The following is a 57,671-nucleotide window of genomic DNA, read 5'->3' as shown; positions in this document are numbered from 1 at the left end:
ACTTGGCTGGCGTTGATGAAATGCAGATGCTTCAATTATCCTCTTTGTTCGATCGGGATTTTGGCGGCTTATCTTATTAATAGCAAATTTTTTAACACTCGATTGTCACAGAATTTACATTTGTCCTGGCACTGTAGAAAAAATTAAAATCAAATTTTTATTAAGCAGGGGTAAGGTGGGGCATCTGCAGCCGGAGGAACTGATACAGTTTTAGATTTGAGATTTTAAATTTTAGATTAAAGAATTGAATAATTGGGAATGACTGATGACAACCAGGGTTGGATCGCGGGTCTACAATTGCATTTGTTCTAACTTGGTGTGACTTTTTGACCGCGAGTCCCCAGAGAGATCGCCACATTCAGGCAAGTAGTGGCATGATTAATATTACAATTTTTTACAGTAGCGGTGGAAACCTCAGCCCCGTTTTGAGCGATCGGCTACCGCACTTCACTATTGCTGTACAATTTTGTAACTTATATCTAGGGCATCTTTTAAACGACAAACGATCGGCAAACTCGGTAGGTGTCAGAATATTGATGTTATTGAAAAGTCTGAACAGTTGTCTGATGAAAAGCTCCCCCAAGATGTCACTGAGCCTAGTCTTGTTGATACCGCTGGTGGTGCAAATCTCCGTAGCAGTCGGCGTGACTGGATGGCTTTCGTTTCGCAACGGCCAGAAAGCCGTCAATGACCTTGCTACGAGGTTAAGCTTGGAAGTCGCAGCGAGGACTAAAGAAAATTTCCGCAGTTTTGGGGATGTGTCTCATTTATTCCTGCAAATGAATAGTGCTGCGATCGCCTCTGGAAACATAGACCCGGAAGACTTCCCCAACTTAGAGCGCTATTTGTGGAACCAGACCAAGCTGAGCGATCGAACTACAACCATCTACTACGGCGACGAACAGGGCAAATTCCTCTTGCTCAGGCGAGAAGCAGAAGACTTAGTATACATCAGAGACGAATCAACCGCTCCAAACCGCCAAATTTATCGCCTGGACAGCCAAGGAAATCGCACTGAGCTAATCCAAACCGTGTTCTATGACCCCCGTACTAGACCGTGGTACAAAGCTGCCAAAAAGTCAGGAAAAGCCACTTGGTCTCCCATCTACGTCTTCGCAGCCCCGCCAGTTCTGGGGATTACGCCGGTGATGCCTATTTACAATGAAACAGGAAACCTGCGGGGGGTATTGGCAATTGACCTGACTCTTTCTCAAATCAGCGATTTTCTCAAAAGTATCAAAATTAGCCCGTCGGGACAAATTTTCGCGATCGAACGCAGCGGCCAAATAGTCGCCAGTTCCACAGACGAATTGCCCTTTGTCACCGACAAAGACGGACAAAAACGGCTGTTGGCGACACAGAGCAAAAATTTGCTAATTCGATCGGCCTCCATATATTTGCAAAAACGATTTGGTAGTTTTGAACGCATTGACAGCAAAGGACAGTTTACCTTCGAGATAGACGGCAAACGTCAATTCATTACCGTTGCTCCCCTGCAAGACGGTCGTGGCCTCGATTGGCTGGTTGTAGTCGCAATCCCGGAAGCAGACTTTATGGAGCAAATTAACGCCAACACTCGCACAACTATTTTATTGTGCTTTTTTGCCTTCGTACTGGCGATCGCACTCGGAATTTTCACCTCTCGCTGGGTTGTCAAACCGATTACCCGATTGCTGGAAGCTTCCAAAGCTTTAAAAAAAATGTCCGAAGCATCCGACTTCACCTCCGCAGAATTAAACGGCGAAGTCGAAGTTCAAGGCGTCAAAGAACTCGGCCTTCTAGCTCAGTCTTTCAATCAAATGGCCCGACAATTGCGATCGTCTTTTATTGCCCTAGAACAAACCAACTCTAGTTTAGAACAGCGAGTAGCAGAGCGGACTGCCGAACTCGAAGCGGCCGAAGCAGAATTGCGGGCTTTGTTTGCAGCTATGAACGAATTAATTATAGTTGTGGACGCCAGCGGTCGCTATTTAAAAATCGCGCCCACAAATCTTTCTCTGCTCTACAAACCAGCCGAAGAATTAGTTGGCAAAACAGTCAGAGAGGTGTTTCCGCAAGCTACAGCCGACAATTTTCTCAACCACATCCGCGCAGCTTTAGATACTCAGCAAACTGTCAGCATCGAGTACGATTTAACCATTGAGGAGCGCGAACTTTGGTTTGCCGCCAGCATTTCACCGCTTTCAGAAGAATCCGTCATTGTGGTAGCCCGCGACATTACCGAACAGAAGCGAGGCGAATCGGCGCGACGCCAAAGGCAAAAACAATTGCTCAAACACAATACGGTTTTGGTAGAATTGGCAAGAAATAAAGCGCTGTATCGAGGCGATTTGCAAGTAGCTTTGAGGGAAATCACCGAAGCGGCGGCTCATACCTTACAGACAGAAAAAGCTGGCGCGTGGCTGTATGATGAGAGTCGCTCGAAACTGCAATGTCTCGACCAATTTAGCCGCAGCAAGCACCAGCATTCCCAAGGTAATGAACTCGCAGCAGCAGACTATCCAGCTTATTTTAAAGCTTTGGAAGAACACCGGACGATCGCAGCCGAGGACGCTCTCTCAGATATTAGAACTAGAGAATTTGCCGAATCTTACTTTTCACAAGCTGGCACTACTTCTACCTTAGACGCGCCAGTGCGCCTCGGCGGACAAACAGTGGGAGTCATCTGTATCGAACAAGTGGGAACTACTCGCAACTGGACATTAGAAGAACAAAATTTTGCTGCTTCCCTGGCAGATTTGGTATCATTGGCGATCGAAGCCAGTGAGCGCGATCGTACACAAATCGCTTTGCGTCAAGCAGAACAAAAATATCGCAGCATCTTTGAAAATGCCGTGGAAGGGATTTTTCAAAGAACCCCCGAAGGCCACTTCTTGAGCGTAAATCCAGCTTTAGCGCGCATCTACGGCTACGCCAGTCCCGAAGAATTAACATCAAATCTCACAAACATCAGACAGCAAGCTTACGTCAATCCTCAACAGGGCGACAAGTTTATGCGGGTGATGGAAGAATTCGGAGAAATTTCGGGGTTTGAGTCAGAAGTTTACCGCGTTGACGGCAGTGTAATTTGGATTTCCGAAAGCGCGCGTGCAGTGTGCGACGCGGACGGCGAGGTACTCTACTATGAAGGCAGCGTCGAGGATATTAGCGATCGCAAAGTCTTTGAATCCGCCTTGCAACTCGCCCTAGAAGCAGCCGAAGCCGCTTCCACCGCAAAAAGCGCATTTTTAGCAAACATGAGCCACGAACTGCGAACACCTCTGAATGCGATCATCGGCTACAGCGAAATGCTCCAAGAAGAAACTGCAGAATTGGGTTACGATGAACTCACCCCAGATTTAGACAAAATTCGCACTTCCGGCAGACACTTGCTATCGCTAATTAACGACATTCTCGACATTTCTAAAATCGAAGCCGGTCGCATGGATCTTTACTTAGAAACCTTCGACATCGCCGCCTTGATTGAAGATGTCGCCTCCACCGCCGCGCCGCTAATTGAGAAAAACGGCAACACTCTAAACCTGCACCAAATTACGAATATCGGCACTATGCACGGTGACATTACGAAAGTGCAGCAGATTTTATTAAATTTGCTGAGCAATGCCGCCAAATTCACTCAAAACGGTACAATTACCCTCACAGCCAGCCGAGAAAAAATTGCGGGCGACAGCAGCGAAGCAAAACAAGAAAACACTTCTGAACCTGCGGCAAGTTCTCAATATTCAATTGCTAGTAAAGAATTTTTAGTTGTTAATTGTACAGATACAGGAATTGGGATGACTCCCGACCAGTTGCAGCAAATTTTCCAACCGTTTACCCAAGCAGACGCTTCCACCACCCGCAAGTACGGCGGCACCGGCTTGGGACTAGCAATTAGCCAGCGTTTTTGCCTAATGATGGGTGGCAATATTTCAGTAAAAAGTCAGGAGGGTGTTGGTTCTACTTTCACCATTCGCTTGCCGGTTAATCTGCAAAATTACGGAGCGTAACTGTTACACCAGCTCGGCCTGGGAACTAGAAATTACTAACTCCCAATTACCTCTGAATGCTTCTCGGATCGAGAGCATCCCGCAATCCATCCCCCAATAAATTAAACGCCAAAACAGTCAAAATAATCAGTATCGCCGGAGGCCAAACCAACCAAGGCTGCAACACTAAAATCGAAGCATTAGTAGACAGGGATAGTAAATTTCCCCAAGAAGGATCGGGCTGTTGAATTCCCAAGCCAATTAAACTCAAAACCGACTCCGCCACAATAAAACCCGGAACAGACAAAGTAGCAGAAATAATTACATAGGTAGCAGTTTGTGGCAAAACGTGGCGGACAATAATATAAATTGGATTGGCGCCCATTGCCCGCGCCGCTTGCACGAATTCTAGCTGTTTAATTGACAGTACCTGACCGCGAATCACCCGCGCTAAACTCGCCCAACTGATAAATGAAGTAATCAGCACAATCAATATAAATCGCTGAGCACTTGTCAACCCCGGTGGCAATACTGCTGCTAGCGCTACTAATAAATAAAGACCGGGAATCGTCATCAATACTTCGGCGAAACGCATTAAAATACTGTCAATCCAACTGCCGAAATAACCAGATATGCCTCCGATAAACAATCCCAAGGGAAAAGAAATGGCTATTCCTACTAAACCGATGCTGAGGCTAATTCTGCTGCCGTGTACTAAGCGACTGAATTGATCGCGAGCTTGCTCATCCGTGCCTAAAAGATTAATTTGGCCTTCTCCTGTAGTGCCAAACAGGTGCCTGTCAAAAGGCAAAAATCCTAAAAATTTATAGGGGGAACCTTTGACAAACAAACCGAGAACAGAGGGTTTTTGCCAGTCTACAATTATCTCACGAGCGCCCGTATTCGCATCCACCGGGCCCTGAGTAGTCGGATAAACGTGGGGCCCGATAAAGCGCCCGTCTTGGGTGCTTAAATAAATCTGAGTCGGTGGCAGCAATGAACCGTTTAATTGAGAGTCGTAGGGGTCGTAAGGTGCCACAAATTCCGCCAAAAGCGCGACTGTATAAAAAATTAACAGTAGCACTGCTCCCAACCGAGCTAGAGGATTGTTTCTAAGATTTTGCCACCAGTTCATAAGTTTTTAGGTTTGAGATTTTAAGTGGGTTAGTAATAAAGACTAAAGTTCTTTGTAGAAACTTTAGTCTGTTATTAATGGACTCAGCAGCCAAAAGTTAATTTCTGACTTATAACAGTTTTCATAAGTGAATTACTTACTACAAAAATTAGACTACTTTTGTTCATCTCCGACCAAGATTATTCTAGTTTCATCGTCTGGTATTTTCCCCAATTCCTCGCCGCTAAAAGGATTGTAGAAAAACGAGCCTGTTTGGGGCGGCAATTTGGGATTGAGTACAATTTCTACTATACTTTTTACAACCCCAGTGAGCGGAATTGCCAGGATAACTCCCAACAATCCTCCCACTCTACCTCCTAAAAGCAAAGCTGTGAAAATAACTACCGGACTCAATCCGGTGAGATTCCCCATGATTCGGGGAGCTACTAAATTATCCTTGATTTGCTGAAGACCGATCGCCACTACCAACACTTGCAGCGCCAGCCACCAATCAATAAACGCTACAATTATACTAACAGTGCCAATTCCCAAAGTTGCTCCAATAAACGGAATTATTTCCGTCAATCCTATAAACACGGCAAACAACAGAAAAAACGGAACTTGCAGCCACCAAAAAGCCATAGTTAGCGAGATGGCCATAAATAGTCCCAGCAATAACTGTCCCGATACAAATCGCTGGAGGTTGCGCTCCAAAGTCTCTGTTAAAACATAGCGAATGTCTGGGGAAAAAATGCTGGTCAAACCCTGCCACACTCTTTGCCCGTCTAGGAGCATATAAAAGGAAATCACCACAATAAAAATTAAGTCCAAAAACCAGTTAAAAGTGCCGACAACTAAGCCTAAACCCGTACCGGCGATCGCCTGGACTTCTCCCTGGACTCTAGCTGACAGTTGCTGCTCCAATATTTGCACGTCAAACGGTAAATTGCGCTCGGCACTCCAAGCTTGAAATTCAGCTAGCTGCAGCCGCCCCGACTCCAGCAATTCCGGGAACCTCACCCCCAACTGCCTCGCTTGGCTGAACACCGGCGGCACAATAGTTACACCGATTACTACTACTATCACACCCGCAGTTAAATAAACCAGCGCCGCAGCTACTCCCCGGGGCAAAAATACTTGCAGTCTTTTTACTGCATAATTTAATAAAAATGCAACGAGTCCCGCAGTTACTAAAATGCTGACCAGTTCCCCAACATAACTGACAGCAGTTAGGGTAAACCATCCCGTCACTAGCACTAGCAGCCAAGTAATTAGAAACTGTTGGAGGGGAGAAAAGAGACTATTCATTGTGATTTTTTTTAAATAAAGTGGCACAACTTTTTCAGCAGATGTGCCGTATTATACAGTAAACACATGACAGTATAGATTAGGAATAATCAGTTCAAGATTAGACTGACTTTTGTGAGCATTGATAGATAGGTGACGGCCAAGCCACTTGGGGAGAGACAATGCCAGCCCGATCGCCCCCACGATCGCGAATCACGCTAATATTCAGTATGGCCCAGAGGCAGATAAAATTAAATCTCGATCGAACAAACTTCGATCGACAGTTAATCAAAATCGCCATTGTAGGGTGAAACGGCGCCATACTCACCCAAAAGGAGGAAGCGCTACTCCAGATACCCTCGGCTAAAATGAACTAAATAATATCGTAATCTTTCTTTACAATATAAAAAAAAAAGGAAAGGCTCATACTGGCGAGAGGAACTACCGTGACTAATAAAGTTTTTTCAGAAGCCGAAGAAAAGCAACCCCTTTCCCCCGTAGAGAGCGGGCGCGACAGGATCTCAGCAGTGGATGTAGCTGAAAGTGAAGTCTCAGACAACTCTCGCTGGCAATTCTCCGCTGAGGAAGATGAACGAGAAGTTGCGCTGGAAGTTCCAGAAATCGAGCAGGAACAAGTTTGGGAACCAGAAGCAACTGAAGTTGGGCCCCGCAAAGAAATCAGGTGGCCGGCCTTGTTGGCGGGCGCAGGGGTTGGCGTAGCTGCAACGCTGCTAGCAGTACACTTCACAGGGGGCAATCAGAGTTCGCGTCCTGCCGCTCCAATTCCATCGGTAAACCAGCAGGCGGCGGCTCCGACGGTGACAGTGGCGCCTGTGGAATCTGCCCAGGTGGGTGAAACTTTAGAAGCGATAGGCACCGTGGCAGCCTATGACTTGCTGCCGGTGCTGCCACAGGCCAACGGTTTGCAAATCAAGCAGGTGTTGGTGAATGAAGGAGAGGCGGTAGAAAAAGGTCAGACGATGGCGGTTTTGGACGATTCGGTACTACGATCGCAAATTGCCGAAGCGCTGGCGGGAGTACAATCGGCCAATTCTACGGTAGAACAAGCCGAAGCTCAGGTACAGCAAGCTCAGTCAGCCCAACAAGAAGCCCAAGCCGGCGTCGCTCAAGCCCAAGCTGGCGTTGAAAAAGCCATCGCTGACGCAGCGCAAGCCAAAACAGGCGTCGGGCAGGCAAGAGCCGGTGTGGAACAAGCTAAAGCGGGTGTCACTCAAGCTAAAGCAGGCATTGCCTCCGCTCAGGCTAAATTAGATCAAGCTCAAAGAGAAGTAAATCGCACCCAAGGTTTGGCTTCTCAGGGAGTAATTAGTCAGCAAGATTTAGAAAGACGCAAGACAGAGCGGCAGACTGCTGTTCAAGACTTGAACAAAGCTAAAGCTGACTTGAATACAGCTTTGGAAGAACAGAATAAAGCAGCGGAAGAAGTGCGATCGGCTATTGCTAAAGTAGCTACTGCTGAAGCTAATATCAGTACCGCTAGAGCAGCCCTCGCCAGCGCTCGTGCAAAAGTGAATACGGCCGGAGCGAGTGTCAGCAGTGCCAGAGCAAATGTCGGAAATAACGCAGCAAGTGTCCGCAGCAATGATGCCCAAGTCAAACAGTTACAAACTCAACTAGAACAAACAATTGTTCGAGCGCCGGATAGCGGCACTGTGGCTGAAAGAATTGGTCGAGTTGGCGATGTTTCTTCGGGAAGTCAAAAACTCTTTTCGATTATTCGCGGCAACAAGCTGGAACTGCAATTGAAAGTGCCGGAAACTCAAGTTTCGCGAGTGCGGCCGGGAACAGCAGTGCAAATTACTTCGGATTCTGACAAGCGGATTAAGTTGTCAGGAACTGTGCGAGATATTTCGCCGCTAGTTGACCCGCAAAATCGGCAAGCTACGGTGAAGATTGATTTGCCGGCAAGCGAGTTTTTGCGATCGGGAATGTTTTTGCGCGCATCCATTTCGACGGCAACGGCTCAAGGTTTGAAAGTGCCCGCTAAAGCTATTGTGCCGCAACCTGACGGCAGTTCTATTGTTTACAAACTTGTGGGCCAGGACAAGGTGCAGGCTCAACCGGTGGAACTCGGGGAAATTTCCGGGGGTGCGGTGGGCGATTTGACTGCTGCTAAGGTACAGATTAAAAAGGGTTTGAAGGCGGGCGATCGCGTGGTTGTTACTGGCGCTGGTTTTCTTAAGGATGGCGCTCAGGTTCAGGTTGGTAAATAGTTATATCGATTCCGGTTCCAGCGGAATCATTGTTGACTGTTGACTGTTGAGTGTTGAGGGTTGACTGTTGACTGTTGACTGTTGACTGTTGACTCGATTTTATTATTGTGATGCAAGCGGAAACGATATCCGATCGGGAGATAAGATTACAAATAATATCAATTGCGGTTGCGCCGGAATGATATCAAATCCGCTCTTCATTGTCCTGATAAAGTCGAATCAAGCTGCCAACAAATATAGGGCGCAATTTTCATTTTTTTGACTCATATCGCATCTGTTAGCATCGGAATTATTCCTATCTCTATTCTCGATCTCTGCGTGAATCAGCGTCAATCCCTTCTCATTTGTGGTTAATACATTCTCTTTTTTTCACCGCAGATACAGGCAGATAAACACAGATTAATATCAATTCCGGTTGCACCGGAATTCTGGTTGACTGTTGACTGTTGAGGGGCGGGTCGAAAAACTGAATGGTTGAGTGTTAACTGTTGACTCGATTTTATTATTCGGATGCAACCGGAAACGATATAACGCAGATGGATTAGATCAATTCCGGTTGTACCGTCGGGAATTGTTGACTGTTGATACCAATTTTATATGAGGCTGCATAGAATCTGATCCCCCCTAACCCCCCTTAATAAGGGGGGGACAAGAGCTTGGTCAAAGTCCCCCTTATTAAGGGGGATTTAGGGGGAGCGAAATATATGCAACTTCACATTAAATTGGTATGACTGGATTTTACTATTCCGATGCTACCGGAATTGATATCACAATCAACAGTCAACAGTCAACAGTCAACAGTCAACAGTCAACAGTCAACAGTCACCAGTCAACAATCATGGGATATCTGTTCGTATCGGCAACCTCACGGTAAACGTTGCCCCTTGTCCCTCACCTGAACTTTCTGCATTAACAGTACCGCCGTGGAGTTCTACTAAATGACGGACGATCGAGAGTCCTAGCCCCAATCCAGACTCTCTGCGAGAGAAACTGCTATCCGCCTGACGGAAGCGATCGAACACATAGGGGAGAAAATTAGGGTGAATGCCCTTACCAGTATCGCTAACTTGGATTTGAGCCATGCCATCAATGTAGTCTAATGCGATTTCAATTTTTCCTCCGGCTGGGGTGAATTTAATCGCGTTTGAAAGTAGATTCCACACTACCTGTTGTAAACGGCTTGGATCGCCCAATACGTTTAGTGTTAAAGAAGTTAGCTTGGATTCCATTTGAAGATTTTTGGCTTCTGCTGCCAAACGAACCACTTCCATGGCATTTTTAACCAGTGGATTCAGCTCAATTTCAGAAGCGTTGAGGTGAAACTGGCCTGTGGTAATCCGCGAAACGTCTAAGATGTCATCGATGAGCTGGTTTTGTGCTTTGGCGGCGCGCTCGATCGTTTTTAGCGCCTCCTCGGTTTTAGGCTGGTCAAATTTTTTCAGGCGCAGCAACTGTGTCCAGCCAATGATCGCATTGAGCGGCGTCCGCAGTTCGTGAGAGAGGACGGACAAAAACTCATCTTTGATGCGGTTGGCGTCCTCAGCAGCCGCACGAGCCAATTGTTCTTGAATCCGGAGGTTGCGTTCTGTCTCCAACTGTTTTTGCTCGGTGATATCCTCGATCGCCAACAGAATCATCTGTGTATCACCCATCGGAGGCATTTTGCGGCCATTGAGCTGCATTATTTTATGCCCGATATGCTCAAAGTCATGCTCGACCTCAAAATCGTGAAACTCGGTCTTTCCGGCCAGAATTTCTTTTAGGAGCGATCGCAACTTGGGAATATTCCACTGTCCATTACCGAGATCGAACAATGAGTGCTGCTCAGTGTGGCTCGGCTGCACCTGAAACGTCTCGTAGAAAGAACGGTTGGCGGTGATCGCCTGCAGGTTTAGATCCAGCACTAGCAACGGTTCCCGCACGGTTTCCACGATCGTTTCGGCGTAATTTTTCGCTTCCATCAACTGCTGGGCGCTGACTTTGAGATCGTGGATATCCACCAACATCACCACAGCCCCATCAATCTTGTGGTCGATCGTCCGATACGGTCGAATATGCAGATCGAACCAACGACCCTCTCGATCTTGAACCTCCTGAACTTTCCAATGGAGGGTACGGATCACGTCTACAATCATTGGCTCTAACTCCGGCACTATCAACTTGTGAGTGATGTCGCTCACACAGCGCCCGACATCGCTAGAAATCAAGTTGAAGATGCTTTCGATTGCGGGAGTAAACCGGCGGATTCGCAGGTCGCCTCCCACCATCAGGATCGGAATATTGATGGTGCTGAGCAGATTCTGTAAATCGTTAGTCACCCGAGTTGATTCAATATTGCGCCGCTGCCATTCGTCATTAATCGTGTTTAGTTCTTCATTGGTTGCCTGAATCTCTTCTTTTGCGGTTTCGAGTTCCTCATTTGTACTTTGCAACTCTTCGTTGTTCGACAAAATCTCCTCGTTGGCGGCTATCAAATCTTGGTTAGCGGCTTGATGTTCTTGGATGATCGATTGCAGGTGGTCTTTGGTGTTTTTGAGTTCTTCTTGCAGCCTCGCAATCTCCAAACTTTCACCATCTAAAGCATGGAAGTTGACTCTACCATCGTTTGCAGCAGCAGGCATTGCAGGGATCGGCGCCTCATCTTGAAACAAAACTAAAAAATAGTTTTTTGCTACAGCGCCTGTTGGGAATGGAATCACATTAATTCTGACGAGGCGGACGATCTCGCTTTCTCTAATTTTCAAGCCGGTACGTTCGATCGGCAACTGCTGCTGGGAGGCCTGTTCAATTGCAGTGCGGAGTTCGACGCGCAATCCTTCTTTTGCCATTCTCAGCAAATTCAAGCTAGCCCTACCGGGAGACGGTTCTAGGTAGGGATTCGTCTGTCCTCGAAATTGCAGAATCTCCCTGGCTGTGTTAATTACGACGCCGACAGGCGCATAGTCATTCAAAACAATGCGATCGGCCTGTTTCTCGATTTCCATTTCGTTTAAGCTTTCCGCCTGCTGCGGTGGAAAGTTGATGGCTGTCGCAGGATAGTTGCTAGCAGTTAAATCCATGCTTAGCCAATGCGACAGCAGTTTTTTAGTATAAATTTTGCTCTTTTTGTCTAATACCGCAAACAATTCTGAAAACTCACCAACCGTTTCCGAAGTGCCTAACAGCAAAAAGCCCGCGGGTCGAAGCCCATAGTGGAAAATTGGCAGCACCTTTTTCTGCAACGGCGGGCCCAGATAGATCAGCACGTTCCGACAGGAGATCAAATCCATCCGGGAAAACGGCGGATCGCCGATCAGGTTTTGTTTAGCAAAAACGCAGAGTTCGCGCACCGAGTGAGCGATTTGGTATCCGCCCTCGACTTGCACAAAGAACCGATGCAGGCGTTGGGATGAAATATCCGCGACTTGGGCTGACGTATAAAAGCCGCGGCGCGCATGGGCGATCGCATTTTCGCTGATGTCGGTTGCATAAAGCTGAATCGGCAGATCCGTACCTCGATCTGCTAAAAACTCTAACAAGCAGATGGCGATCGAGTAAGCTTCTTCACCGGTTGAACAGCCGGCCACCCAAATTCGGATCGGTGTTTTCGACGATTTATTTTTAACGATTTCGGGAAAAACATTGCTGGTTAAGGCCTCAAAGCTTTCGGGGTCGCGGAAAAAGCTGGTGACATGAATGAAGATATCGTGATAAAGCGCCGTTACTTCTGTGGGGGTGTTTAGGAGATATTCGGCATAATCCTCGATCCGTTCCAGCTTGTACAGCAACATCCGTCGCTGTATCCGCCGTTTCAAGGTGGTTTGTTTGTAGTGAGTAAAGTCAACTCCTGTAGCCGCGCGCAGCAACCTGTAGATGGTGGCGATCGCATCTTTACTTTCGATCGCATTTTCGCTGGTGGTTGATTCTGCAGCAGACCCCTGGGCAATGTAGGGATGATGGCCGATCTCTGCTATTTTCTGGGCAATTTTTTCCGGTGTCAATATAAAGTCTACCTGACCCGTAGCCACCGCAGTGTTCGGCATACTGCTGACTTGTGCCGATCCTTCACATTGGGCAAAAGTAATACCGCCTGCTGCCTTAATCGCTTTTAATCCTTGGGCACCATCGCCGTCGCCCCCGGACAAAACGACTGCGATGGCTTGGTTCCCGCGTTCTGCGGCGAGGGAAGCCAGAAAAATATCGACGGACATAAATATCCCGCGTGCTCTGCCGCGAGGCGTTAGCTTCAGCAACCCTCGATCGATGGTCATGCTGACATTCGGGGGGATGACGTAGACCTGATTCGGTGCTACGGGCATCCCATCTGTTATCTCATGCACGGGCATCTGGGTCGATCGAGCCAGGATCTCACTCAACACACTTTCCTGAGTCGGCAACATATGCTGGATTATTACAAACGCCATGCCCGTATCGATCGGCAAATGCCTGAGTAATTCGGTAAAGGCTTCCAATCCACCCGCAGAGGCTCCTATTCCGACAACGGGAAATAACTCGTTTTGATTGTTTTGTTGCTTGCCTTCAGCATCCATATCAGCTTGAGGTTTACATTTTTTGAAATTATTTTTATTAATCATTTATTCTACCGCCTATTTTGCTGTTTGAATAAATTTTATGATGATAAATTTTTATTTTTATTATATTAATACTTATATAATAAAATCAAGGATCGCGCATCTACCTGGAGATATATTGAGCGGGTGCATTCTGCGCGAGCGATTTTAAAAATCTATTATTATTATTATTATTATTATTATTATTGAGAGTCCTACTGCTTTGATAATGGGGGACAATCGTGAGGGTTGAAGCCGTCATAAATTCTACTAATTGTACTGTTGAAAGTAGAGCAAGAGTAAATTTATCACATTCTGCGATCATCGTAGCACTTATATGAATGTTGGCCACCACAGACTCCAGATCTCCTAAATCCGTCCACTCATCAAGGAACTTCAAACCCGAATCTTGTCCGCCATTCTCAAGCAGTGGGGCTAGGGAGAAGCTGCGGGAAAAGAAAACAGTACAATTAAGTAGATAAACTTAAAAAAAGAGAACACACTACAGAACGGCAATTAATTTCGTTTTTAGGCAGATTGTGGCCTCGCAAATTCGCTAGCGCCCCGTCGATGTAAACTATCTCTGGATGATTTTCTAAGTGTCTCATTACGAATTGTTGAGGCATTTTTACCTTTTTAGTCATTTCCCGGCTATCGTCGATCGGTCGTTGCCAATATTGCTCAAATTCACCAAATACTTCCTGAACTTCTTCTGGTGTTGCAGTTTGAGGCTGTTAATTGGCCGACACAATCTAATAACGGAATTTTTGTTAATCTTCCCAAAATCCCACACTCCTTGCTAAAAATTTCAATCAAAGTAACAAAAATATATTTTAATTGGCTTAGGGAAATTAGGGAAATCCCAGCAGCGCTGCAAAGTTCTGATTCTCCAGACAGGCTGCGGGGGGTAACGGCTGTGAGAAAGGGCGATTCTGCGGTGGCGCTACCGATGTTGCTGAGGAAAGTGGACGATCGCGAGTTTATGGTGCGATCGTTCGTGGCGATGGGATGGCGGCACAGTCCAACTGCGGACTCAATGGCTGCGCTGTTAAAAATGATGCAGTTCGATCGCGCGATCGGAATGTGCGATCCGAAGCCGCTAACTCTTTGTCAAGGTTCGGAACCGAGGCGATTGCTGATTTAGTGGCAGCTTTTGGCCGCGATGACAATGGGTTCGTCTGCCGCAGTATCATGGCTCGGCTGTGCGATCGGCGATCGGCCAAAATTGATTGTCAAAATGGTATACTCAAAATCAGAAAATAGTTGTACAATGTTTTTCTAGTCGTTTTTTACCGCTCCGCCTCCACAGTGAAAGAAGGTGAAAGCAAGTAAAAAACCCTAAGCGCGGGCGTAATTCAGTGGTAGAATGTCAGCTTCCCATGCTGAACGTCGTGGGTTCGAGTCCCACCGTCCGCTTGGGCGAACAGTCTTTAAAACTCTTGAGAAATCAAGAGTTTTGGCGTTTCTAGGGCTTGGTATCTGTGGTTGCACAGGATGTTTTTGGAGATAAACATCGGGTTTTGGATAGCTACGTGGAGACAATTTGGAGACAATTTTGACTGTCTCCAAATACAGATCGGGTCGATCGCCTAGCTATGCGAGTACGTCGAGCACCGCCACTATATAGCAGTCCTAAATCAGTCGCAAAATTAATCGAGATCAGAATCCTTGTAGTGCAAGCATCTTTCTCGCGTATGGCGCAAGCAAATCATTTAGGAGTGCTACATCCGCCAATTCCGCCCTCGACTTTTTATGCTTGAGCGCAACAGATCCAACCTTTGATAAAATTTTTCGGCTGGTGGCTTAGGTGTCGGGCTTTTGTCTGGGTCTTTCTCCGCCTTCGAGCTAGCTAAATCTTCCTCAAATGACCCTATAATCAACATATTAACAGCATCAAAGCGGGCGTAAATGCTCCAAAATCTTGCCATCCAAATACACAGAATTAATCACTTTCTCCGACGTATCACACCACTTAGCCACAACTGCACTCGGTACGCCTTTACCAACCTGCTCGCTAATAAAAGTATCCCGACAAGAATAAGGGGTGGTGGTTTTGCGGTCTTCTTCAAACTCGCGAGTTTTCTGAGTAATTGGGTCAACCAACTTATGCCACGTTCGTATAGTGAAATTACTATAATTAATCGCCCCGCCCTTCTTGGGTGAGGGAAAAACCAGACTGTTTTTGTCCGTCAAGTTTTCCGGCTGAAGCTTTCTTAAAAACTCGCTCAATTCCTGATTACAAGGAAATTTGCGGCGCTTGTTATTTTTACTACCATCAACCCTAGTTTCCATCCCGCCCGGATGCTGTACACTGCCGTTAAACACAATGTGAGAAAAGTCAGTGGCAATATCGCGCCACCTCAAGCCAACACCCTCAGAGGGACGGCATCCAGTCATAAACCAAAATTGCACCAAAGGGTAATAGAAGCAAAGCTTTTGCCCTGAATAACCCCTACCGTTCCAATTTCCCCTGTGGTTCTTGAAGGCTTCTAATACCAATGCCTTTTCTTCCGTGCTAAAAGCGTTCGGTTCGGGGTCACTTTGCCAGTTGTGTTTTGGTAAATCCGCAGCCATTCCCTGAAACGGAGAGACGGTGAACCCGCTGAGAATTTTAAATTTAATCCCCCATTCAACCGCTGCATTTACATAAGTCAATATTCGCTTGGTCATGCTGTTAGTCGTGTCTTCAAGCAGCCACGCGCGCATTTGCAACGCATTATCCTCAGACAAAGCTTGGTAGGGACAGCGGTCAACGTAAGCTTGAATGCTCGTCACTAAATAGTGAAAAGTTGTTGGCTTGACAACAGGTTTTTTGAATTCCAAATATCTCTCAAACAACAGAGTTAGAGTCTGTTCAGGTTTTGGTTTGATAGTCTCAATGACAGTCAAGTGAGTTTGCGGTTTGTACTTTTTGAGGGTAGGGTCAAAACGCTCGAACTTGATGTCGGATTCAATCAGTTGGGCTTTAACTTGTGCCAATTCCCAGTTTTCAGGGGTGTCAGGTAGGTTTAGGTACAGGTACTTGCGATCGCCCCCGTAAATCTGCCTGGGCAACTGCAAGCGCAACCTGCCACTGCGAGTCTGGACAACTACCGATCCTTTCTTGGCTCTACTAGACGTATCGGTCATGGTAAAATGCAAAAAGCAACAGGACAAGGCTAGCACTTTGGAGACAATTTGGAGACAATTGGGAGACAAAATTCAGCTTTGAGCCTACAATCCTCTGCCAGCAGGCGGTTGCCTGACTGATACTTACTGCTAAAGCTGAACGTCCTGGGTTCGAGTCCCACCGTCCGCTTTAAATTAATTTTCAAAATTCTAATTAGTCTTATCCAGTCGATATATGGCTTCTTTCTTAACCGCTGCTTTATATAAGTTCGTTGAACTACCCGATTTTGCTGAGCTGAGAGCACCGCTACTCGATTGTTGCAACAACAACAACGTCAAAGGCACTATCTTGCTGGCCCAAGAAGGCATCAATGGCACGATTGCCGGCTCGTCCGAGGGCGTACACGCAGTGCTGGCATTCTTGCGTAGTGACCCGCGTTTTGCGGATCTCGTGCACAAGGAATCTTTCTCGGAAAAAGCACCTTTTTACCGCCTGAAAATACGCTTGAAGCGCGAAATCGTCACGATGGGAGTACCGGACATTAATCCCCGCCTCATGGCTGGCAAATATGTTAAGCCGGAGGAGTGGAATAAGCTGCTTGACGATCCGGATGTTGTTGTGGTTGATGTGCGTAACGACTTCGAGGTATCTCTGGGTACTTTTGAAGGTGCTATTAATCCAAAAACAAAAAGCTTTTCCGAATTACCTGAATGGGTGCTGCAGGAAACTGCTTTACGCAATAAACCCAAGGTGGCAATGTTTTGCACGGGTGGTATTCGCTGCGAGAAATCTACTGCTTTTTTGCGTACTCAAGGTTTTGAGGAAGTCTATCATCTCGAAGGCGGAATTTTAAAATATTTGGAAACGGTGCCGGAAGCAGAAAGTCGTTGGGAAGGTGAATGTTTTGTCTTTGATGAACGGGTTTCTGTTGGTCAGGGGTTAAAGCCGGGAAACTATGAACTTTGTCGCGGTTGTCGTCACCCGATTAGTCAGGAAGATAAGGCTTCTGAATTATTTGTACTGGGTGTGAGTTGTCCTCATTGTCATGACTCCAAAACTGAAACCAAAAAACAAGCCTTATCTGAACGTCAACGTCAGATTGAGCTTGCTAAGCGTCGCAACCAAGTACATATAGGCGCACGCTACGATGCGAAGGAAAAAGTAGATGGTGCGATCGAGTAATATTATTATTCACTAAGTTTAAAGAAACCCCGTTTCTAGGAAAAATCTTGTTTAGCGACAAGAAATCTACGAAGAAACGGGGTTTCTGACCCGAAAAGCCCGATCGTGCGATCGACTAATTATATCGTTTTCTGTTGCATCGGAATCATAAAATCGAGTCAACAGTTAACACTCTACTATTCAGTTTTTCGACCCGCCCGTCAACAGTCAACAGTCAACAGTCAACAATAATTCCGGTGCAACCGGAATTGAGATAATATGTCAGCAAAATACCCGATTTTGTATTCCTTTCGCCGCTGTCCCTATGCTATGCGCGCGCGCTTGGCCTTAATGGTTAGCAATCGGGTGTGTGAGTTGCGGGAAGTTGTTTTGCGAGACAAACCACAAGAGATGTTGGAGGTATCTGCCAAAGGTACAGTACCAATATTAATTGATGTTGACGGGCGGGTACTCGATCAAAGTATCGATATCATGTTGTGGGCATTGAGACAACACGATCCTGAAAAATGGTTGATGCCACAGCAAGGTTCGGTTACAGAAATGCTGGAACTAATCGCTCTATTTGATGATAGATTTAAATATCATCTTGACCGTTATAAGTACCCCGATCGTTATCCCGGTGTTGATGCCCAAGTACATCGTTATGAAGGTTCTTTATTCCTGGACAAACTCAATGCACAGTTAAGCGCCACTAAATATTTATTTGGTAACAATGTAGCATTGGCTGATATGGCGATCGCACCTTTTGTTCGTCAATTCGCTCATACCGACCAAGCTTGGTTTAAGGAACAGCCTTGGCCTCCGCTACAAGCTTGGTTAGCAGGGTTTACAGAATCGGAAATTTATACCAGTGTTATGCAGAAATACCCGAAATGGGAATCCGGTAATGCAGGGGTTATTTTTCCTGCCTCGTAATTACTTATTCTTATTCGCTGCTAGCATATTTATTCAATTACCAAAATGTTATTTACCATGCTAAAATTATTGTTTTCAGAATACTAGATTGACTGTCACTTGACTAGAAAAGTGACGCAGGCAAAAATCGCATTTTGCTAAAATTTTTAACTGGAAAAGATTTACTGTATTCTAGTAAGTATTGTCAGGTTGTAATTATGATTGATGTAGGTTCGTTAGTTCGATCGCCCAGAAACGATTTGGGAGTCGGAAAAGTTGTCGAGGTATCGCGTACGGATGCTGAAGTTGAATATTTTTGCTCAGTTAAAAACCGCATCCGCAAAACTGTGCCTTTGGGTTTGCTGCAAGAAGCCAGACTTCAGCGCCAAACCCGCTGCTACCTCTGGAGTACCACTCAGGAAAGATGGATTATCGGTCGAGTTTATGACTGGGATGAAGATAAATTAGAATACGAAATTGACCTCCCCGACAGCCAAAGTTTGCAAGCTGTTGAAACCGAACTTTATGTTCGCTGCAATATCCCGATCGCCGATCCGATCGACATTTTAGCAGTCAAAGGCCAAGAAACGCCCTATTTTCACGATCGCCGCTTGGCATTCGTTCAATCTGCGATCGAACAGCGGGCTGTCAGCCGCGGCATGACAGGTTTAATTTCTGCTAACATAGACCTCTATCCGCACCAAGTAGAAGTCGTCCGACGCGTCCTAGAAGACCCAATCGTGCGCTATTTATTAGCCGATGAACCAGGACTGGGAAAAACAGTAGAAGCTGGCACAATTTTCCGCCAATTTCTGCTAGATGAACCTCAAGGACGCGCTGTGGTAATTGTTCCCAAATACCTGCTCGAACAGTGGCGCCAAGAGTTAGAAAATAAATTCTATTTGTCTCATTTTGCTGATCGAGTGCAGCTTGTTGCTGTTAGCGAAATCAATCAAATTAGCCGCAACGCCAACCTGGATTTTCTGATTGTTGATGAAGCGCATGATATGGCTGCAATGGCACATTCGAGCGATCGCGCTCAGCAGCAAGCCTTTGAACTCTGTCAGAAACTAGCTCACAAAAGCAAAAATGTATTGTTATTATCTGCAACGCCAGTTCTCGGTCGCGAGCAAGATTTTCTAACGATGCTGCACTTGCTAGAGCCCACAACTTACCGTCTTGATGACCTGGAAAGCTTCAAAGAACAGGTGCAAAACCGTCAAGAAATCGGTCGCGCTTTGCTGGATTTCCGAGAAAATGCCAAGCCTGCTGTTTTGCAAGCAAAACTCGCTCAACTTCGCACTATTTTTGCCAAAGATGATTATTTAATCGGATTAGCAACAGAGTTAGAAAGTTGTTTGAAAACTAAAGAAACCGCAGAACAGGCTCGGCTTGTGCGGGCTATTCGCACTCACGTTAGCGATACTTACCGCCTGCACCGCCGCATCCTTCGCAACCGCCGCGATGCGGTTGAGGATGTGATTTTCGATCGAGATGCTGTCCCGAAAACTGAGTACGATCTGAATGATGAACAGTGGTCGGAAATTCAAACCGTACTCGATAAGTGGCGCACAGTCGCTCCCAAGTCGAGCGAATACCAGAGAATTTTTCTGCTGTTTTTCCGCGCTTCCGGTACTTGGCTGAATATTTTAGAACGGGTTGTCAAAGCTCGCTTGCAGAAAAAATCGACTCCAGAACTCGATCGCGAATTTGGACAAAATGACACGGGAATTTTGACCAAAACTGCGCTGTTTCCCGAAGAAAGGGAAATACTGGAAACCTTGCTCAACACTCTGGAAAAGCCCCAGGAAGGACTCGATCGACTGAGTTTGTTGCGAATCGCCATTCTCCGATTTCTCGCAGTTGCTTTGAAGGTTCCGCGCGAGTATCACAACAAACCTCGCGATTTGCTGTCGAGAATTCAACAGCAAATTAAACGGCCGATTCCGGGCGAGCGTTTCCCGAAAATTGTGATTTTTACCAGTTTTACGGCAACTTGTAAAGAGATTGCGGAAAATTTAGCTAAAATCTTTGGTAAAAATGCGATCGCCAGCCATGAGACGAGCAAATCGGCTGATGATGTTGAGGCTAGTCTCAAGCGGTTTAAGACTGAACCGCATTGTTTTATCTTAGTGTGCGATCGATCTGCGGAAGTAGGGGTAAATCTACAAGTGACAGATTGGTTAGTTCACTTCGATTTGCCGTGGTTTCCCAACCAGTTAGAAGAAAGACTCGGCAGAGTCGATCGCATTGGCAGCAAAATGGGAGTGCAATTTTGTTTGTTTGCAGGCCCGGATTTGCCGGAGAGTCCCCACGAAGCTTGGTTTCAAGTTTTAAAAGATGGGTTTGATATCTTCAACAAATCTATTGCCAGCCTTCAGTTTTATGCTGAGGAAAAACTTCTCAAACTTGAAGAAAAGTTGTTTGCTGAGGGAGGCAAGGGCTTATCCAGCGAAATTGAAGCGATTAAAACTGAAATCGAACAAGAGAAAATCAAAATTGATGAACAGTACGTTCTAGATGAAATTGATACTCTTGATGACAGCGCATCTCAGTATTTTGAATCTCTCGACAACTGCGATGCTAAGCATAAAGAAATGCAGCGCGCTACTGAAGGTTGGCTGTGTCAAGCTCTTCACTTCAAACAAATCGAACATCCGAGTATATCGGGGTTGCTGCGCTATCAACCTACTCAAAAAACGTTGATTCCGTCCAACGATTTGAGAACCCGATTGATTCCTTATTGCCAGCAATATGGCAGTTACAATCGCCGGATTGCTTATCAGAATGCAGATGTCGCTCTTTACCGAATTGGTGAGGGATTGATCGATGCACTTGGCTCTTATATTCGCTGGGACGATCGCGGTCAAGCTTTTGCCATGTGGCGGCATGATGAAAGTTGGGATGCTGCGCCTGGGAAGGAGTGGTTTGGCTTTCAGTTTAATTATTCAATCCAGACTGATGTGCAGCAGGCCCAGCAAGTTTTACAAGCACAAAACATCGAAAATTACAACTTGAAAGCTTTGCAGCGCCGCGCTGATGCTCTGTTTCTCCCAACTTTTGAAACTGTGTTTGTAGATGCTCGCAGCGAAGAAATGTCACTGGTGGAAGATGCGGAACTTCTGGCGATTTTGCAGCGGGCTTATAAGGGGAAAGGCGGGCCGAATCGGGATTACAATTTGTCGAAAAATCGCACGTCGCTACTTGACAGTTTTGTCGATCCGCTAGAATGGGATGATTTTTGTCAAAAGGGACGGGTGGTATCGGAGGAATTGCTGCGCGGGCGATCGGCTTTTGTGGAAATGTGCGATCGATCTGCTGTCACTGCTGCTATCCAACTCGAAAACCGGGTGAATCAATTGCAGTTGCGCTTGAATCGACTTTCTAAATCCGAACAACTTTTAGAATCGGTTTTGGCTGATGAAATCAATACCGAAAGTTTGTTGAGTCAAGCGGTTTTAGCTGGTATTCGCCGCCCAAACCTGACTCTCGAATCTGTGGGATTTATTGTGATTTCTGGGCGTCCTCCTGTAAAGTCGGAGGATGAAGGATAATTTGTTTGGGAGGGCGATCGCTCTTTTTGAGGGCGATTCCCTACCCTTCGGGAACCCCTGCGGGAAGATAGCTTCGCTTCACGCTCTTTTTGAACGGCAGATGCAGGCGGATAAACGGGGATGGACGCTGATGGATGAAAGGGATCTCGCACTTACCGACTAAACCTCTTCAAAAATTGCGCCTCGCTGCTGTAAATTCACCTGCATCTCCTCATCCATTCCTGAATTGTTCCCGAATCTGGCTGACTCGACATTCGCACCGCTGAAATTAGTATTTGTTAAGTTCACTTCCAGCAGGTTTGCGCGGCTCAAATTGGCACCGCTGAGGTTAGCTAAAGCTAGACTTGCTTTGTGCAAATCGGCACCGCTTAGATCGGCATTTCCTAAGAAAGCGCCGCTCAAATCGGCACCGCCGAATTTGGCATTTTGCAGGCTGGCGTCGCTGAAATCGGCATCGTTTAAGGTTGCACCCCGGAAATTTACCCGATCGAGATTTGCGCTGCTAAAATCCACTGCACTTAAAGTCGTTCCGCGCAAGGTGCTACCCGCGAAATCTAGTGCTGGATTGAGATTGGCGATTTTGGCCAACTCCACAAAGTTGTCGGTTTCAGCGGAAATAATGCGATCGACCATTTCCTGCAATTCCGATTCAGCTTCCGGGGCAATTTCCACTTCGCGCGGTTCAACCGGAGGTAAATTGTAGGACAATAGCGCCCAACTGAGGGCAGGTTGGAGTTTATTTGCGTGCAGGTATATAGTCAGGATTCTTTCTAAAACCGAATGTTGATTTGGCGTGATATCGTGCGGCCACAAACCCTCCGCATCTGTGAGATTAATATCTTCTTTAGCAACTTCAAAAGCCGCTGCCATCCGAAATTCTTTGCCAGCTAATTCTCCCAGCTTAGCACTTTTTAGCAAACCTTTTAATACTGATTTGCGCTGTTCAACTGCAAAAACCCAAGCTGGCGTTGTATCATTCCTTATTGTGGAAACGTGACACCGTATGCTCTCTGTTTCCTTGATTTTTTCCGCATTTTCGCCGCCCTGAACTCCACGCTGACTTTCGCTTACTAAAATTTTTGCACTGTTTTGAATGGGCAGAGTTTCTTCTATGGGCAAAAGCTGGAAAGAACCGACTAACTGACGCGATGCTACGGGTATTTCGCAGTTTTCTAGATAGAGTTTGAGCGTCCCGCCTTGCAGACCAAATTTGACGCGACCGCCGAGCAGCGGTTCCCAATGCTCGTTAAAATTCAGACTCAAGTGAATGTCGAGCTGCTGGGTTTGGGGTGCAACCGATGGAACTGGAATTGCTTCTAATTGCATCCACAAGCAATCTGGGTATTTGTTGTGAGACTCTAGCGATCGCATATCGGGTAGAATTGCTGGCACTACCAGCCTGTAATTGATATTTAAATTAGTTTATCATCTCTATTTTATCACACTACACCTTTTTTTTGTGGACAAAATTGTAAATTTTGTTTAATTTGCTCCGCAACTCATTGGTTTTGCTGAATTTGGCTTTTTACCCAATTCCGAAATGCTTTCACTAATTCCAAATAGTCCATTGTTTCTGCTTGTTCCAAAAATCTAACAATCTCTAATATCGGTAAGCTGGGAAATGCTAAACTGATCTCGCCCTCAACGTATTCTCCATTTTCTAATCTGTTGATTCTGAGCCGCGATCCATTATAAATCCAAACTTCCGGCACTCCCAGATCCGCATAAACCTGCAAGCTATTTTCCGAACGGCTGGTAATATCAATTTCCACCACTAAATCCGGCGGCGGATCTTGAGTCAGGTCGATTCTTTTTTTGCCTTTAACTGCACTAATATTCTGGATGTAAAAACATTTATCTGGTTCTGCACCGCTAAGTTCAGGACGTTTGAATGTCGTAGAACCAAGAGGCTCAATTCTCACATCTAATTCTTCAGCTAAGGTTTCAACAAATCGACCCAATACTTCTTTGAAACGTTCGTGTTCTGGGGAGGGTACCATAATTTTCAACTTGCCACGATTATATGTCAATCGAATTTGCCGATCGCCGATTTCGGCTAGCAAAGTTTCGTAGGTTTGCCAACTGATACCCGATAGCTCGACAATTTGTTCGGGTGGAGCGAGAGTTTGAGCGGTCATAGTGCTACTTTGGTGAAGAGTTCGTAGGCGCAAGCCGGGGCGTAGCCATCGCACTTTTGTATTATATCATCGAAGGAAGCCTAGGCGGGAAATACCAAAGACAAATCCAGAGACAACTCGGGAAAACCCGGAATTACCACCGTCTGATTTGGCAAAACAACTCGTTGCAATTGATAACTATAACTCCCGTTTTGTTTCTGATAAGGTTCGCTGTGCATTTCCAGTTGATTATCAACCAAATTAAATATCCAATAATTAGAAATCCCAGTCTCAGCATAGAGAGACAACTTGGTTGTGCGATCGTACTTCAACGTAGAATCCGATACCTCAATTACCAACAAAATATCAGCAGGCTGCGGGTGAGAAGAGAAATAACGATCGGCTCGATTGCGGGCAATCACAACATCAGGCTCTGGTTCGCTATCATCAGACAAAATAATTGGCTCTTGCGCGCGCACAAGAGCGCGTCTTGCCAGTAAAATGATTAACTCCTGAACTAAAAGACTGTTACAAGAAGAGTGCAGCCTACCTTTAGCAGCCATAATGATAATTTCTCCGCGAATCAATTCAACTCGTTCATCGGGGGCGAAAAATCCGAGTTCTCCCAAACGGTGATATTCTGCGATCGAGAATCGTTTTGCAGTTAAGGCAGTCATAGCTTTTGTTACCCTCTACAATTACCAACCTTTCCAATTAATTCTACTCAAAAATCCCGCCCCGTGCCGTCAATTCAACCTTCAGGGTATCCGAAATTCCCAAACAACAAAAAAACTTTGCATTTTCCACCACCGTATTTGTCAAATCAGCGCGGCTCAAATCAGCACCGTTTAAATTCGCACCGCTCAAATTAACACCACTTAAATCTGCATTCTTGAAATCAGTATTTGTCAAATTTGCATTTACTAAAATCGCATTCGGTAAATAAGCACTGCTCAAATTGGCGCCGGTTAAATTTGCACCGCTCAAATTCGCCCGGGGCAGCTTTGTCCGCAAATCAGCACCGCTCAAATTGGCGCTGCTGAGTTCAGCATCCCGCAAATTAGCATTGCACAAATTAGCATCAATTAAAATAGCAGCGCTCAGCAAAGCACCGCTGAGATCGGCCAAAGTCAAATCTGCGCCTCGGAGGTTGGTTTCGCGCAAATCCGCACCGTTAAAATCAGCGTAGTGCAAGTCAAAACCGCTTAAATTAGCCCCGGCAAAATCCTCAATCGGATTCAAACCAACTGTTTCTACAAGTTGTACAAAACTCTTATTTTTATCAGTTAAAAACAGTTGCCGGACGATCGCCAATTGCTGCTGTCGGTACTGGTTAGCCTTCTCGTAATCTGCTAAATACTTGTAAGCAAGCTTCAAATTCTTGAGAGCATTGCGCTCAATGCGATCGTCCTTGCTGGCGCGCGCGATCGACAACTGCTCGTGATAGCATTCGATCGCACCAGGCAAATCTCCCTTAGCATCGTAAGCTAGTGCCAAATTCCCCAAAGTTTCCAACTCAGAGCGCCCGTCGCCAGTGTCCCGCGCGATCGCCAAACGCTGTTGCTGGTAATCAATAGCACCAGAAAAATTCTCCAGAGCACAACAAGCATTGCCCAGATTTCCCAAAGCATTAGCCTCGCCCCGGCGATCGCCAATTTCCCGCGCTAACACCAAATGCTGCTGGTAGCACTCGATCGCCTGAGCATAATTTCCCAGCGCTTCGTAAGCTACGCCCATATTACCCAGCGCCGCACCCGATCGCCGCTTATCGTCCATTGAGCGATACAGCGCCAGCGCTTCCTGCCAAGAACCCAGCGCCGCCTCAAATTGACGCGCCTGATATTGCGAAATCCCCTGCTTGATTAGCTCGCTAGCTTGTTCGCTCATAATGTCAAAATTAGTTAATAACTAAAGTTGATATTAATCGACTCAAAGCGGTAATTGCTAATCAGTAATCAGTAATCGGGGATCGGTATCGTTAATCCCCCTCTCCCCCATCCGTATTTTCACGTCCGTGGAAAAAAAAGACAAAAAAAGAGAGAGCTACCTAAGTAACTCTCTCTGCCATCAGGGTGCATCTACATAACAAAATATAACACGAGAGGGATGAGGGGTGTCACCCCCAAACGTGAAGATGTTGTAAAGAAATGTAGACTAATTATAAAGTTACGAGCCAGCAAGAAGGGCGAGGGCGCGGCGAGATCGGGAAAAACCGATCGCCCGCCGCTGTATCTGCTACACGACCCCCTTAATAATTGCTTAGCCTGGGCCGTTAAGCTTCGCCGCCAGCAGCTCATTGGTCAGTTTGGGATCGGCCCGGCCGCCCGTTTCCTTCATCACCTTGCCGACAAAAAAGCCCAGCAGCTTAGTTTTACCGGCTCGGTACTGTTCGAGCTCCTTGGGATTGGCGGCTAACACCGCATCGATCGCTCGATCGATCGCCCCAGTATCCGAAATTTGAATCAAACCCTTGCTCTCAACGAACTTCTGAGGCGAACCACCGTTTGCCAGCAACTCCGGCAAAATATCCTTAGCGATTTTGCCACTGATCGTACCGGCCTCAATTAGCCCCAGCAGTTCGGCTAAATCCTGCGGTTGGAAAGGAATTTCTGCGATCGCCAGTTTTTCATTTTTCAGATAAGCAGTAATATCGCCCATCACCCAATTCGCCGCTTGTTTAGCCACAGCACCGGCGGCGATCGATTTTTCAAAATACTCCGCCACCGCTTTGTCGTCAGTCAGCACCCGCGCGTCGTAGGGAGAAAGACCGATCTCAGTTTCGTAGCGATTGCGCTTTTGGGCCGGCAATTCCGGCAGTTGAGCTTTCCAATCCTGCAATTGCTCGGCCGAAACTTTGATCGGAGGCAAATCCGGTTCCGGGAAATACCGGTAATCGCTTGCGCCTTCCTTAACCCGCATACTGAAAGTACACTGCTTGTTTTCATCCCAAAGCCGCGTTTCTTGGACGATGGTTTCGCCATTTTCCACCGCTTGAATTTGCCGCTCGATCTCGTAATCGATCGCCCGTTCGATCGCATTAAAAGAGTTCATATTTTTAATTTCCACCTTCGTGCCGAACTCTTTTCTGCCCACGGGGCGCACGGAAATATTCACGTCGCACCGGAGCGAACCTTCCTGCATATTCCCGTCGCCAACACCGATGTAGCGCACGATCCGGCGCAATTCTTGACCGTATTCGGCAGCTTCCGCGCCCGATCGCAAATCCGGTTCCGAAACAATTTCGATTAGAGGCACACCGGCACGGTTGTAATCCACCATTGAATAAGTTGAACCGCTCAACCGATCGCTGCCGCCGTGAACCAATTTTCCGGCATCTTCCTCCATGTGCAAGCGAGTGATCCCGATTTTTTTTCTAGTAGAATTTCCCGTCTCATCCACCAGTTCAATTTCTAACCAACCGTTAGTAGCGATCGGCAAATCGAACTGAGAAATTTGATAATTTTTCGGCAAATCGGGATAGAAATATTGCTTGCGGTCAAACTTACTGTAAGGTGCGATTTCGCAGTTGAGAGCCAGCCCTGCTTTCACCGCATACTCCAGCACTTTTTGATTTAATACTGGCAACACTCCAGGCATTCCCATACAAATTGGGTCAATGTTAGTATTTGGAGTATTGCCAAATTCTGTAGAAGAACTGGAGAAAATTTTAGTATTCGTACTCAATTGACAATGAGTTTCGAGACCGATAATGGCTTCGTACTGAGTTTGGTTTTTTATCGAAGAGGGTGCAGCAGCAGTCATAAGCAATTTTAAAGACTGAATAACTTTAGATTTTATTTTAGCTTTTTATTGACCAAAGTGAGTGGAGATTATTTGTAGGTAGGGGGGGTTTCATTGGTGTCAACAAGCGCGTCACACCCTTTGTTCGGCAGGTTTAAACCCCTGCCGGACTTTGAGAAAGCGTGTTTAGTTGAGACACATGGGGCTGTGCACAGGCAACGCCCTGCTACAGATGGGCGATCGACCCAAGCCCCCAGCCACGCCGATCTCCTTTCGATCGCCCCCAAACAACAACTCTGTGCAAAAATATACTTAGCGCCTGCTCCTGCCCGTACCCTTCCCTTACCCAGGAGAGTTTTAGATCGATCCACCACAATTGCCGATCGATCTGCACCCCAAATCCTTTTACTTGCAGTCTTTAATAACGCCGCCCGCCTCCAACGATCGGCTCCACGCACAGACTAAAAACTAAAAATGTATAATTTAACAGGAAATTACATATTTTTAATTTTTAAGCTTTAATTTTGAATTCTAAAAGTAACACTTGCCTAAGTGTCAAAACTATGCGTAAATTTCCAGTTGAAAGTGCCACACTGTTTCAGAACAGCATCACTGAGCTAGAGAAGGCGGAATCAGCCCTCGAACTTGCTTGGAACGAACTCGAAAAACAAACAGCAGAAACCATTGCTCACATTGCCAAAGCCGGCTCAGCAAACACACAGGAAATTAGCGAGATCTTTGCCGGGGCGAAGCAACTCCGGCAGCAACTTCAAACTCAAATAAAAAAAGCCAACTCGCAGCGGGAATTTCATCTAGAAAACTCGCCAATGGCAGTTATAGAGTGGGACAGGGAATTTCGGGTAGTGCGGTGGTCGCCAATGGCAGAACAACTATTTGGCTGGAGTGCAGCAGAAGCAATTGGCAAATACTGGCACGAATGGTCAATAGTTTATCAAGAAGACTTTGAAAAAGTGTGCGCCGTCACAAATCAACTGTTAGACAGCAGAGAAACCCGCAACGTTTGCCGCAACCGCAACTATACCAAAGATGGCTCGATAATTTACTGCGAATGGTACAATTCTGCACTCATTGATGAATCGGGAACAGTAGTTTCAATTCTATCTCTTGGTAGAGACATAACCGATTGCCACCGCACTCAAGAAGAACTGCACCGGCGCGAACAAGCTTTCAGCACCCTAGCGGAAAATGCGACCGATATCATCGCCAGGTTCGATCGAGAATTCCGCCACCTTTACATCAACCACGCAGTAGAATCAGCAACCGGAAAACCCCCCGCAGAATTGATGGGCAAGAGCAACAGAGAATCAGGAATGCCACCACACTTGTGCGACCTGTGGGACGATACTTTTCTGAAAGTTTTTGACACTGGCAAACAAGAAACCATAGAATTTGAGTTTCCCACTCCCGACGGCATAAAACATTACCACTGTCGAGTCATTCCCGAGTTTGCTGAAGACAATTCAGTAGAAACAGTGTTATCCATCGCCCGCGACATTACAGAGCTTAAACAAGTCGAAGCTCAGTTGCGACAAAGCGAATCCAAATTTAAAGCCATAGTTGATTCTAACATGATCGGCATAATTTTTTGGGATCTTAACGGCAGCATTACAGATGCCAACGCCGCTTTTTTAAACACGGTAAATTATACGCGGGACGAACTGCTTGCCGGAAGAGTTAACTGGCAAGAAATGACACCGCCAGAATATGTGCGTTTAGATACAGAAAAAGTTGCCGAACTGAAGGCTAGAAATACGGTGGTTCCCTTTGAAAAAGAATTTATACGCTCCGATGGTAGCCGCGTTCCGGTGCTGCTGGGCAGCACATTTTTAGAAGGAACGCAGCAGTTAGGCGTCAGTTTTGTGCTGGACTTAAGCGAGGGCAAACAGGCAGAATCAGAACTGCAAAAACATCAGCAACTTTTAGAGAGCATTGTTACAACTATCCCCAACTTTCTTTACATTTACGATGCAGTAGAAAACAAAAATATTTATGCAAATGAATCTGTCACAGCCATACTCGGCTACACTGCCAAAGAATGGCAAGATTTCGGTAGAGATGCTGTCGCTAACTTAGTTCATCCCGATGATCTGTTAAAGCTAATTACAGGTATGGAGCGACTAAAACACAGCAGCAATCCCTATGAAACGGATGACAGAGACTACAGAATTAAACACAAAAATGGGGAATGGCGCTGGGTGCACGATCGCTCTACAATCTTCAAAAGAACCCCAGACGGACAAATGAGGCAAATTATCGGTTCGGTACTCGACATCAGCGATCGCAAACAAGCCGAAGAATCATTAAAACAGCAAAAAGAACTGCTGCAAACTATCTTCGACAACGTGCCGATTATGCTCGCATTCTTAGACAAAAACGGTCAAATAAACTGGGTAAACCGCCACTGGGAACAAGTGCTCGGCTGGAGTTTGGCAGAAATCAAAAACCGCGATATCTTGGCCGAATTTTATCCGCAGCCAGAATACCGTCAATACGTTTTGGATACAATCCAAGCAGCAACTCAGAAATGGAGCGACTTCAAAACAAAAGTTAGAGACGGGCGAATTATCGACACTTCTTGGGCAAATGTTCGCCTTTCCGACGGCAGTTGTATCGGAATAGGTCAAGATATCACGGAACGCAAACGAGTAGAATTTGAACTCAAAGAACTCAACGAAACTTTAGAAGCTCAAGTCGCTCAGCGTACCGCAGAATTAGAAACTTTTTTTGATGCCTTGCCCGATCGCATTTTTGTGGTCGAACGCAAAAATATGCGCCTGACTTTTGTCAATCAATCTGTTGCCAAAACTGCTGGCTTAAATAGCAGAAAAGAGATGCAGGGGAAAACTCTTTTTGAATGTTTTTCCCCAGAAATAGCCGAACAATTTTGTAGGAAAAATTTGCAGGTATTTGAAACAGGCGAAACTATGCACTTGCAGGACAAATTTGTGATAGCTGGCGCCACTACTTACTACGATACTTTTAAAATTCCCCTCAGAAATCTCGACGGTGAGGTTTATGCTTTAATTGGCACTGCTCGCGATATCACTGAGTTGGTAGAGACAAAACAAGCTTTGTCAGAACGCACAGAGCAATTAGAAGCTGCAAATCAAGAGTTAGAATCTTTTTCTTACTCTGTTTCCCACGACTTGCGCGCACCTTTGCGACACATTTCAGGTTTTGTAGAAGCGTTGAAGCAGCGGCTAGAATCAACTGATGCTTTGAGCGATCGCAAAATAGTTCACTATATGGAAATAATTGAAGACAGCAGCCAAAAAATGAGCCTGTTGATTGACGGTTTGCTCGCCCTGTCGCGGGTGAGTCGCACCGAGTTGAGGCAAATTCCGATCGATCTGAGCCGTTTGGTACAAAATGCGATTAAATTGACTAAACCCCCAACCGTCGCAGACCCGACCCAAACTCTCCACAGCGTTGAATTTGCAGTCGGAAATTTACCGACGGTAATGGGAGATCCAACCTTGCTGCAACAGGTGTTCAGCAACTTGATTAGCAACGCCGTCAAGTTCAGCCGCGGGCGCACTCCGGCTACAATAGTTATTGAGGGTTTACCTGATGGGACGATTTTTGTCAAGGATAACGGGGTGGGTTTTCCGATGGAATATGCCGATCGCCTGTTTGGAGCCTTTCAGAGGCTGCACTCCCAGAGAGAATTTGAAGGGACGGGCATCGGTTTGGCGATCGTCCAGCGGATTATTCACCGCCACGGCGGCACGGTTTGGGCCGAAAGCCTACCTAGTCAAGGAGCCACGTTTTACTTTAAACTAGGGCAAACAATCTCAAACGGTAATATAGATTCGTAAGTTAAGTGTATAAGAGTTTTAAATTCTGAATTTAAAACTCTTATACACTTAAATAAGTCACAATCGGTGAGAGCATCCGAATTTTGGTGTGACAGGAGTGTTCACTGTTAGAGATGGAAGCGAAAGATATAGGCTTGGCTGTGAAAGATGCTCGTACTCCTAAAAAACCCTCTTTTAAAAATTGGGACGATCCCCAATCGGTTCGGTCAGCCCTCGACTGCAGGTGCTAAATAAAGGTCTTGCGAATAGAGTATATAATTTATTTTGCTAATAATAACTAAAAATAATATCCCGATAAAATTAACCACAAAACTCCGTCTAAAAAATTACTAGCAAAAACACGAATAACCACTTGAAAACCTCCCCAATTCCTTATGTTAGATATAAATCAGACCAACTATCTACTAAAAATGGTAGCGGAATCAACATTAAAATTGTTGATTATCGAAGACATGGCAGAAGATATGGAATTAATAGTGCTCGCCTTAGAAGCGGGGGGGGTAAATTTTAATTGCGACACGGCAGAAACAGCAACAGAGTGCAGAAAACTGCTCGAGAATTGCCAGTACGATGCTGTACTCTCAGATTACCGCCTCCCCGGCTTCAACGGTTTAGAAGTATTGAAATTAATGCAGGAATTAGGGCAAGACATACCCTTGATTTTAGTAACGGGAAGTTTGGGAGAAGAAGCGGCAGTTGAGTGCATCAAAGCCGGAATGACCGATTACGTATTAAAAGGGCGCCTGTTTAGGTTGCCAACAGTTTTAGAACGATCGCTCCAAGAATACAAAATGCGGCGCCAGCAACAAGAAGCGATCGCCCAAATTCAGCGGCAAGCTCAGCGAGAAGCGATCGCCAACCGCATCCTCCAAGCCATGCGCTTCACCCTTGTACTCGACGAAGTGCTGCAAACCACCGCAGATCAACTGCACGAAGCTTTAGACATCAGCGCCTGCGCCATCTTGCAGCCAGATGCTGAAGGCGGCATCAGAATTCGCTACATCAGCAAAGGAGCCGACAGAGAACGGTTTGTCGGGCTAAATTGCAAAGTGGCCGAACACTTCCGCTCCGGGCTAGCGGCCGGGGAAACCCTGATCATCGACGAGTTATCGACACTTTGCCCGTCCCTGCAAGAATCAGCAGAGTTGGTAGGGTTTCGCGGCGTCGCGATCGCGCCGCTGCTCTACCAGCGGTCATTTTTGGGAGGAATTAGTCTCTATCAGTGCGATCGGGCGCGCTCTTGGAGCGTCGAAGAACTGTCGCTACTCAAAGCCATAGCCGATCAGTGCGCGATCGCGATCCACCAAGCCGAACTTTACCAACAAGCCCAAACCGAACTTGCAGAACGCAAGCGCGCCGAAGCAGCAGTCTGCGGCATCCAGCAGCAGCTAGCCACAATGGCAGCCAACATTCCCGGCTCAGTCTACCGCACCGTGCTGCATCCAGACGGCACAATTTCCATGCCCTACATCAGTCCGGGCGTGCGCGAAGTTACTGGGTTCGGGGCCGAAGAAGTGATTTCGCGCCCGGAACTCTTGACCGAAATCATCCATCCAGACGACAAAAGCTCGTTTGACAGCCGCGTAGCAGCATCAAGAGCGACTCTTTTGCCGTGCGATCGGCAGTACCGCATCGTTCTGAGATCTGGGGAGGTCAAGTGGGTGCAAGACAGCGCTAAATTTTCCAAAAACGAAAACGGGGACGTAATTATAGACGGAGTAGCCCTCGACATCAGCGATCGCAAACAAGCAGAATCAGCCCTGCGCCAAAGCGAACAGCGATTTCGCTCGCTGATTGAAAACGCCACAGACATCACGATCATTCTCGACGCCGAAGGAATCTTCCGCTACATCAGCCCTTCCGTCAAGCGAATTTTAGGATACGCGCCCCACCATGCGATCGGCCGCAGCGCCTTAGAAATAGTTCACCCCGACGACTGCGCCACGATCGCCGAAACCCTCCACAAAGCCATTGAAAACCCCAAAAGAAGCCTGTGCCCAGTTGAGTACCGAGTCCGCCACCGCAACGGTTCCTGGTGTTATGTAGAAGCTGTAGCCACCAACTTGCTTTACGATCCCGCAGTCGAGGGAATCGTGATTAACTGTCACGATATCACTCAGCGCAAACTCGCCGAAGAACAACTGCTGCACGATGCTTTTCACGACGCCCTCACCGGATTGCCTAACCGATCGCTATTTACCGATCGGCTCGAACACGCTCTGAGGCTGGCAAAACGGCGCAAAGACTACTTGTTTGCCGTGCTGTTTCTCGATTTAGATAGATTTAAAGTAGTCAACGATTCTCTCGGCCACGCCATCGGCGATCAACTGCTAGTAGCGATCGCGCGGCGTCTGGAAGCTTGTCTCAGGCCCGGAGATACAGTGGCCCGCCTCGGAGGAGACGAGTTCGTGCTGTTGCTCGAAGACATCGAGGGCATCAATGAAGCTACCACCATTGTCAACCGCCTGCAAAAGAAAATCACCTCCCCTCTGCTTCTAGACGGACACGAAGTATTTATCACCGCCAGCATCGGCATAGCTTTGAGTTCTGGCGAATACGTGGAACCGACAACCCTGTTGCGCGACGCTGACACAGCAATGTACCGCGCCAAAGAACTCGGCAGATCCCGACACGAAGTTTTCAACAGTTCCATGCACGCCCACGCTTTGCGGCTGTTGCAGCTAGAAAACGACCTGCGGCGGGCGATCGAATCAATTAGAGAGCCGGCCAGAGAAGAAGACTTTCCCCCATCCCCCGAATCAGCCTTACCTCCGTTATCTGCAGCGCCCCAGTTTATTATTCACTACCAGCCGATCGTGTCGATCGCCACTAACACAATTACCAGTTTTGAGGCCCTAGTGCGCTGGCAGCATCCAGAACGCGGCTTAGTTTCCCCCGGCGAATTCATCACCATCGCCGAAGAAACCGGCTTGATCGTACCCCTGGGCCGCTGGGTACTCCGCACAGCTTGCCACCAAATCCGCCAGTGGCAGCAGCTATTTCCCAGCAACCCCCCCTTAAGCGTTAGCGTCAACATTTCTGTCAAACAGTTTTCTCAACCAAATTTAATCGAATACATCGACCAAGTTCTCGCAGAAACTCACCTCGACGGCAGCAGTTTAAAACTAGAAATTACCGAAAGCGTACTCATAGAAAATTCCGAATCAGTAACAGCAATGCTGGTGCAGCTCAGAACCCGAAACATACACTTGTGCATTGATGACTTCGGCACCGGCTATTCCTCGCTCTCCTACCTGCACCGCTTCCCCACCAATACCTTAAAAATAGACCGCTCTTTTGTTAGCAGGATGGGAGGTGAGTTCGATTTCAGTAAAGGAGGCATTGACCCCACAGAAATTGTGCGGTCGATCGTTACTTTGTCCCACAATTTAGGCATGGATGTAGTAGCCGAAGGAGTCGAAGAAGCCTCGCAACTATCTATACTAAAAGGGTTAAAATGTGAGTACGCCCAAGGATTCTTTTTCTCAAAGCCAGTAGACTCTCAAACAGCAGCAGCCTTAATCCGACAGCAAGCAGAAAATCAGAATTTGCTGACATTTAGTTTGTTAGAGAAAGGCCATTAAAAAAACACGGCATTTTGTGAGTCCCGTTTCAGCATAAAATCTTAAAATATTTTAAAGCTGTGCCTAACTGGCGTCAGTTAATAACTACGGCATCCAAATCACTGTCAACGACCCAGGTCTCAAGACACGCTTGCTTCGGGCCTAAGACTTAAACCATAGTTGACCAGAGGCGTACCTGCGTACTACGTTAACGGTAAGAGTTAAAGGCCTACCAGGGAATGCTCTCGCTAGTTCCTTGCCAAGCGAAATTTAGGATTAAACAGACTTATTAGGTTAAATCAGTGTCCTAGATATAGTACCGGCCCTTAACGAAGGCGCAAGCTAACATTACCCCTCTCATAGAGGCTCATAAAGGAGCGAACATTATGCGATCGCCGGTTGCGAGGTTGGATGTGGTAATTGTCCCACTGAAAGTACATTACAAAAGTACACTCCCATCTAGCAATCCCCGTGTAATGGAAAGATTCACGGCGGTTGAAACCGCCTAGCCGTTTCCCTCTCAGGTCTAAAGACACGCTCGTTTCCCACTTACCGAATTTTTTTATGACTATTGGCTACCTCGCACTCGTTCTCCACGCCCACTTGCCTTTTGTCCGCCACCCCGAAAGCGACTACGTTTTAGAAGAAGAATGGCTGTTTGAGGCGATCGCAGAAACCTACATTCCCCTGCTGCAAGTCTTTGAAGGACTCAAGCGCGACGGCATCGACTTTAAAATTACCATGAGCATGACGCCGCCCTTGGTTGCAATGCTGCGCGACCCCTTGCTGCAAGACCGCTTCGACGACCACTTGGCTAAACTCGAAGAATTAGCGGATCTCGAAATCGAACACAACAGCGGAAACGGTCACCTCCGCTATTTAGCAGAACATTACGCCGCTCACTTCTCTCAAGTTCGCAACTTTTGGGAAAAGTACGATCGAGATTTAGTCAAAGCCTTCAAAGAACACCAAGATACCAACAACCTCGAAATCATCACCTGCGGCGCCACCCACGGCTACCTACCGCTGATGAAAATGTACCCCGAAGCAGTTTGGGCACAAATTCAAGTAGCCTGCGACAATTACGAAGCAAACTTCGGCCGCCGACCAAAAGGCATTTGGCTGCCCGAATGTGCCTACTATGAAGGCTTAGAGCGGATGTTAGCCGACGCCGGCCTCCGCTACTTTCTCACAGACGGTCACGGCATCCTCTACGCCCGCCCGCGTCCCCGCTACGGCAGCTACGCCCCAATTTTCACCGAATGCGGAGTCGCAGCCTTCGGCCGAGATCACGAATCCTCGCAGCAGGTTTGGTCTTCCGAAGTCGGCTATCCAGGCGCGGCCGAATACCGCGAATTCTACAAAGATTTGGGCTGGGAAGCTGACTACGATTACATTAAGCCCTACATCATGCCCAACGGCCAGCGGAAAAATACCGGGATTAAATATCACAAAATCACCGGTCGCGGATTGGGTTTAGGCGATAAACAGTTGTACGATCCGTACTGGGCAAGGGAAAAAGCAGCCGAACACGCCAGCAACTTTGCTTTCAACCGGGAACGCCAAGTCGAACACCTCAACGGCATTATGCAGCGTCCGCCGATTATTGTTTCGCCTTACGACGCCGAACTTTTCGGTCACTGGTGGTACGAAGGGCCTTGGTTCTTAGATTACCTGTTCCGCAAGAGTTGGTACGACCAAAATACCTACGAGATGACGCACTTAGCCGATTATTTGCGGGGAAATCAGACTCAGCAAGTGTGCCGCCCGTCTCAGTCGAGTTGGGGTTTCCGGGGTTTCCACGAATATTGGCTCAACGATACCAATGCTTGGATTTACCCGCACTTGCACAAAGCAGCGGAACGGATGATTGAGTTGGGAAGCATGGAACCTGCGGATGAGTTGCAGTGGCGCGCTTTGAACCAAGCCGCGCGGGAAGTGCTGCTAGCTCAATCATCTGACTGGGCGTTTATCATGCGTACAGGGACGATGGTGCCCTATGCGGTGCGGCGGACTCGATCGCACTTAATGCGCTTTCACAAGCTTTACGATGAAGTGAAAGAAGGGAAAGTCGATTCGGGTTGGTTGGAGAAGGTGGAGGAGATTGATAATATTTTCCCTGAAATTAACTATCGCGTTTATCGACCGCTTTAAGTCTCGATCCCCCTAAATCCCCCTTAAAAAGGGGGACTTCTAACTTAACTCTTGTCCCCCCCTTCTTAAGGGGGGTTAGGGGGGATCTCCAAATTGTTGCAAACATTAATAAAATTAATATTACACCTTTTTTGAAGCCCTTCTCTTCCACCACAAACCCATTCCAGCAGCCACCAACGTACCCACAGCAGTCATGGGTTCCGGTACAGGTTCATACTCATAAATTGCACTAACTGTAGTGTTAGCCACAACCTTACCCCCAAAACTACCTCTAGCCGGACTCCCCAGAATTTGAGTTAAACCAGTTGTCGCCACGCCAGCAGTAAAAGTATCACCATCGCAGCCCGTTAAAGCACTTAAAAACTGCGGCAAATCATAACTCTTCGACACAGTACCAGAAGCCGAACCGGTAACACTCCCTGTACCGCCACTAGCAATCTTCGTTTCCGGCGGACTCGCCAAAACACTCAAAGTCAAATTCGGGTCAACTTTCAACAGCGGAATATTCACAGCAATACTTGCATTAGTCGCCGCCGTCCCCATAAAATCTCCCGTTAAAGGAGTAATGCTAACACTGTTATTAACAGTAGATTTAACCGTAACATAAGCCCTTAATAGCGTTCCTAAGAGCGAATTAAACTTGGGCAAAACCACATTCGTGCTGCTATTTAACGGCTGCGAACCCAGCTCCACAGTATAAGTTTGAGTTAGAGTAGCAGCTTGTGCAGAAAAACATTGACTGACAACAGCAAAACTCAAACTTCCGCCAACAATGCCCAACTTTTGATAAACATTCATTTCAGTAAACCCCTAAAATAATCAAATTGAATTTCGTGGCACGGGCGGGACGCCCGTGATTAATCTACGGTGAAAAAATCGGAATATTTAACAAAACCCAATTTCCAATCAAAGACATTAAGTAAGTAATAGCCCAAACAGTATAAACTATACTCAAAGGCGCATAAGCCGCTAAAACCCATTGCGTTTCGACTGCTTCTTCAATCTCCTCCCTCCGCAACAAATCAAGATAAAAATCAAAAGACCTTTGTCGCAAATTGTTAATGCCAGTTCCAGCAACTAACAAATAATAACCGTCAAATTTATTCAACGGATTCAAGTTAATTGCCACTGTCAGCAATGCTGCCACCATCAACAGGTAACTAATTTGATGCCAAATTGGATTCGACTGAGATAACAGCCATATCCAAACAGCAACGGCCCAAATTGTTACTTGAATCAATACTCCCGCCGCTACTACTAAAACCCGCTGTTTCCGCCTGACTAAACTGTATTGGTCGGTTGTATCTGTGTAACATCCGGGGATGAGACACATAAACAACAATCCAATTTCTTTAACTAGGCCGCCGTAGTGTTTGAGGGTGAAAGCGTGACCTAGTTCGTGCAAAGCTATTACTAGCATTGTCAGCAATACAAATTTGAAAATACTGTCATTTTTGCCGACTATCCACAACTGCTGATGTGAGGCTGCGACTTCGGCAGAGGAAGCCAACCACACTGCTACAGAGGAAGCGATGAAAGCGCACAGGAAAAAGCCAAATTCCCACGTCCAAATCCAGCGAAATTTGTCGATGTGCCGCGATAACCAAACATCGGGATTGACTAGGGGAATTGTGAAGGTTAGCAGGTTGAATTTAGCTTTCGGTGGCTTGGTTCCTTCTAGCATTCCTGCTTGTGCTAAGTCTTTCAAAAGATTTTGCACATCTTCTAAATCCAGGTCGTATTCAGCGAGAATATTAGTTAGTGGTTGTTGACTTAATTGCAAAATTACTTGTTTGTCAAAGTCGTCAACTTGAATACAGGTAATGTCTTCGGGATTGCGAAGTATCCAATAACCGTCGGGATGAGGTATCCACTGCACCGCTGATTTTAGTTGCATGGTTTGGCAGAAGGAAGAAGAAAGTTCGGCAACGAGCAATGTACGGGATGTAACACATGGACTGAAGTTGGAAGAAGGAAAAACTCATCTCCCCTAGCCCCAATTTAGGAATTACGCATTTTAGGTCGAAACTCGATCCCCCCTAGCCCCCCTTAAGAAGGGGGGGACAAGAGTGTTCACAAAGTCTCCCAAAACATCGGGGAGAACGAGAGAATTAACTCAAAGTCCCCCTTCTTAAGGGGGATTTAGGGGGATCTAGACTTTCGGAGCAAGCAGAGAGACAGTGGGTTTTAGGTCGAAACTCGATCCCCCCTAGCCCCCAGATCCCCCCTAACCCCCCTTAAGAAGGGGGGAACCGCTTAAGAAGGGGGGGACAAGAGTTTTCACTCAATGTGGGTGTTTATATTGAATTGTGTTGAATCGATCGCCCAATTGTCTTTGTATGTTTTCTCCGCTGGGTTTTTGATCTTTTCGAGTCGCCCTAAGTCTTCCTGAAAACGGAAAGTTTCAAGGCTGAGTTTGCCCCTGTTTCAAGGAAGCAGGGAAATATTTAAGTTGTTTGTGAAGAAGCTTTAGTGATATTTGTTTGGGCTTTAGACTTTAATCCAAATTTCACCTTGGTGTTCATATTATCAGAAATCATAAAAAAAGCAAGTGTAAATTATAACTATTTTAGGAATTACCCATTTTTAACCTGTCATTGCGCGGGAAACGAGCGTGTAGCGGATGTTTTGCTTGAGGCGGGGATTGCTATCCCAAAAACTTTACCGAAACTTTACGATCGCAAACTGAACTTGGGTGTATGATAACCGTGTGAAGAAGCAACAAATCATAGAAGTTAAGGATTAACAAAGTGTTTGTCCGATCGCCCACCAGACCGTTAGTCAAAGGCGACAGATGTGAAGCGATCGCCAATTCAGAATTTTTGTTAATTTTGCGTAAATTCTCAAATAAACAGAAAATTTTGACGATTAGTGAAAAATCCTTGGCAAGGAAGGGTTTTGGTTGAATGTCTGAAGGCAGTTAATTCAGTTCTGGCGATCGAATTCCTATTAATCAGGGTGCAAAAGTTATGGGCTGGCTAAATTTTGGTGGCAAAAAACGCAAACAGGCTCACGGTTTTGGGGATTCCAGTAAAACAAAGAGTCGGAAACGACCGAAAAGTTTTATATTAGAAAAAATTGTGACTCCGAGTGCGGGTTTTGGGGATTGGCAGCACGAGTTTGACTACTTGCATCAGTTATTGGGTTCTTTGTCGCTGTCAGATTTACATTTACCTAATTTCTTTGCTGATAGCGGTGTTTGCCCGATCGACCCGAATGGTGCACCAACTAACAATTTACCGCCGCTGATTGATTTTGACCCGCTGGGTCTGTACCATGATGGGATTGCCACTCAAACCCCTTACAATCCGGGGGGTGCGTTTGAGACTTTACCGGTTGCTTTAATTCCTGTCGATCCGCAGGCGCCGAATCCTAACAATCCGAATGCAATCCGTCAATTGCTAAATTTTCCTTTGGCTTCTCAGCCGTATTTAGGAACGATTGATACTGGTGTGAGTGCGGATAGTCCTTATTTGAATTACGCGAATATTAAGAAGGGCCGCGATTATGTGGGCGGGGATGACAATCCGTTGCTGAAGCCTGGGGAAGGTAGCGATCACGGTACTTTTATGTTGGGGATTATTGATGCAATTAATAAGACGGCGCCGAAGTGGGTGGGAAGGGCGATCGATTCTGGGAGATGGGCTGATTCTTTGGTAGAGTTTGTGGATGCTGCGAAGGCTTCTGGACAGAAAAATGCGATCGCGAATCTCAGTTTGGATTTGACTCAGAAGAATGCTGACGGGATTGTGGAAACGCGCTATGAGTTGACTCCGCCAGAAAGAAGCGCGATCGAATATGCGCGGCAAAATGGGGTAATGCTGGTAGTGGCGGCGGGTAATGACGGCGGTGTGATGTCGGTTTTGGGTCAAGCTTCTCAGGAATTTGACAATATTTTTACTGTTGGGGCTGGGGATATTAACGGGCGATCGATCTATTCTAGTTATGGCCGCGGTTTGGATATTGTGGCCGATGGCGGCACGACTGAACACCCTGGTTTATCGACTGTGGGAAATGATTTGGGCACGATGGCGGGGACTTCGGTAGCGACTGCTAAAGTTGCGGGGGCGGCTTCTTTGGTTTGGGCGGCAAATCCTGCTTTGAACTATCGCCAAGTGATGGAGATTTTGAAGTCTACGGCGAGGGATTTGGGGCCGGTTGGATGGGATGATGAGACGGGTTTTGGGTTTTTGAATACGTTGGCGGCGGTGGATTTGGCGAAGAAGACGCAGCCGGAAGTTTACGAAATTCCGGCAACAGTTGTTCCTGATACTTGGAGTGGTGAAGGGAAGGTAACGCCTAGTGAACGGGCAGTTAATTTCAATGGAAGAATCAATAATGTTGGTGATGTCAAGGTGACTGGGTGGTTGAGAATACGTTCTCAGCCTAATACTAGCTCGGCGGAAGTTGCCAAAATAACTCCTGGTACTCAACTAGAATTCTTAGATGGGCCCGTTCAAGGTGGAATGGTTACGGATACAACCGGACTTGGTAGCAGCAGCACTTGGTATCGTCTGGCTAATGGTAGCGGGTATATGTCGGCATTGTACATTCAGAATGTTGGCTCAATACCGACACCAACACCAACTCCCACACCAACTCCCACACCTGCACCAGCTCCCAAACCAACGCCAACTCCTACACCTGCACCAGCTCCCAAACCAACGCCAACTCCGACACCTGCACCAGCTCCCAAACCTATCCCACAAGTTCCGATTAGTTCTAATTCAGCTAACTACCGGAATGGGGCGGTGAATCCTTTTGCCTACCGCTGGCAAGGGCAATGCACCTGGTATGCTTACGGACGGATGCTGGAAACAGGATTGTTACCCCCAGCTATCAAGAAAAATGCTTTGTTCCTGGGTAATGCTGGGCTCTGGAGGAACGATGCTTTGAAGGTAGGTTTGCCCGTTACTTCTACACCAACTGCTGGGGCGCGGGGTTTAGTGGTTTGGCCGCCTAATACTAAAGGGGCTGGAAGTGTGGGTCACGTTGCCTTTTTGGAAGAGGTTTATCCTGATGGGCGCGTTCGGATTACTGAGGCAAATTGGCCGACAGGTAGTGGGATTAAGGAACGAATTCTGACGCCGGCTCAATATGCTGGAGTGTCGTTTGTCCGACTGGAAAATGCTCAGACTAATTCCTATAATGCACCTCCAGCAAAGCCTGGACAGCAGCGGCAGTATATTGTGCGTAGTGGCGATACGTTATCGGCGATCGCTCTGCGAGAATTGGGGAATGCTAACCGTTGGACGGAGATTAAGAAAGTTGATGGTAGTACATTTACGGATGCTGAAGCGCGGAATTTGCAGGTGGGGATGTCGGTTTATTTGCCTGTGAGTTATCAAACTGGGACGGGTAAGCCAGTTACACCACCATCTTCTTCACCGGGAACTTCGCCATCAACAGTGAGCGAAGCTGGTTTGAGGTTTATTGCCGGACATGAGGGAATCAGACTCAAATTGTATAACGATCCAGCAGGTCACTGCACGATCGGAATCGGTCATCTCTTGCACTACGGCAATTGTAATGGCAGCGAACCAGCAGAGTTTCGTAGTGGCATTAGCGAACAGCGTGCGTATGAATTGCTCAGAGCGGATGTGAATACAGCAGTACAAGCAGTAAAAAGCTTAGTTAAAGTGCCACTGAACCAGCAGCAATTCGACGCACTGGTGAGCTTTACCTTCAATCTTGGTGCAGGCTCTCTTCAACAGTCAGATTTACTGAAACGACTGAATGCTGGCGAGTACAGTGCTGTGCCGACTGAGCTGAATCGATGGGTATATGGTGGCGGTGTTAAGTTGCCCGGTTTAGTACGACGGCGTAATGAAGAAGGCATTTTATTCAGAGGCAACCCACAAAGTTCTAGTGCAAATAATACAGGTAATGGATCGCAAGGATCTGTCAATATCATTGCACAACCCATTTCTGAAGATAAAATTCGTGAAGAGCGAAAAAATACACTGTTTCAAAAATTGCATGAATTTTTTAAACAGATGAATGGCTCCGCTCAGAAGTTTGGAGGCGATATTGGAATTGGCCCGTTTGTATCTGCTGCTGAAGAATTAATCGAGAAGCCCCTAAAAGAATACTTTAAGCTTGGATCTGATGCTTGGAAACACATACAGGGTTATAGTCAAATCAACGATATAGCATCACGGATTGGCAACCAAGTTAAGCTATTGATTCCTAAGTTGGCTTCCCTGTTAAAAACCGCTTTTAGTAAGGGAATCAACAAGATGTCCGACTGGGTAATCTCAATTGGTGCTGAGATTTATGTTAATTTATCGCCAAAGCAACGGGATCAATTTCTTTCTGCCATTGAAAAAATCATTCAATTTAATTCGTCTAGCTTGGTTCAAGGATTCAAAAATTTTGATATCAATAAAGCCTTTTCAGGGATTATTGATGCTTTGAATCAATGGGGATCGATTATTGGTAAAGCAGCTAACAAGATTTTACCGCCTAGTAGCAAAAAGGCTTTTAATCAATTGGCGAACGCGACTAAAAAAGCACCGGGTCCAGTTAAATTAGTAGGATACTTATTTGACGGTCTTCAAATTGGATTTGGAAAGGATCAGAGCAAAGAAACTTTGAAGGTTATTGGTGCCTCAGTCGGCTCAGGAATACTTGGGGCTTTTGTTCAACCTCTTGCTTCAGCAGTACCTGGATTAGGGAATGTTCTGCTTGGTGCTACCGCAGCATTTGCTGGTGCATGGGTAGGCGAATCGATTGTAGATCAATTGTATGATTTCCTGAAACCCTTAGTTGAAGACTGGATATCTAGCGTGGGTAAATTTGTCAACGAACTTGTACAAAAAGCTAAGAACGTAGGATCTAGTTTTTGGGATATTATCAAGGGTATTTTTATAGGTATTCCTGTATATGCAGAAGAGGAAAATGCCTATAATGCCGCAAAGATTTGGAAAAGCCAAATAGGTGTTGGTACTGCTTATGAAGCATATCTTTCTGAGGATGCAAAGAATTACTTATATGCTGTGCCTTAATTCTTTATAACGATTTAGTTTTGATGGGCGATCGCTTTTGTGAGGGCGATCGCTTTTGGGGAGGGCGATCGCCCTTTACCCCTTTTTCTCAAAAAGTGCGATCGCCCCTTTGGCATTAGTTAAAAATGGTGCTCACTTTTTGGCGATATGGAAAGGATCTCGCCTTTTGGGGGCTGTGAGTGCGATCGTGCTGTAGGATGAAAAAACTGCCAAAATGATATAATCTTACAATTCCCAAAATCTATATTTTAATCAGCCATTGACACAATCCGATCGACCCGCCGACGCAAAAACACCCTGCATCATTAACGATCGCAAGCTCGATTACTTATTCAATGTCAACATCAAGCCAGACGCTCATAACTCAAAAAGAGCGGTACAAAATAGACAACAACTAAATCGCTTGGGCTTTGATGACGATTCAGAATCACGTCAATTTATTCAAACTCATCTAGAACAAGCAGTCCAAGAAGAAAGTAATATTGTTGAGCGATTGATTAACATTTATACAAACCACACCACAGGAGAAGAGGGTACAATAGATACAGAGCTTAGAGATTCACTGTTACCTGGCAGAACCGGAAAATTCGCCCAAGTCCAAAGTTCATGGGAAGTCTTGCCCAATGGAACTCGCCGCTTTCTCAGTGCTATAATCTATGGAAAATAACTCAATATCTTAGGTAAGAAAATGGCAAAAATCAATTTACATGAGGGATTTGATGAACTAGCTTTTATAGAATTATTTTGTGAAGAACCAAAAGATTCCCAACCCTCCGATGGCTATTGGTGTTATGAAGTGACAGATTCATTAGGTGTCACCCTCAAATTTGGAATGAATATCATTCAAAAATCAGTTCAAATTGAATTAAAGATAGCCGATGCCACTGTAGGTATTATGTGTTTTGAACTCGTGAACTTTATTGAAATTAATGATTATATTAACGGTAAATTAGAATTTTTAGTGGCCCCCAAAAATGAAGAATTCAAAACTTTAGTTCAAGTTGAACTGCGACCGAGAATTAAAGTTGATTGTTCAACTCTGAGCCTTTGCCCGATGGCTGCTTAGCCTTGATAAACTACAAGGCCGTGAAGCGGAGCTATCCCGTAGGGAATCGCCCTTTATTCCTCTTTCTCAAACAAGGTCGATCGCCCTTTTGGAATAAGTCGAAAAGTGCGATCGCATCCAGCCACCCATTCAACTCTCCTCCCCTCATGTCCCCCCCTTCGATCGGGGGGCGCCAGGGTGATCTAGCCTCAAAAATCACCCTCAATCAAACCCAACAACTCCCCACAAACCCCCTCACAACTCTGCAACACCTCAACATTCGTAAACCTGACAACCTTCAATCCATACCCCTCTAAAATCCCGGTTCTTTCTGCATCATATTCTTTCCCTTGTTCCGTAAAATGACTCTCCCCATCAATCTCAATTACTAACAGTAAAGCCGCACAATCAAAATCTACAATAAAGTTGTCGATGGGGCGCTGTCTCAACACTCGCAAAGGAAAATTTCTCAGAAAATTCTGCCACAGTTTTTTTTCTGATGGAGTTGGATTTTTCCGCAGTTGTTTGGCGATGGGGATGAGTTTTGGGTTGTATGGTAGGTGGAAGTTGGAGTCGTTTAGTTTTGGCATAATCCCGGTACTATCCCCCCTAACCCCCCTTCTTAAGGGGGGGACAAGATGTTAATGGAAATTATAGTAGAAGGAGGGAGCGTTTGTTTGGGATGGGGAGGGCTCTCGCTCTTTTTGGCATGGAAAGGGATCTCGCTCTTTTTGGCATGGAAAGGGATATTGAAAAATACTTAAACTACCCGATCGCTAATCAAGATTTGTTCTAACAGACAATATCCACAATTCGCGGGATGGTGGAAATAGAACAGGTGGAATTGAACCGGGAACAGGAACAGAGGGAACGTCAGCGCGATCGCCAACAACTAGAATTATACAAGCAAAAGGAACAAGAACAGAAAGATCGCGATCGAGAACAAATGGAAATCGGCAGGAAGAACCAAGACAAATAAACAAAAAACCGGGTTTCGGCTCAAACCCGGTCACCATGAATACAAGCAATATTAACACTGCTCAAACCTCAATTTTTTAATAATTTTACCCCCATCTTTACCTTGTCCAAAATGGTCTTTTGCGAAACACAAGTAATCAGACAAAGCTTGCCGCAATTCAAAGTATCGCGGCGGACTTTCTGAGCTTTTTCACCGTACCAAATCTCCCGGGCGCTGGCATTTTTCACATTACCAATCACGGGAAACTCATCGCACAATTTCACATCACCGCGCGTATCAATCCAGTAATTCCGCAGTCCAACGCGACAAGGACGAGTTGAATCAGGAGCTTTTTCTTCCGCAAAGTGAGGAATCATCAATCGCAACACTTCATCGCTGTTCATAATCGGACCACCGTTATGCTTCATTTCAATTAAGCGCTCGATTACCTGTGAAAATTCCTCCATGTCTTCTTTTTCAATCCACAATTCCTCGTATGTTTCTGGTGTCCAGCGGTTGACTGGTTGGAAGTTCACCGTCGTCGCCCCAATTCCCTGAGCCCAGGTGACTATTTCCGGGAGGTGGCGGAAATTGAGTCGGTTCATTGTCGGTTTGACGTTGATGGGAAACAGGACGTTCTGTTTTTCTTGTTCTTCGCGCAGATAACCGATTCCTTTAGAAAGTCTGTCGAACAATCCCGGTTGACCTCGCAAATAATCGTGCAGTTCTGCATTCGGCCCGTCAACTGACATATTCACATTAAAAGGACGCGCCGCGACAGTTTTGGCTGCGTTTTCCCTGGTCATGCAATAGCCGTTTGTGGTGACGCCGACGTGAATGCCATTTTTATTCGCAAAAGCCAGCAAGTCTAGAAAACCTTTTTTAATATAAGGTTCGCCGCCGCTAAAGTTGATTGAAAATTCGCCCACAAATTCTTTGACGCTCAAGAGGGCATTTTGCCATTCTTCGATCGTCAATTTCGTCTTTATATTCTTTAAGCCGCCAATACTCGCACTGGCGACATTTAACATTGCAACGCTCATTGACGATTCCGTAAAAAGTTACTGGACTCGTCACGTCATATCCTGTATTGATCCGCAGCGATTCGGCCACTGCACTCTTGGTGTGCTTGACGCCCAGTCTCGATAATGTTAAAGCATCCATGTCTTTTTTCCCTTACGTGTTGTTGGTTAAGTCAATTTCTTGCACCCTCTTTTGTACGTATAATTACGCATTGCTGATTACGTATTCCTTTTGAGTACGTATGCCCCATCCTAAGTGTTCCGTTTGGGTGTGGCTAGATGTTTTTGAAATATTTATAATTTTAAGAGTTGTAACATATTAGTATTTCCAATCAATCAAGCGATTATTGGTGTAAAAACATCAAGTATTCTTAATAATTGCCACAAGATATTGGCTTAAGATGGACGAAAATTAATAATTGTCATTTTTGTTTAAATATTGTTAGATAAGTTAATACTGCGTGTTAGTAAAACTACTTAACTAAGGGGTCTAAATAATTTAAAATTATAGTGGAAAGAGCAGCCTGTACAGCAGTTAACTTCACACAACCTTTAAAATATGGGAATTTAAGTATTTACAGGGCAAAAAATGGCGACAAACATGGGACGATATTTCCACGTACTGAAATTGTTTTGGGGTGCGGCGATCGCAGCGGAACTAGAATACCGAATCAACTTTATCCTCGCGACCCTCAGCAGCCTCGGAAATCTTGCGGGCAGCTTGTTTGGGCTGTTTTTGTTCTACCGTACCGGCTACAGGTTTGCGGGCTATTCATGGGAAGAGGCTTTAGTTGTACTCGGTATTTTCACGATGTTGCAGGGGTTTTCGTCAACGTTTCTAGCACCTAATCTCAGCCGTATTGTCGATCGAGTGCAGCAAGGTACTCTCGATTTCGTACTCCTCAAACCCATCAGTTCCCAATTTTGGCTATCTGTAAACACAGTTTCGCCTTGGGGAATCCCAGATTTAATCTTCGGCACGGTATTGCTGCTGTATGCTGCTAACAAGTTGGGACTAGAAATCGGCAACTATTTTTTAACAGCAATACCGCTGTTATTCGGAACTATTACTCTTTACAGTATATGGTTTATGTTAGGGGCCACCAGCATTTGGTTTGTCAAAATTTACAATGTTACCGAAGTCCTCAGAGGATTGTTAGAAGCGGGTAGATTTCCAATGGCAGCTTATCCCGCAGCTTATCGATTTTTCTTCACTTTCGTAGTTCCCGTTGCCTTCTTGACGACTGTGCCAGCAGAAGCCATGCTGGGTAGAGGTGAAATCGTTTGGATCGCAGGGGCGGGAATATTGGCGATCGGGCTGTTATTTTTCTCCCGCTACTTCTGGCAATTTGCACTCAGGTTTTACACCAGCGCTTCCAGCTAGTTAAGTAGGTAGGTAAGCTGCTGCACATCTAGATTGTCTCTTATGTTTGAGAGGGAGAAGATTTGACACGTGCGGAATAGGGAATTGAAATATACATTTTAAAGGCCCAACAGCTTATCTAAAAAATATTTTTTTCTATTTACTTAGATAGTTAAATTAATGTAAAATTTCAACCTATCCTTGAAATGTAAACTGGAAATAAACCACGCAAACGAAGGGAAATCAATGAAAAGAAAAAAACTGGGTAACAGTAATTTTACTATCAGCGCGATCGGTCTTGGAGGTATGCCCCTGTCCTTAAGCAGCCGGCCGCCAGAATCGCAATCAATTGCGGTAATTCACCGCGCCCTCGATTTGGGTGTCACCCTAATTGACACCGCAGATTCCTACTGCCAAGATGAATCCGACAAACACCACAACGAGCAACTGATTGCCAAAGCTTTGGAACAGTACACCGGAGATACTCGGGCTGTTACTGTCGCCACTAAAGGCGGCTTAATGCGGCCTCAAGGTGCATGGACGCGCAACGGCAATCCCCATCATTTGCGCCAGACAATTCGCGAAAGTTTTGAAGCGTTGGGCGGCGAGAAACCGATCGACCTTTGGCAGTACCACTCGCCCGATCCCGCTTATACCATAGAAGCAGCCCTAGCACCCGCAAAAGAAGCAGTAGAAGCAGGAATGATTCGATTTATAGGAGTGTCCAACTTTTCTGTAGAGCAGATCAAACGTGCCCGCGATACAGTAGAAGTTGTCTCCGTGCAGAATCAGTACAATCCGTGGCACAGAGAGCCGGAATCAGACGGCGTTCTGGAATATTGCGAAACCGAAAAACTGACATTTTTTCCCTGGAGTCCTTTGGGAGGAAGCCGCCGCGTCACCAGCTTGCAAGATATGCCCGCGATCGCCAAATTAGCCGCAGAAAAAAACGTTTCAGTTTACTGTATAGTATTAGCTTGGTTGATGGCTCAATCGCCCTGCGTCGTTCCGATTCCCGGTGCGACCAAAGTATCGAGTATTGAGGACTCTGTGGGGGCGCTCGAAGTTAAATTGACTGACCAGGAATTGCAACAAATTGCCGCAAGTTAAGTATATAAGGGCAAAAAAAACAATAGAACAGGCTTTCCGGCCTGTTCCACAAACAGAACTTTATTGTGGGGTGGGCCGGAAAGCCCGCCCCTGAAAGCTGGATTGAATGAGTAAGTTTGACATTTTTTGAGGAATTGGGTTTTATGGAAGCTAATCAAGTGAATGCCGATCGAGACGTAGCAATTGAACATCAAAACGTACCTGTCGCCCATGAAGGACTGCACAACTTTTTATACAGTTCCGACTCAGAACACAGCGCAGCAGCCGCTATTCCTGCATTAGAAAATGACGGAACGCAAATAATGGCGATCGATACATGGCGCGATTTGGCAACTAACGCGAAAGTCGCTGGAGTTTACGCTGTAATGGACACTTCCCGCAACACTCAGTTTATCGGTTATTCGCGAAATATCCTGCTTTCAATCAACGGTCACATCGCCCAAAATGGCGCAGAAAATTGTGCTTTCCTGCGCGTGCAAACTTTCAAATTTCCGAAGCGGGAAGAAATGGAAAGTTTGCGGGATGCTTGGATAGCAGAAATTGGCAGCATTCCACCTGGAAACGGTGCTGACAGCGAAATGTGGGCGGCTACGGTAGGCCAAGCGGCGCGATCGGCAATGTCTGCGGAGGAACAAAAAGCTTATGAGGAAAAGAAGCTAAAATTACGCAAAGCAATGGCAGATTCCAGTCTTACCAAAGAGTTAGAAACCGCAGTCCCAAGTGACGGCGAACGCGCTAAGGATTTGGAAGCGGCTGTTAATAATGATGACTGGAGTGCGGTGATTCAATCGCAAACCCAGGAAACCAAGTCCGGCGAATAAAACTCGCAGATACATAAACTTTTTTCCGCCCTAAATGGGGGCGGGTTTATGTAGATTATGGGTGGAAATTAAAGAGTGCTTGTGAACCCGCTCATACTAATCAATGACTAACTTTGCGTTCAGTAACTAAAGTCAAACTTACCCATTCACCCCGCTCATTGTAACTGCGAATCATCCGAAACCGCAACTCAGGTTCTACCAACCAACCGGCCTCGAAAAATAGAGGTTTTCTCAATTCAATCTTGACAGGTAAAGTGCAAGAACCGCCGTCAGGAAGGAGTACAACTTGCACGGGGGAAGCACTTTCGTTAAAGTGCAGAACTGAACCGTCAATGGTGGCGCTAGAACTGATAACAGTAGCATTACTGCCAAAAGTCATTTTATGCACTAGGCGATCGCTACTTTCCAAATGCAATTGCAGTTTGGTAGAATAAAAGTCAGGAGAACGCGAATCTGGATACATTGTCACCGCCTCGCCCTGCCATTCTCCCAGCAAATCCTCAACTGTTAAAGGCGGACGTTCGGGGACATTTTTATCAAGCTGCTTTTCCCGAATTAAGGTAAGTTTGGATAAATTGCCGTCGGTATTGTAGATATGAATGAAGCGCAACCGGCGATAATTGTAGATAAAACCAAACTCGGCACCGCACTCAGAAAAAGGCGCTAGTTGAATAGTACCCTGAGAAAAAGCTCCATTCTCAAAAAATAGGATATCTCGTCCCAAACTTTGATATTCTCGAACAAGTTCGCTGACTTCCGGTTCGCCGACACCGCTAGGATTTGGGGAAAAGCGACGGAGTTTCAATCGCACTGTTTTGTTGTCATTGAAACCTTCGAGAGAAATAATGCTAGGAGTATCTTGAAGTACCTCTCCTCGCGCTGATAGCTGAGTAAAGGAACCGTGCCATTCTCCCAGATTTTGCAGAAAGTTTTCCCACTGCGCTACCATATTCTTACCTGTGGATATATGTCTAAAAATAGAATTATAACTCTGCTGACGGATTTTGGATTAAGCGATGTTTATGTGGGAGTGATGAAAGGTGCGATCGCCCAAATTAACCCGCAGTTAAAAGTCATTGACATTACGCACCAAATACCGTCTCAAAATATTGCGGCGGCGAGGTTTTGTTTGATGACGGCTTTTGCTTATTTTCCGCCGGAAACCGTACACGTTGCTGTCGTCGATCCGGGGGTGGGAAGCAAGAGACGCCCGGTTGCGATTAAATGTGCTAATTGCTTTCTTGTCGGGCCGGATAACGGGTTGTTTAGCGGGGTGTTGAGTCGGGAAAGCGCGATCGCCTGTGTCGAACTCACGAATTCGCAATACTGGCGCACACCTCAACCCAGCAGCACTTTCCACGGTCGAGATATTTTTGCAGCAGCGGGCGCTCACTTGGCGAACGGGGTGGCTTTGGAAGAGTTGGGGGAGGATCTCGACCCTGCAAGTTTAGTGCAGTTAGAGATACCAAATTGTGCCGTTACAGCCACAGGTATAGAAGGCTGTGTTCAATATGTCGATCGCTTTGGCAACTTAATTACTAATATCCCCAATGATTGCATTATAGGTAACAATTGGTCATTGACAATTAGCAATAGTTCTGATGCAATTCGCGTCCCCAGCGGTAAAACCTACAGCGACAGCGAACCGGGCCATTTAATTGCCATAACTGGTTCTGACGGTTGGCTAGAAATTGCCATTAATGGCGGCAGCGCTCAATCAGTATTAAAATTGGAATGCGGAGCGATCGTGCAATTGCTTTTTGAAACTAACAATTAAAACCATCTCTTTCAGTCCCTTTCTGCTGGAAAATTGTTCGTGTAGAAGCGATTTCAATAGACTGTTTCATATCTGAATAAAAATTCGACTATTTAGCCAAATTAAACACAATAATTATTAACTTCAAAAAGGAGCCTATTTTGAGGTAAAATCAATCCGGATGCTTCCTCAGTTAACAATTGGTTGTATATTGTATCCGCTTGCCAAAAAGATTCTTGAGGCAAAAATCTAAATATTGATGCAGCAACATATTGTTTTTCCTTTTCAAAGCTTATCCAGTTTCTTGATAATTGTTCTGCTGCATAACCCGTAGTATTAGATCCAGAAAAAATATCTACTACCAAGTCTCCCGGTTCCGTAAGAAAATTGATAAAAAATGTCGGTAATTTTTGGGGGAAACGTGCCGGATGCGCCTTAACATTAAAATCCTTGCACCAACGCAAGTATTGAGAATTACTTTCAGAATTAGAAATTTCTAGCAAATTAGATGGAATAGCACCTCCATTATCTTTGGCAAATCGATCGCTAATATTGTGACCGGAAGGACGTTCTTTGGGCGTGTAAAATTCATCAGCATTTTTCAAAAGTTTTTTCATTCTCTCAGAATACTCTACTTTGACTTTAGTAATATTCGCTTGAGGTTGATTCGTTTTGGAAAGCCACCAAACAGTATTCACAGAATCTTTAGCCCGGATTTTCTTTTTATTCACCCACTCTATAGGAGATGGAAGTTTGGAAGGATTAAACCAGAAAAACTCTTGAGCAAGTTTAAATCCATACTCGTCGCATAACCTAATAAGCACGCGGTAATTATACAGCGATCGTACAGGTATTCCTTTTTGATAAGCACCTCCAAGGTCTATAACAAAACTTCCAGTATCCTTGAGAACTCTTTTAATTTCAGGAGCAAAGCCCAGCAGCCAATCAACATATAAATCTTGATCTTCATTTCCATAACTCTTTTGGCGTTGCAATGCAAAAGGAGGGGATGTAATCACCAAATCTACAGAATTGCTAGCAAGACTATTCAGGAGATGAAGAGAATCTCCCAAATAAGATTGACCGTATTTGGTGGTGTAAATTGGGGCGGGCAAAAGATTACTCATGTTTAATTTAGATTAGTTTAAGGTACAACAGACACAGCCTACTGTCATTATAGCAAAATCCGTACTGTCAGTTCTACTAAATCCGCACTTTCAGTACGTGGTTTTGTGTATAAATTCTTCGTACCATTCACAAAGCGAACTTTCAGTTCGTTTTTATGAATTGTGAGGGGTATGAATTACAAAGAAGCCAGACAACAATTTGCGACCAAGGTAAGTCAGCTACGCAGAGAAAAAAGGATGACACAGGACGAGTTAGCAGAACTCATAGACAAGACTACTGACTATATCAGCTTATTGGAACGCGGTGAAAGATCGCCATCCTTTGAAGTTATTTTCGCTCTAGCTGAAGCGCTCGATGTACCCGCTACTTATTTAATCAGTTTTAGCCAAAGCGGCGAGAGTACAGCTCTCATTAACACCCTAATAGCTGAACCAGTTTCTCCGTCAGTTGTAGAACCTGTTGAAGAGGCTGTTACCACGGAAGCAGAACGCATTTCAGATGCTAAACGGCTAGAAAATGCTATGAAAAGCATCCAAGAATTGCAAAATCTGGCTAGTGAATATGGTATTGCGGATATTTTTCAAGATAACGGGGGAAAGACTTTACAGTTATTAATCCTTTTAGGGTTGCGGATATCGCCTGGACGTGAAGGAAACGATGCTATTGATGCTGAAGGAAAAGAATACGAACTTAAAACAATAAATATTGCTCTCAATAGAAGCGGTGGGGTCACTACTCACCATCATTTGAATGAAATTATACTTGACAAATATCGCCGAGTAGAAGCTTGGTATATTGGACTGTATGAAGGCATAACTCTCAAAGAGATTTATAAACTTACACCGGAAATGCTGGAACCTAAATTTAAAGAATGGGAAGAAAAGGTGAGGCTAAGAAACGAGCCGCTAAACAATCCTAAAATTCCCTTAAAGCTAGTAAAAAAAGGGCAACTTGTCTACTCTTACAGTAAATAATAGTTGCCCGATAGTGTTTAAAGGGGATTAGGTTGTGTTTGTGTAGAAACGATACGTTGCCTACAGGTAGCGACTTTTACACTCAAGCTACCACGAAATTCACCAACTTTCCAGGCACCACAATTACCTTTTTAATCTCCTTACCTTCCAGGTGACGCTTAGCCAATTCCGACTCGCGAGCAAACTTTTCTAAAGCAGCTTTATCAGCACCAGAAGGCACTTGAATTGTGCCGCGAGTCTTGCCCATAACTTGAATTACCAGCGTAATTTCATCGGTAACTAATGCAGATGGATCGACATTCGGCCAAGTTTGCGTATGCACGGATTCACTGTTACCAGTATTGTGCCACAATTCATCAGCAATATGCGGCGCAAAAGGCGCTAATAAGCGAATCAAAGTGTTGATTCCTTCTGCATAAATTGGCGAATCTTTACATTTAGCATCATTCAAAGCGTTGCTGAGTTTCATCATTTCAGAAACAGCAGTATTGAACTGATAATCACCCTCCAAATCTTCGCTAACTTCCTTAATGGCCGTGTGAATTGCCCGTCGCAAATCCTTCTCAATTTTACTTAATTCAGCATTTTCTACCCCTTGACAGAGGGTGGCGGGGGGGTGTGCAGCAAACTCTGTCACCACGCGCCAAACGCGATTTAAAAAGCGAAATTGCCCTTCCACATCAGCGTCGTCCCACTCCAAATCCTTCTCTGGCGGCGCTTTGAATAAAATAAACATCCGCGCCGTATCTACCCCATATTTTCCCATAACTTGCAAGGGGTCAACGCCGTTATATTTTGATTTTGACATCTTCTCATAGAAGACTTCTAAAGCTTCACCAGTTTCAGGATCTTGTGGATTTGCGGGGTCTATATCTGCTGGGGGAACGTATTTGCCAGTAACGGGGTTTTTGTAGGCCATTGCTTGTACCATGCCTTGAGTTAACAGGCGTTTAAATGGTTCGTCACAATTGATCAAACCCCGATCGCGCAAAACCTTGGTAAAGAACCGCGAATACAGCAAGTGCAAGATTGCGTGTTCGATGCCGCCTACATATTGGTCTACAGGCATCCAATCGTTGGTCTTCGCCGTATCGAAGACTTGCTCTTGATTTTGAGCATCGGGATAGCGCAAGAAATACCACGAGGAATCGATAAAAGTATCCATCGTATCTGTTTCCCGCTTCGCGGGAGTGCCGCAACTCGGACAAGGAACGTTTACCCATTCTTCCATCTTTGCCAAGGGCGAACCTTTGCCCGTAAATTCTACATTTTCCGGCAACAATACGGGCAAATCCGATGCGGGGACGGGGACTGTTCCGCACGTGGGACAGTGAATTACGGGAATCGGAGCGCCCCAATAACGCTGTCGAGAAATCAACCAATCTCTCAAGCGATATTGCACTCGCGCTTTGCCATAACCTTCATTTTCGGCATATTGAATCACTGCTGCTTTGCCTTTAATTGAATCCATGCCGTTGAAGTTTTCGGAATTAATCATAATTCCGGGTTCTGTGTAAGCTTCGGTCAGCGGAATCTCATCATCATCCACAATTACTACTTTAATTGGCAGTTGATATTGATTGGCAAATTTGAAATCTCGCGTGTCGTGGGCGGGTACTCCCATGACTGCGCCGGTGCCGTATTCGTACAGCACATAATCGGCAATCCAAATGGGGATTTCTTCGCCGTTGAAAGGGTTGATTGCTTTGCCGCCTGTGGGGATGCCGCGCTTTGGTTTGTCTTCGGCTGTGCGATCGATCTCGCTTTGCAGTGCAACTTCTTTGATGAAGGTTTCTACGGCGGCTTTTCTGTCTTCGGTTGTCACGCGCTGAGTTAGTGGATGTTCCGGCGCTAAAACAAGGTAACTGACGCCGTAAACTGTATCGGGACGTGTGGTGAAAACGGCGATTTTTTCATCCATTCCGATGATGGGAAATTCTAAGTAAGCGCCGACTGATTTGCCGATCCAGTTGGCTTGCATTAATTTGACTCTTTCTGGCCAATCTGGCAATTTGTCTAAGTCGTTTAATAACTGTTCGGCGTAATCGGTAATTTTGAGGAACCACTGCCGCAATAATTTGCGCTCGACTTTGGCACCGGAACGCCAGGAACGACCTTCGTTATCTACTTGTTCGTTTGCTAAAACTGTTTGGTCTATAGGGTCCCAATTAACTGCGGCTTCTTTTTGATATGCTAATCCGGCTTCTAAAAATTGCAAGAAAATCCATTGAGTCCACCGATAATAATCGGGAGAACAAGTTGTAACTTCTTTTGTCCAATCGAAAGAAATACCCAAGCGGCGAAATAAGCCTTTCATTTGGGCAATATTTTCATACGTCCATTTTGCCGGGGGAATTCCGCGCTCGATGGCGGCATTTTCTGCGGGCAAACCAAAAGCGTCCCACCCCATCGGATTGAGTACGCGATAGCCTTGCATTCGCTTGAGTCTGGCAATTACATCGATGATTGTGTAGTTGCGGACGTGGCCCATGTGCAGGTTTCCCGACGGGTAGGGGAACATGGATAAGGCATAAAATTTAGGCTTTTGGGTATCTTCTGGCATCTGGTCTAAGTTTTGCTCAGCCCATGTCTGCTGCCATTTTTCTTCTATGGATTGGGGGTTATATCTGGAATCCACAACAATTGCTCCGTGCAGGGTTTAGTAATGTTTGCTTCAGTATTTTTACACATTCAAGGGGCTTCGATTCTGATTTTTCTGAGCTCCAAGGATTTTGGCTCAAATCTCTGTATTATGTATTGTAGTATATGTAATTTTAGCTGGGGGGCGATCGACCAAATATCCCGGTTCGCCCTGAAAAGAATAAGACTTACGCACGGGTGGTCAGAAACCGGGTTTTTACGAGCATACTTCGTTACAGTCGGCCAAACGGCAAAAAACCCGGTTTCTTTGGTCTTGATGCGTAAGTCCTAAAAGCATAAATAACCCCAATTCCCTGAAACCAGATTTCTACGATCGACCGGGTTTCTTAGCATTTATTCCGGCTTAAATGCTATCTGGAGCGCATAGCAATGTACCTTTTAATTTGTCATCGGGTGGGGGCCGGTTTACCAGATTATTGGTTTTAGGCAATTATTGTTGGTGGAACCCGCCCCTTGTATCTTAAAAGAGTCAGTTAATTGATCGCAACGTCAGGCGATCGAGCTGTCAGTCAGGCGATCG

At 45.9% G+C, this 57,671-nt stretch carries 36 protein-coding genes and 1 tRNA gene; 21 read left to right on the top strand and 16 right to left on the bottom strand.

Going from position 1 to position 57,671, the window contains the following annotated elements:
• The first annotated feature begins 566 nt into the window (after positions 1-566).
• The gene (locus QUA71_RS03890; protein ID WP_333282579.1) at positions 567-3,989 is read left to right on the top strand and encodes a PAS domain S-box protein; all 3,423 of its coding nucleotides are present in this window, start codon (positions 567-569) and stop codon (positions 3,987-3,989) included.
• A 46-nt stretch (positions 3,990-4,035) separates the two neighbouring features.
• Here the strand turns inward: QUA71_RS03890 and QUA71_RS03885 are convergent, their stop codons facing one another.
• Both QUA71_RS03885 and QUA71_RS03880 read right to left on the bottom strand, forming a co-directional pair.
• Entirely contained in the window at positions 4,036-5,103 is a 1,068-nt protein-coding gene (locus tag QUA71_RS03885; RefSeq protein WP_333216869.1) for an ABC transporter permease, read from the bottom strand.
• 153 nt (positions 5,104-5,256) lie between these two features.
• Entirely contained in the window at positions 5,257-6,390 is a 1,134-nt protein-coding gene (locus QUA71_RS03880) for an AI-2E family transporter (protein WP_190663043.1), read from the bottom strand.
• Between the two features lie 425 nt (positions 6,391-6,815).
• On the opposite strand from QUA71_RS03880, the gene QUA71_RS03875 reads away from it, so the two are divergent.
• Entirely contained in the window at positions 6,816-8,603 is a 1,788-nt protein-coding gene (locus QUA71_RS03875; protein ID WP_333282370.1) for an efflux RND transporter periplasmic adaptor subunit, read from the top strand.
• 836 nt (positions 8,604-9,439) lie between these two features.
• On the opposite strand, the gene QUA71_RS03870 is transcribed toward QUA71_RS03875, so the two are convergent.
• Positions 9,440-13,177 (bottom strand): chemotaxis protein CheB, encoded by a 3,738-nt coding sequence (locus QUA71_RS03870; RefSeq protein ID WP_333282367.1) that lies wholly within the window; start codon positions 13,175-13,177, stop codon positions 9,440-9,442.
• A gap of 691 nt (positions 13,178-13,868) precedes the next feature.
• On the opposite strand from QUA71_RS03870, the gene QUA71_RS03865 reads away from it, so the two are divergent.
• Both QUA71_RS03865 and QUA71_RS03860 read left to right on the top strand, forming a co-directional pair.
• On the top strand, positions 13,869-14,297 hold the full coding sequence (locus QUA71_RS03865) for a hypothetical protein (RefSeq protein ID WP_333282365.1): 429 nt from the start codon (positions 13,869-13,871) through the stop codon (positions 14,295-14,297).
• A 200-nt stretch (positions 14,298-14,497) separates the two neighbouring features.
• Positions 14,498-14,569: transfer RNA gene (locus QUA71_RS03860), tRNA-Gly, on the top strand.
• A 477-nt stretch (positions 14,570-15,046) separates the two neighbouring features.
• Here the strand turns inward: QUA71_RS03860 and QUA71_RS03855 are convergent.
• Positions 15,047-16,282, bottom strand: coding sequence for an Arm DNA-binding domain-containing protein (locus QUA71_RS03855; RefSeq protein WP_333282362.1), 1,236 nt, complete (start codon positions 16,280-16,282; stop codon positions 15,047-15,049).
• Positions 16,283-16,496: 214 nt separating this feature from the next.
• Here QUA71_RS03855 and trhO point away from each other — a divergent pair, with 214 nt between their 5' ends.
• The 4 genes from trhO (at position 16,497) to QUA71_RS03835 (ending at position 22,055) form a co-directional block, all read left to right on the top strand.
• Positions 16,497-17,444: an oxygen-dependent tRNA uridine(34) hydroxylase TrhO gene (gene trhO, locus QUA71_RS03850; protein WP_333282359.1), complete on the top strand. Its 948-nt coding sequence runs from the start codon at positions 16,497-16,499 to the stop codon at positions 17,442-17,444.
• Positions 17,445-17,702: 258 nt separating this feature from the next.
• On the top strand, positions 17,703-18,359 hold the full coding sequence (locus QUA71_RS03845) for a glutathione S-transferase (RefSeq protein WP_333282356.1): 657 nt from the start codon (positions 17,703-17,705) through the stop codon (positions 18,357-18,359).
• 197 nt (positions 18,360-18,556) lie between these two features.
• Positions 18,557-21,892 (top strand): protein DpdE, encoded by a 3,336-nt coding sequence (dpdE, locus tag QUA71_RS03840; protein ID WP_333282352.1) that lies wholly within the window; start codon positions 18,557-18,559, stop codon positions 21,890-21,892.
• Positions 21,882-22,055 (top strand): hypothetical protein, encoded by a 174-nt coding sequence (locus tag QUA71_RS03835; protein WP_333282350.1) that lies wholly within the window; start codon positions 21,882-21,884, stop codon positions 22,053-22,055. Before dpdE ends, QUA71_RS03835 begins: the two co-directional genes overlap by 11 nt.
• On the opposite strand, the gene QUA71_RS03830 is transcribed toward QUA71_RS03835, so the two are convergent.
• The 5 genes from QUA71_RS03830 to gatB all read right to left on the bottom strand — a co-directional run bounded on the left by QUA71_RS03830 (position 22,052) and on the right by gatB (position 27,771).
• A complete protein-coding gene (locus tag QUA71_RS03830) occupies positions 22,052-23,284 on the bottom strand; it encodes a pentapeptide repeat-containing protein (protein ID WP_333282346.1) in 1,233 nt (410 codons plus the stop codon). The two genes, QUA71_RS03835 and QUA71_RS03830, sit on opposite strands and share 4 nt — an antisense overlap.
• Positions 23,285-23,391: 107 nt before the next feature.
• Complete coding sequence (locus QUA71_RS03825) at positions 23,392-24,030, bottom strand: Uma2 family endonuclease (protein ID WP_333282344.1); 639 nt, start codon at positions 24,028-24,030, stop codon at positions 23,392-23,394.
• An 80-nt stretch (positions 24,031-24,110) separates the two neighbouring features.
• Positions 24,111-24,686, bottom strand: coding sequence for a Uma2 family endonuclease (locus QUA71_RS03820; RefSeq protein WP_333282341.1), 576 nt, complete (start codon positions 24,684-24,686; stop codon positions 24,111-24,113).
• A gap of 43 nt (positions 24,687-24,729) precedes the next feature.
• Entirely contained in the window at positions 24,730-25,896 is a 1,167-nt protein-coding gene (locus tag QUA71_RS03815) for a pentapeptide repeat-containing protein (RefSeq protein WP_333282338.1), read from the bottom strand.
• 372 nt (positions 25,897-26,268) lie between these two features.
• Positions 26,269-27,771 (bottom strand): Asp-tRNA(Asn)/Glu-tRNA(Gln) amidotransferase subunit GatB, encoded by a 1,503-nt coding sequence (gatB, locus tag QUA71_RS03810; protein WP_333282335.1) that lies wholly within the window; start codon positions 27,769-27,771, stop codon positions 26,269-26,271.
• Between the two features lie 186 nt (positions 27,772-27,957).
• On the opposite strand from gatB, the gene QUA71_RS03805 reads away from it, so the two are divergent.
• The 4 genes from QUA71_RS03805 (at position 27,958) to QUA71_RS03790 (ending at position 37,306) form a co-directional block, all read left to right on the top strand.
• Positions 27,958-28,215, top strand: a complete 258-nt coding sequence (locus tag QUA71_RS03805) for a hypothetical protein (protein WP_333216909.1) — start codon at positions 27,958-27,960, stop codon at positions 28,213-28,215.
• Positions 28,216-28,313: 98 nt separating this feature from the next.
• Positions 28,314-31,589, top strand: coding sequence for a PAS domain S-box protein (locus tag QUA71_RS03800; RefSeq protein ID WP_333282332.1), 3,276 nt, complete (start codon positions 28,314-28,316; stop codon positions 31,587-31,589).
• Positions 31,590-31,963: 374 nt separating this feature from the next.
• Positions 31,964-35,173, top strand: a complete 3,210-nt coding sequence (locus QUA71_RS03795; RefSeq protein WP_333282329.1) for an EAL domain-containing protein — start codon at positions 31,964-31,966, stop codon at positions 35,171-35,173.
• A 543-nt stretch (positions 35,174-35,716) separates the two neighbouring features.
• Positions 35,717-37,306 carry a glycoside hydrolase family 57 protein gene (locus QUA71_RS03790; protein ID WP_333282326.1) on the top strand — a complete coding sequence of 530 codons (1,590 nt, stop codon included), beginning with the start codon at positions 35,717-35,719 and terminating at the stop codon, positions 37,304-37,306.
• Between the two features lie 120 nt (positions 37,307-37,426).
• On the opposite strand, the gene QUA71_RS03785 is transcribed toward QUA71_RS03790, so the two are convergent.
• Together QUA71_RS03785 and QUA71_RS03780 are read right to left on the bottom strand one after the other, a co-directional pair.
• Entirely contained in the window at positions 37,427-38,104 is a 678-nt protein-coding gene (locus QUA71_RS03785) for a PEP-CTERM sorting domain-containing protein (RefSeq protein WP_333282324.1), read from the bottom strand.
• Between the two features lie 64 nt (positions 38,105-38,168).
• Complete coding sequence (locus QUA71_RS03780) at positions 38,169-39,203, bottom strand: site-2 protease family protein (RefSeq protein WP_333282321.1); 1,035 nt, start codon at positions 39,201-39,203, stop codon at positions 38,169-38,171.
• Between the two features lie 1,072 nt (positions 39,204-40,275).
• On the opposite strand from QUA71_RS03780, the gene QUA71_RS03775 reads away from it, so the two are divergent.
• The 3 genes from QUA71_RS03775 to QUA71_RS03765 all read left to right on the top strand — a co-directional run bounded on the left by QUA71_RS03775 (position 40,276) and on the right by QUA71_RS03765 (position 45,379).
• A complete protein-coding gene (locus QUA71_RS03775; protein WP_333282318.1) occupies positions 40,276-44,313 on the top strand; it encodes a glycoside hydrolase family protein in 4,038 nt (1,345 codons plus the stop codon).
• A gap of 259 nt (positions 44,314-44,572) precedes the next feature.
• Positions 44,573-44,980: a hypothetical protein gene (locus QUA71_RS03770; RefSeq protein ID WP_333282315.1), complete on the top strand. Its 408-nt coding sequence runs from the start codon at positions 44,573-44,575 to the stop codon at positions 44,978-44,980.
• 21 nt (positions 44,981-45,001) lie between these two features.
• On the top strand, positions 45,002-45,379 hold the full coding sequence (locus QUA71_RS03765; protein ID WP_333282312.1) for a hypothetical protein: 378 nt from the start codon (positions 45,002-45,004) through the stop codon (positions 45,377-45,379).
• Between the two features lie 188 nt (positions 45,380-45,567).
• Here the strand turns inward: QUA71_RS03765 and QUA71_RS03760 are convergent, their stop codons facing one another.
• A complete protein-coding gene (locus QUA71_RS03760) occupies positions 45,568-45,948 on the bottom strand; it encodes an endonuclease domain-containing protein (protein WP_333282309.1) in 381 nt (126 codons plus the stop codon).
• Between the two features lie 230 nt (positions 45,949-46,178).
• Here QUA71_RS03760 and QUA71_RS03755 point away from each other — a divergent pair, with 230 nt between their 5' ends.
• Positions 46,179-46,337, top strand: coding sequence for a hypothetical protein (locus QUA71_RS03755; RefSeq protein WP_333282307.1), 159 nt, complete (start codon positions 46,179-46,181; stop codon positions 46,335-46,337).
• Between the two features lie 68 nt (positions 46,338-46,405).
• Here QUA71_RS03755 and QUA71_RS03750 read toward each other — a convergent pair whose 3' ends face one another.
• Positions 46,406-47,359, bottom strand: a complete 954-nt coding sequence (locus tag QUA71_RS03750) for a radical SAM protein (RefSeq protein ID WP_333282304.1) — start codon at positions 47,357-47,359, stop codon at positions 46,406-46,408.
• A 568-nt stretch (positions 47,360-47,927) separates the two neighbouring features.
• Here QUA71_RS03750 and QUA71_RS03745 point away from each other — a divergent pair.
• The 3 genes from QUA71_RS03745 (at position 47,928) to QUA71_RS03735 (ending at position 50,632) form a co-directional block, all read left to right on the top strand.
• Positions 47,928-48,722 (top strand): ABC transporter permease, encoded by a 795-nt coding sequence (locus QUA71_RS03745; RefSeq protein ID WP_445243745.1) that lies wholly within the window; start codon positions 47,928-47,930, stop codon positions 48,720-48,722.
• A 225-nt stretch (positions 48,723-48,947) separates the two neighbouring features.
• Positions 48,948-49,811, top strand: coding sequence for an aldo/keto reductase (locus tag QUA71_RS03740; protein ID WP_333282301.1), 864 nt, complete (start codon positions 48,948-48,950; stop codon positions 49,809-49,811).
• 143 nt (positions 49,812-49,954) lie between these two features.
• Complete coding sequence (locus tag QUA71_RS03735; protein WP_333282298.1) at positions 49,955-50,632, top strand: GIY-YIG nuclease family protein; 678 nt, start codon at positions 49,955-49,957, stop codon at positions 50,630-50,632.
• A gap of 100 nt (positions 50,633-50,732) precedes the next feature.
• Here QUA71_RS03735 and QUA71_RS03730 read toward each other — a convergent pair whose 3' ends face one another.
• A complete protein-coding gene (locus QUA71_RS03730; RefSeq protein WP_333282295.1) occupies positions 50,733-51,581 on the bottom strand; it encodes a DUF3598 family protein in 849 nt (282 codons plus the stop codon).
• Between the two features lie 18 nt (positions 51,582-51,599).
• Here QUA71_RS03730 and QUA71_RS03725 point away from each other — a divergent pair, with 18 nt between their 5' ends.
• Positions 51,600-52,409, top strand: a complete 810-nt coding sequence (locus QUA71_RS03725; protein ID WP_333282292.1) for an SAM-dependent chlorinase/fluorinase — start codon at positions 51,600-51,602, stop codon at positions 52,407-52,409.
• 101 nt (positions 52,410-52,510) lie between these two features.
• On the opposite strand, the gene QUA71_RS03720 is transcribed toward QUA71_RS03725, so the two are convergent.
• Complete coding sequence (locus QUA71_RS03720) at positions 52,511-53,515, bottom strand: site-specific DNA-methyltransferase (protein WP_333282289.1); 1,005 nt, start codon at positions 53,513-53,515, stop codon at positions 52,511-52,513.
• A gap of 171 nt (positions 53,516-53,686) precedes the next feature.
• On the opposite strand from QUA71_RS03720, the gene QUA71_RS03715 reads away from it, so the two are divergent.
• A complete protein-coding gene (locus QUA71_RS03715) occupies positions 53,687-54,490 on the top strand; it encodes a helix-turn-helix domain-containing protein (protein WP_333282286.1) in 804 nt (267 codons plus the stop codon).
• Positions 54,491-54,572: 82 nt separating this feature from the next.
• On the opposite strand, the gene leuS is transcribed toward QUA71_RS03715, so the two are convergent.
• Positions 54,573-57,128, bottom strand: a complete 2,556-nt coding sequence (gene leuS / locus QUA71_RS03710) for a leucine--tRNA ligase (RefSeq protein ID WP_333282283.1) — start codon at positions 57,126-57,128, stop codon at positions 54,573-54,575.
• Between the last annotated feature and the right edge of the window lie 543 nt (positions 57,129-57,671).

The organism is Microcoleus sp. MON1_C5 (assembly GCF_036701875.1).
Lineage (GTDB): Bacteria > Cyanobacteriota > Cyanobacteriia > Cyanobacteriales > Microcoleaceae > Microcoleus.
This window is presented reverse-complemented; position numbering and strand designations above follow the sequence as displayed.

Excerpts from the sequence above, each read along its gene's own strand:
- QUA71_RS03890 (WP_333282579.1), top strand. The coding sequence starts at position 567 with ATGAAAAGCTCCCCCAAGATGTCACTGAGCCTAGTCTTGTTGATACCG.
- QUA71_RS03885 (WP_333216869.1), bottom strand. The coding sequence starts at position 5,103 with ATGAACTGGTGGCAAAATCTTAGAAACAATCCTCTAGCTCGGTTGGGA.
- QUA71_RS03880 (WP_190663043.1), bottom strand. The coding sequence starts at position 6,390 with ATGAATAGTCTCTTTTCTCCCCTCCAACAGTTTCTAATTACTTGGCTG.
- QUA71_RS03870 (WP_333282367.1), bottom strand. The coding sequence starts at position 13,177 with ATGATTAATAAAAATAATTTCAAAAAATGTAAACCTCAAGCTGATATG.
- QUA71_RS03855 (WP_333282362.1), bottom strand. The coding sequence starts at position 16,282 with ATGACCGATACGTCTAGTAGAGCCAAGAAAGGATCGGTAGTTGTCCAG.
- trhO (WP_333282359.1), top strand. The coding sequence starts at position 16,497 with ATGGCTTCTTTCTTAACCGCTGCTTTATATAAGTTCGTTGAACTACCC.
- QUA71_RS03845 (WP_333282356.1), top strand. The coding sequence starts at position 17,703 with ATGTCAGCAAAATACCCGATTTTGTATTCCTTTCGCCGCTGTCCCTAT.
- dpdE (WP_333282352.1), top strand. The coding sequence starts at position 18,557 with ATGATTGATGTAGGTTCGTTAGTTCGATCGCCCAGAAACGATTTGGGA.
- QUA71_RS03835 (WP_333282350.1), top strand. The coding sequence starts at position 21,882 with ATGAAGGATAATTTGTTTGGGAGGGCGATCGCTCTTTTTGAGGGCGAT.
- QUA71_RS03825 (WP_333282344.1), bottom strand. The coding sequence starts at position 24,030 with ATGACCGCTCAAACTCTCGCTCCACCCGAACAAATTGTCGAGCTATCG.
- QUA71_RS03820 (WP_333282341.1), bottom strand. The coding sequence starts at position 24,686 with ATGACTGCCTTAACTGCAAAACGATTCTCGATCGCAGAATATCACCGT.
- QUA71_RS03815 (WP_333282338.1), bottom strand. The coding sequence starts at position 25,896 with ATGAGCGAACAAGCTAGCGAGCTAATCAAGCAGGGGATTTCGCAATAT.
- gatB (WP_333282335.1), bottom strand. The coding sequence starts at position 27,771 with ATGACTGCTGCTGCACCCTCTTCGATAAAAAACCAAACTCAGTACGAA.
- QUA71_RS03800 (WP_333282332.1), top strand. The coding sequence starts at position 28,314 with ATGCGTAAATTTCCAGTTGAAAGTGCCACACTGTTTCAGAACAGCATC.
- QUA71_RS03795 (WP_333282329.1), top strand. The coding sequence starts at position 31,964 with ATGTTAGATATAAATCAGACCAACTATCTACTAAAAATGGTAGCGGAA.
- QUA71_RS03790 (WP_333282326.1), top strand. The coding sequence starts at position 35,717 with ATGACTATTGGCTACCTCGCACTCGTTCTCCACGCCCACTTGCCTTTT.
- QUA71_RS03785 (WP_333282324.1), bottom strand. The coding sequence starts at position 38,104 with ATGAATGTTTATCAAAAGTTGGGCATTGTTGGCGGAAGTTTGAGTTTT.
- QUA71_RS03780 (WP_333282321.1), bottom strand. The coding sequence starts at position 39,203 with ATGCAACTAAAATCAGCGGTGCAGTGGATACCTCATCCCGACGGTTAT.
- QUA71_RS03775 (WP_333282318.1), top strand. The coding sequence starts at position 40,276 with ATGGGCTGGCTAAATTTTGGTGGCAAAAAACGCAAACAGGCTCACGGT.
- QUA71_RS03765 (WP_333282312.1), top strand. The coding sequence starts at position 45,002 with ATGGCAAAAATCAATTTACATGAGGGATTTGATGAACTAGCTTTTATA.
- QUA71_RS03760 (WP_333282309.1), bottom strand. The coding sequence starts at position 45,948 with ATGCCAAAACTAAACGACTCCAACTTCCACCTACCATACAACCCAAAA.
- QUA71_RS03755 (WP_333282307.1), top strand. The coding sequence starts at position 46,179 with ATGGTGGAAATAGAACAGGTGGAATTGAACCGGGAACAGGAACAGAGG.
- QUA71_RS03750 (WP_333282304.1), bottom strand. The coding sequence starts at position 47,359 with ATGAGCGTTGCAATGTTAAATGTCGCCAGTGCGAGTATTGGCGGCTTA.
- QUA71_RS03745 (WP_445243745.1), top strand. The coding sequence starts at position 47,928 with ATGGCGACAAACATGGGACGATATTTCCACGTACTGAAATTGTTTTGG.
- QUA71_RS03740 (WP_333282301.1), top strand. The coding sequence starts at position 48,948 with ATGAAAAGAAAAAAACTGGGTAACAGTAATTTTACTATCAGCGCGATC.
- QUA71_RS03735 (WP_333282298.1), top strand. The coding sequence starts at position 49,955 with ATGGAAGCTAATCAAGTGAATGCCGATCGAGACGTAGCAATTGAACAT.
- QUA71_RS03730 (WP_333282295.1), bottom strand. The coding sequence starts at position 51,581 with ATGGTAGCGCAGTGGGAAAACTTTCTGCAAAATCTGGGAGAATGGCAC.
- QUA71_RS03725 (WP_333282292.1), top strand. The coding sequence starts at position 51,600 with ATGTCTAAAAATAGAATTATAACTCTGCTGACGGATTTTGGATTAAGC.
- QUA71_RS03720 (WP_333282289.1), bottom strand. The coding sequence starts at position 53,515 with ATGAGTAATCTTTTGCCCGCCCCAATTTACACCACCAAATACGGTCAA.
- QUA71_RS03715 (WP_333282286.1), top strand. The coding sequence starts at position 53,687 with ATGAATTACAAAGAAGCCAGACAACAATTTGCGACCAAGGTAAGTCAG.